This is a genomic window from Gryllotalpicola sp., assembly GCF_027352875.1.
Classification (GTDB): Bacteria; Actinomycetota; Actinomycetes; order Actinomycetales; family Microbacteriaceae; genus Gryllotalpicola.
In genome coordinates, this window is the sequence record NZ_DAIEII010000046.1 from 56881 (window position 1) to 99904 (window position 43024).

The window sequence follows — 43024 nt, forward strand, 5'->3', positions numbered from 1 at the left end:
CGCGGTGCCGCCGGCGCGCGTGGTGCTTGCAGTCGAGGCGAGCGCTGTCGCCGCCCCGACGCTGGGGCGGGTCGGCGTGCCGACTCCACCGTGCGGCAGAAGCAGGAGCGCTGCGATGGCCGCGAAGGCGGCGACCCCCGTTCCGATGAGCAGGATTCGGCCGCGCCCGCGCAGGGCCATGGTCGGTGGCCACTGGGCTCGGCGTTCGGGTCCCTTCCGAGCGCCGGAACGGGCCGCAACGTCGTGGTCGGCGGGTGCGGGCGGAACGCTCACGGGCTCTACCGCCGACGTGGGCATGAAGCCCGCGAGCACCACGCCGTGCGCGCTGCACAGCGCGGCGAAGCGATGCCAGGCGAGCGAGCCCACGTCGAGACGCTCCACGAGCAGCGACGCGCCGGCGGACGTCGACTGCACGTCGTAGACGCGCGGCCGGTCGAGGGCGACGAGGGCGGCATGGAGCCGCGCGATAGTGATGCGATCCGAGGTGATGGTGATGACGCCGGCCATTGTCGCACGGTCGCCGGTGCGGGCCATTCCGCCTGCCTGCCCGTCAGGGAGCTGCGTATCGCGCACCGAACCGGCCCACTGTGGAGGAACTGTGCGCACCAAACCGTACAGTGGACTCGTGGTCAAATACATCGACACGGGACTAAGCGCCAATTCCGTGCCGTATGAGGAGGCCCTCGAACTCCAGCGTGCACTGCACGCCGATGTGGTTCGCGGGGCGGCGCCTGACACTGTCATCCTGCTCGAGCACCCGTCGGTCTACACCGCGGGCAAACGCACCCAGCCCGACGAGCGGCCGACCGACGGCACCCCAGTCATCGACGTCGACCGCGGCGGCAAGATGACCTGGCACGGGCCGGGCCAGCTGGTGGGCTACCCGATCGTGCACCTGCCGCGCCCGTTCGATGTCGTCGCCTTCGTCAGGACGCTGGAAGGCGTGCTCATCGAGGTGCTCGACGACTTCGGCGTCAGCGGGCACCGCGTCGACGGCCGCAGCGGCGTATGGGTGAGCCAGGAAGGCGCGCCCGATGCGAAGATCGCGGCGATCGGGCTGCGCATCGCCGATCGGGTGAGCATGCACGGCTTCGCGCTCAACTGCTCGAACTCGCTCGAGCCGTACGAGAAGATCGTCGCCTGCGGAATCCGCGATGCGGGTGTGACGACGATCAGCCGCGAACTCGGCCGCACCGTCACCCCGACCGAGGTCGTGCCGACGATGCGCTGGCGACTCGGCCAGGCGCTCGGTGCCTACGCGACCGAGACGGTGGCCTCGTGACCGCGGTTCAGCTCGGCGAACGGCGGATGCTGCGCCTCGAGGTGCGCAACGCTGAGACGCCCATCGAGCGCAAGCCCGAGTGGATCAAGACGAGGGCGAAGTTCGGGCCTGCGTTCACCGAGTTGCGCGAACTCGTCACGAGCGAGAGCCTCCACACGGTGTGCCAGGAGGCGGGCTGCCCCAATATCTACGAATGCTGGGAGGACCGCGAGGCGACCTTCCTCATCGGCGGCGACCAGTGCACCAGGCGCTGCGATTTCTGCCAGATCGACACGGGCAAGCCCGCAGCGTACGACACCGACGAGCCCCGCCGCGTGGCGGAATCCGTCGCCCGGATGAACCTGCGCTACGCCACCGTCACCGGCGTCGCACGCGACGATCTGACCGACGAAGGCGCCTGGCTCTACGCCGAGACGATCCGGCAGATCCATGCCGTCGCCCCGGGAACCGGCGTCGAGATCCTCGTCCCGGACTTCTCGGGCAAGCCCGAGCTGCTCGGCGAGGTGTTCGGCGCCGCTCCCGAGGTGTTCGCGCACAACATCGAGACGGTCCCACGGATCTTCAAGAGCATCCGGCCGGGATTCCGCTACGAGCGCTCCCTCGACGTGCTCACCCAGGCCAAAGCTGCAGGCCTCATCACGAAGTCGAACCTCATCCTCGGCATGGGCGAGACCCGGGAGGAGGTCGTCGAGGCGATGCGCGATCTGCTTGCCGCGGGCTGCGACCTGCTCACCATCACCCAGTACCTCCGCCCGAGCGTCCGGCACCACCCCATCGACCGCTGGGTGAAGCCCGAGGAGTTCGTCGAACTGCGTCAGGAGGCCGAGGAGATGGGCTTCAAGGGCGTCATGTCCGGCCCGCTCGTGCGCTCGTCCTACCGGGCCGGCCGGCTCTGGGCGGCCGCGGTCGGCGAGACGGTCAGCCAGTAGGCTGGAGCGCATGGCGCGAACCCCCGAGAAGGAGCCTGGCCGCATCCGGCAGATCTGGGAGACCTTCCAGGTCACCCGCACGTACGACGGATCGCTCGTGTGGCTCATGCTGCTCGTGTTCGTGCTGCCCGTGCTCGCCGGTGCCGCCGCCGCCGTGTTCATCCCGGGCATCGGCCTCCTCGGCGAGATCATCTGGCCCCTGGTCGGCGTCCTCTTCGGTGTTCTGCTCGCCGTCATCGTGCTCGGGCGGCGAGCCGAGAAGAGCGCCTACGATCGCATCGCCGGCCAGCCGGGTGCCGTCGGAGCCGTGCTGCGCTCGGGCCTGCGCGGCGGCTGGCGCGGCAGCGAGATGCCGGTCGCGGTCAACGCCAAGACCCGGGATGCCGTCTATCGCGCGGTCGGCCGTGGCGGCGTGGTGCTCATCGGCGAGGGCCCCGCCTCGCGCACGCAGCGCCTGCTCGACGAGCAGCGCCGCCGCGTGCAGCGCGTCGTGCCCAACGTGAAGGTCACCACCCTCGCCGTCGGCCCCGACACCGACGCGGTGCCGCTCGCGCGCATCCCGCGCACGCTGTCGCGGCTCAAGAACACCCTCACCAAGGCCGAGGTCCTCGCTGTCGACCACCGGCTCGCCTCGCTCAACGAGGGCATCCCGGTACCGAAGGGCATCGATCCGACCCGAGTGCGCGCGCCCCGCAGACCCCAGTAGCGCAACACGCTCTACGAGCGAGCGGCTTTGCCGGTCGCGAACGCAACCACCCGCTCAAGCCAACTGCGGTGCGCCGGGCAGGGACCGGCGCACTAAGACCGGATGAGTACGGTTCCCGCGACCTTGTCGTGGAAACCGCGCTGGTCGCTGTCCCACACCAGGGCAGGCACGACGACGGCAAGGAGGAGGCTCCGGACCACGGGACGCCACCAGCGGGGCGGCGTGCCGGGCAGGGCCGCGACGCGAAGACCCAGGAGCCGGTGGCCGATGCTGCCGCCGATCGTCAGGATTCCGAGGATCTGCAGCACCGTGAACACGACGAGCGGCGCCCACTGGGTGGGGCCGTTCGGGTCGCCCCACGCCGCTCCCCCGAAGACGGCGAGCGTGACGAGATCCGCGATCACGCCGTCGACGAGCAGGGCGAGGATGCGGCGGCCCAAGCGAGCGACCGAACCACGACCCGTCTCGGGCAGGCCCAGACGCTCGCCCGGATAGGTGCTCGGCGGCAGCAGCGGGCGGGGAGAATCCACCCCTCAACCCTAGTCAGCGACTGGGTGCGTAACATCGCCGAAACAATATCGAGACGGCCGGGAAACCGCTCCCCAATAGCGTTTCAGAGGGTCTCGCATCGAGCCCGCCAAACCCCCCTCTTGGAGCTTCCATGTTCAGTGATTCTTCCGAGGTGCTGAAGTTCATCAAGGACAACGACGTCAAGTTCGTCGACATCCGCTTCACGGACCTTCCCGGCGTCCAGCAGCACTTCAACATCCCCGCCTCGACAGTCGACGAGGAGTTCTTCACGGTAGGCCAGCTCTTCGACGGCTCGTCCATCCGCGGGTTCGCGAGCATCCACGAATCCGACATGCAACTCATCCCGGACGTGACGACCGCGTATGTCGACCCGTTCCGCGCCGAGAAGACGCTGATCATCGTCTTCGACATCTTCAACCCGCGCAACGGCGAGATCTACAGCAAGGACCCGCGCCAGGTCGCCAAGAAGGCGGAGAAGTACCTCGCCTCGACCGGCATCGCCGACACCGCGTTCTTCGCCCCCGAGGCCGAGTTCTACATCTTCGACGATGTGCGCTACGAGGTGAAGCAGAACGGCAGCTTCTACTTCGTCGACTCGGAGGAGGGCGCCTGGAACTCCGGCCGCGTGGAGGAGGGCGGCAACCTCGCCAACAAGACCCCGTACAAGGGCGGGTACTTCCCGGTGAGCCCGGTCGACAAGCAGGCCGACCTGCGCGATGACATCTCGCTCAAGCTCATCGACGCGGGCCTCATCCTCGAGCGCGCGCACCACGAGGTGGGCACCGGCGGCCAGGCCGAGATCAACTACCGCTTCGACACGATGGTGCACGCCGCCGACGACGTGCTGAAGTTCAAGTACATCGTGAAGAACACCGCGGAGCTCTGGGGCAAGACGGCGACCTTCATGCCGAAGCCGCTCTTCGGCGACAACGGTTCGGGCATGCACACCCACCAGTCGCTGTGGAGCGCCGGCAAGCCGCTGTTCTACGACGAGGCGGGCTATGGCGGTCTCTCCGACCTCGCACGCTGGTACATCGGCGGCCTCCTCAAGCACGCACCGGCCGTCCTCGGCTTCACGAACCCGACGGTGAACTCGTACCACCGGCTCGTGCCGGGCTTCGAGGCGCCGGTCAACCTGGTGTACTCGGCGGGCAATCGCTCGGCGGCCATCCGCATCCCCATCACGGGCTCGAACCCGAAGGCGAAGCGCCTCGAGTTCCGCGCGCCGGATGCCTCCGGCAACCCGTACCTCGCCTTCGCCGCGCAGCTCATGGCGGGCCTCGACGGCATCCAGAACCGCATCGAGCCCCACGAGCCGGTCGACAAGGACCTCTACGAGCTGCCCCCCGAGGAGGCGAAGCTCATCCCCCAGGTCCCCGGCTCGCTCGGCGAGGTCCTCGACGTGCTCGAGGCCGACCACGACTTCCTCACCAAGGGCGGCGTGTTCACCGAGGAGCTCATCGAGACCTGGATCGACTACAAGCGCGAGAAGGAGATCAAGCCCCTCGCGCAGCGCCCGCACCCGTTCGAGTACGAGCTGTACTACGGCGTGTGATCCCGGATCGCGCAGAGAGGAGCCCCGCTTCGGCGGGGCTCCTCTCTTTTCACGCGGCGGACGTCTCAGCGCGGGGTGCGGGTGTACGTCGCGGTGCTCGGTGCCTCGCCGTAGAAGAGCCGGCTGAACACCGCGCGTGCTCTTCGGGTGGTCGCAAGATAGTCCTCTTCCAGCCGGGATGCGGAGTGGGGCGGGTACTCCATGAGGCGTGCGATGCCTTCGAGCTGGTTCCGGTCTGCCGGCAGCACGTCCGCGGTCCGGTTTGACCACAGCGTCATCGCGGATCGGGCGCGGCTGGCGATGAGCCAGCCCTCCCGCAGCCGCGCGGCGTCGCCGGGAGCGAGGTAGCCGAGGTCGACCTCCGCCTCGAGGGCGTGGAGCGTCGAGGTGGTGCGGAGCACGCGGTGATCGTGCGCCGAGCGGAGCTGCTCGAGCTGGACAAGCCATTCCACGTCGCTGAGCGAGCCGCGGCCGAGCTTGAGGTGGCGCGCCGGGTCGGCGCCCTGCGGCAGGCGCTCGTTCTCGACGCGCGCCTTGATGCGGCGCACCTCGCGGACCTCTGCGTCGCCGAAGCGCGCCGGATACCGCACGGTGTCGGCAAGGACGAAGAAGTCGGCGATGAGCGCCGGATCGCCCGCGACGCCCCGGGCACGCAGCAGTGCCTGCGCTTCCCAGGTGAGCGACCAGCGGGCGTAGTAGGTGGCGTACGACTCGAGCGACCGGGCTACTGGGCCGTTCTTGCCCTCGGGTCTCAGCCCCAGATCGAGGTCGAGCGGAAGCTGGTGGTCGGCGGTGAGGCGCGAGAGCTCGGCGGCGATCTCGAGCGCGCGCGGCAGATCGGCGGCGGCATCCGCGCTGCGGTACACGTACATGACATCGGCATCGGAGCCGAAGCCGAGCTCGCGCCCCCCGAAGCGGCCCATCGCGATCACCGCGAACTCGATCGGCGCCGGGGAGGCCCGCCGGATGGCATCGAGTGTCCCCGCTATGGCGACCTCCGTCACGTCGCTGAGACCGCGCGCGAGCTGGTCGATGGTGAGCAGCCCCAGGATGCCGCCGAAGGCGAGCCGCAGCACCTCGCGCCGCCGCAGGAACCGGATCGCCCCGGCTGCCGAGTCAGCGGTGTCGTGCCGGGCGAGGATCGCGTCGACCTCGTCGCGCAGCGCGGTGATCGGCCGCGGTTGCAGCTCCTCGTCGTCGTCAAGCCAGGCCACCGCCTCGGGGAGGTGGCCGAGCAGCTCGCCGACGAAGCGCGAACCCGAGAGCAGCCGGGTGAGGCGCTGAGCGGCACCCGAGGAGTCCCGCAGCATGCGCAGGAACCAGTGAGTCTCGCCGAGGTCCTCGCTGAGGCGACGGAAGACGAGCAGGCCGTAGTCGGGGTCGGCGCCGTCGGCGAACCACTGCAGGAGCACGGGCAGCAGGGTGCGCCGGATGGCGGCGCTGCGCGAGATGCCGCCGGTGAGGGCGCCGATGTGCGCGAGGGCACCGCGTGGATCGCGGAATCCGATCGCCGCCAGGCGCGCCTCGGCGGCGGCGCTGGACAGGTGGATGTCGTCGTCGGACAGCGAGGCGACGGCCGCGAGAAGCGGACGGTAGAAGAGCCGCTCGTGGAGTCCGCGCACCCGCCGTTTGAGTTCCGTCCACAACTCGACGAGCTCGGCGGCGTTGCCGGCGAGACCCGAAGCCCGGGCGAGCACCCGCTGCGCGGCCTCGTGGCGCGGCATGAGGTGCGTGCGGCGCAGCTGGGCGAGCTGCAGGCGGTGCTCGAGCACGCGGAGGGTGCGGTAGTCCTCGGCGAACTGCACGGCCTCGACGCGGCCGATGTAGCCGGATTCCGCCAGCGCCGCCAGCGCCGCGAGGGTGCCCGCCTGCCGCACCGAGGGGTCGTGGGCGCCGTGGACGAGTTGCAGCAGCTGAACGGTGAACTCGATGTCGCGCAATCCGCCCGGGCCGAGCTTGAGCTGATAGTCGACGTCGGCCGCGGGGATGTTCTCGGTGACGCGCTCGCGCATGCGCTGCACGGACTCGACGAAGCCCTCGCGGGACGAACTCGTCCAGACCATGGGGCCGAGGGCGGCGACGTAGCGCTCCCCCAGCTCGGCGTCGCCCGCGAGCGGCCGCGCTTTGAGCAGCGCCTGGAACTCCCAGGTGCTCGCCCAGCGCTCGTAGTAGGCGATATGCGACTCGAGCGTGCGCACGAGTACGCCGTCTTTGCCCTCGGGCCTCAGGTTGGCGTCGACCTGCCAGAGCACCGGTTCGACCGTAGGGCTGTCGGCGCCGCGCATGGTGAGCTGGGCGAGGCGGATGCCCACGTCGATGGCCCGAGCCGACGTGATGGTCGCGCCCGGAACGGCCTCGGCAACGAAGATCACATCGACGTCGCTGACATAGTTGAGCTCGCGGGCGCCGGCCTTGCCCATGCCGATGACGGCGAGTCGGGTTGCGGCGACATCGGCCGCCCCGAACCGGCTTGCGGCGTCGGCGCGCGCCACGGCGAGGGACGCATCCAGCGCCGCACCCGCGAGGTCGGCGAGGGCCGCGGCGACGCGGCCGACGCCCGCCGTCGCGGACTTCTGGCTGAGATCAAAGTCGACGACCTGCAGGAGGCGCCGCCGATAGCGCGTGCGCAGCGCGACCCAGCCGGGTTCGCCGGCCACACCGGCCACGCCGTCCACCGCGCCCACGGCGTCGAGCAGGTCGGCGCGGTACTCGCCGGCGTCGGGCAACGCGGCCGTCGGCTGGGCGAGGGCGCCGATCTCCTGGGGATGGCGCAGCAGGAACTCGGCGAGACCGCTCGACGCCCCCGCGATGCGGGCGAGCCGCACGGCATCCGATGAGGAGCCGAGAAACGGCCCGAACACCTCCGGCACCCGCCGCAGCAGCGCGAGCAGGCGGGTCAGTGCAGCGTCTGGATCGGCGGTGTGGACGAAGACCTCGAATGCGGCTGCGGGGATGTCGACCCCGACGGCGGCCGAGTACTCGGCGAGGTCGAGTGCAGCCCGATCAAGGTCGGTGAAGCCGGCGCGGGCGAGGTCCGTCAGCGACAGCGTCGTCATGACCGCGCCACCCGGCTACAGCAGGTCCAGGTTCGCCCGCAGCTCGAAGGGGGTGACCTCCTGACGATAGGCGTGCCACTCCTCGCGCTTGTTGCGCAGCACGTGGTTGAACACCTGCTCGCCGAGCGTGGCCGCGACGAGCTCGCTGTCCTCCATGAGCGAGATCGCGTGTTCGAGGGATGCCGGAAGAGCGTGGTAGCCGAGCGCGCGGCGCTCGCCCTCGGAGAGCCCCCAGACGTCCTCGGTGGCCTCGGCGGGGAGCTCGTAGTCCTCCTGAATGCCTTTGAGGCCCGCGGCGAGGAGCAGCGAGTAGGCGAGGTAGGGGTTCGTCGCAGAATCCAGCGCACGGTACTCGATGCGGGCGCTCTGCTCCTTGCCGGGCTTGTAGAGCGGCACGCGAACCAGCGCGGAGCGGTTGTTGTGACCCCAGCTCACGTAGCTCGGCGCCTCGTCGCCCGACCAGAGGCGCTTGTACGAGTTGACGAACTGGTTGGTCACCGCGGTGATCTCGGGGGCGTGGCGCAGCAGACCGGCGATGAACTGGCGGCCGACCTTGGAGAGCTGGTATTCGGCGCCCGCCTCGTAGAACGCGTTCGCGTCGCCTTCGAAGAGCGAGAGGTGGGTGTGGAGGCCGCTGCCGGGGAAGCCGGTGAGCGGCTTCGGCATGAACGTCGCGTAGACGCCCTGCTCGATCGCGACCTCTTTGATGACGGTGCGCGCAGTCTGGATGTTGTCGGCCGTGGTCAGCGCGTCGGCGTAGCGCAGGTCGATCTCGTTCTGGCCCGGGCCGACCTCGTGGTGGCTGAATTCCACCGAGATTCCGACGCTTTCCAGCATGCCGACGGCGCGGCGGCGGAAGTCGTGCGCGGTCCCGCCTGGGACGTTGTCGAAATAGCCAGCGTTGTCGACGGGCTCGGGACCGGCCTCGCCGAACTGGCTGCTCTTGAGCAGGTAGAACTCGACCTCGGGATGCGTGTAGAACGTGAACCCCGCCTCGGCCGCGGAGGCGAGCGAGCGCTTGAGCACATTGCGCGGATCCGCGACGGCGGGCTCGCCGTCGGGGGTCGTGATATCGCAGAACATGCGCGCGGTCGGGTCGATGTCACCACGCCAGGGCAGGATCTGGAACGTCGTCGGGTCGGGGTAGAGCAGCAGGTCCGACTCGAAGGCGCGGGTGAGGCCCTCGATCGCCGAACCGTCGAAGCCGAGGCCCTCGGCGAACGCCCCCTCGACCTCGGCCGGAGAGATCGCCACCGACTTGAGGGTGCCGACCACGTCGGTGAACCACAGGCGGACGAACTTGACTCCGCGCTCCTCAACGGTGCGCAGAACGAAGTCGCGCTGCTTGTCCATCGTCTCCCTTTCGCTTTGACTCAAGCCTATTGGCGTGACGGACTGAGGGGCGACCGATCCCGCGGATGGACCCCGCGCGCCGCCGCGCGGCGACCGGTGCCCGCCAGCTCGCCGTCCGAGCGTCCGAACAGGAGCCGGGCCGCGGCACGCATGCCCAGGGCGGGAAGATAGGCGCGGACGATGGCGACCGCGATCCGCGGCAGCTGCGCCGGATCCTGATAGGCGAGAAGCACCGGCTGGAACGAAGGCCTGAACTTCTCCTTGAAGTGCAGCAACGAAGCGAATCCGTACGCGGGCTCGAGGCGGCGCGCGATGGCGTGCACCGCGGCGTCAAGTCGGTTCGAGGTCGGCGTCGAGCGGGCGAGGGGCGCCACCGAGAGGCTTGCCAGGTCGGCGCCGCTCTCCTGCAGGATCCCCGCAGCGCCGGCAATTGCGAATTCCATGGCACCGCTCGCGGAGCCGCTCCGGCGTCGCATGAGGTCGAGCGTGCGCCCGACGAGCAGGCCGTCGCGATAGACCGGAAGCCAGCTGGTGACGGCATGGACCCGGCGATTCTCATCGACGACGATCGCAAGCTGGACCTCGTGGTCCTGCGCTTCGGCGAGGCCGCCGAGGGTGAAGCCCAACTCGGGGAGCCCTTTCTCCCCCAGCCATTCTTCGGAGATCCCGTGCAATTGCGCCCGCAGTCCCTCCGGAAGCTGACTCCAGCTGCTCCAGACCAGTGTCAGTCCCTCGCGTCTGGCCCGCGACACCGCGTTGCGGATGTCCTTGCGGGCGCCGCCTTCGATCCCCCAGCCGTCGAGGGCGAGGACCGCATCCTCGCCGACGACGAGGTGATGCCAGCCCAGCGAGTTCACGAAGGCGGCGTATTTCGCGTCGATGGCATAGAACGCAGCCGTCCACCCCTGGTCCTCGCAGAACCGGGCGAAGCCGGCCATGGTCTCTTCCGCAGCCTCCGGCGGTCCTACCGGGCCGCCCACCGTGACCGCTACCCCCCTGACGACCCGATACGCGATGCCGCCTCCTTGCGCAGCGAACCAGTAGGAGCTGCCGGCCCAGGTGACCATGTGGGCACGGTTGTCGCCGCCCCGGTGGGCAAGGCCGCGGATTTGCTCGACGTCGATGCGTGTGGTGCTCGGGGCAGCACTGCCCATGCTGATGACGCCACCTGCGACGACGAGAAGCCAGAACACTGCGCCGACGCCGTCGTAGATCATATGGGCGACCGGTGTCAGCGGAAGGAACCCGCCCTTGTCGCCGGCGAGGAAGTTCACCGGGACGAAGCGGGCAGGCAGCGAGGCGAGGAGACGCGACCAGGTGGGGGCCTGGGTGAACGCCGTCGAGCCGAGGGCGTGGCCCGCGATGAGGTAGAACCCGCCGAGCACCAGCGCGGCTCCGCCGACGACGGCACCCGCCCGGCCCAGCGTCCGCACGTCCGGCTTCTGCGGAAAATAGGACGAGAATCCGAGGAAGAGGGCCGCGCTCGCGGCGGGTACCGCCACCGCGGCGACGAGTTCCACGACGACCGGGCCACCCTGGAGGCGTCCGCCCTGAGGCTCTACGTCGCCGGCCAGGGGCAGGATGTCGAAGTAGAAGGCCGCCCACAGAGCCATGAGTCCATTGAGCGCAGCCGCGAACCAGACAGCGAAGCGCTTGCCGCGCAGCATCCCCCACGCGGCGAGGAGCAGTCCGATGAGGGGCAGCGCGGAGACCGCGATCGCACCGACCGATGCGATTCTCAGAACCGAGAGGGAACGCATGCACGCGACGGTGAGCGACTGCACGTCGCAGGTGGCCAGCACATCGCTCACCGTCGGCACGCTCGGGGCGACGAGGAGCAGCGCGATGGGCGCGAGCGGGCCGTGCCGCGTCATCGAGATCACGGCGATGAGCGGTCCCAGTGCGCCGATGGCCGCGATGCAGGCGAGGAGGCGCCGCGTCTCCGCGCGCGTGCTGCGCAACCAGGCGCGACGATGCCTGCGGGAGGCGAAGAGCATGCCGAGGCCTAGGCCGATCGCGGCGGCGAAAGCGCGCGCGAGGTCGTTCGGCGACCCCGAGTAGAGCAGCAGTACGGCCACACCGGCGGCACCCAGAAGGCGGATGCGCCGCCGCCACAGCGGACCCGCCAGCGCGCTCGCTGCGAACACCGCCGCGAAGCTCCCCGGCCCGGCGTTGACGGTGAGGGCGCGCACCGTGATGCCGGCCCAGTCGATGCCGTGGAGTCCGAGGAGCGATTCGACACCATCGGCGGCGAGTACCGCGGCCGTTCCGCCGATGGCGAACACGAGCACGGTGCGCAGCAGGCCCAGCAGCCGCTGCGCCGCGATGAGAAGCGCCGCATCGAGCACCAGTGTGAGCGCGAACTCGATCGACGACGCCCCGGGGAACAGCCCGACGGGGTTGATCGGCGTCCAGCCGCGCTGGACATGAAGCCGCCCGAGACCCGCACCAACTGCGGAGGCGGCGAGCAGATAGGCGACGATCGCCGCCGGAATCCACGGTCGGTGCGCCGCGGCGCGTGTCAACGCCGGACCGCCGGGCCGAAACCGAACCGCGTCAGGACCACGGGAAGCGCATTCGCGAAAGCGAAGCGAACCGTGTTCATATCGTGCCCGCTCGGCGCGACGAAGAGAAGCGTGTTCATTCCTTGACGGGCCGCGGCGCGCTGAAGAATCCCGCCCGCGGTGCCGTAGCGCTGGTCGCCCCGGCCGACCACCCAGATCGCCATGGTGTCTCGATAGCGCCCGTGGCGGTTCATGACGGCGGTAGGCGCTACCGCCGCATAGCGTGCAGCCGATCCCCCGAAGTACTTGGCGATGGTGAGGTGGCCCGCGCTCGGCACGAGCTGGCTGACGATGGCAAGGCCGGCGCCGAACTCGTTGGAGTTGCCCGCGATGAACTGCGAGGTGCAGGTCGCACCCTGCGAGAAGCCCATCACCGCCCAATCACGGCGTTGCGGCAGGACGCGGAGATGGGCGAGGACCCAATTCCGAACGTCGACCGTGATGTACGTCGCGGAGTTTCCCCCGGCCGCAGTGTCGAGGCACATCGGATTGGACCACGGGTTGCCGAGCTGGTCGGGTGCGACGACGATCGGCGCCAGCCCCCGGTGCGTCTTGGCGAACGCGTCGAGCACGGCGTTGAGGTGAGCCACGACGAAGAGCTGATCCGGGCTTCCCGGCTGACCCGACAGCGCAACGATGACCGGCAGGTGCGGCGGATTCCTCGTGAGCGCAGCAGGAGGCAGGTAGACAACCGCGTCGCGTGCCGCGAAATTCGAGACCGTGCCGGGGATCGGCGTGCTGTAGAGCGCGCCCTTGGTCGGCATCCCGGCAGGCGGACGCCAGGTCGCCAACGACGGGACGGTCGACTGCGGGCGCCGTGGCAGCGCAGTAAAGGTGCGGTGGGCGTAGGGGTTGGAGACGACGATCGAGGCGATCGTCGGGTAGTAGCCGAAATCCTCGTTGAAGCCGATCGCTGCCGTGAGCACGACGATAGGGATCATCAGCCCGCCGAGCGCCCGGTGCCATGCGCCGCGCTGCACGATCGCGACGATCGCAAGAGCCATGCCGCCGAACGCGAAGGCCACCCACATGCGCATGATGGGCGTCAACGCGATGCCGAAGTCATCACGGACGTCGCCGAACCACCAGCAGGCGAGATACCCGAGCCCCGCGCCGAATGCGGTCGCTCCGATCGCGATGAGCCGCCAGAGCACAGTCTGGTTGCGCGCCACCAGGAGAAGGATCCCAAGGAGTGTGACCGCATCGAGCGCACCGAGGAAGAGCGAACTGGTCAGGCGCAACTGAAGCACGGCAGCGAGCATTCGGCACGGCACCTCCGAAGCCGCTCTGAAAGAGTAGGCGGGCCCACCTATCCGAATCCGGACAATCTGCTATGCAAAGGACGACAAATCAGTCGTCGGCCTCCTCCTCAGCCCACTTCGCGCTATTGGCACGGAGCACCTCGAGCGCCTTCTCGGCCTCGGCGCGGGTGTCGAAGGGGCCGACGCGGTCCGACGCGGGCGAGACGAAGCCCTGCTCGACCTCGCCGGTGGCGAGGTTGTACCAGTACTTGTGCTCGATGTCGGGGCGGCCGCGGAGGCTCATAGGCTAGATGGTATGCCGAAGGACTCCGAGGGACACCTCGTCCCGGGCCGCATCGGTGCGCGGCGTGCGGTTCCGGGCGGCATCGCCCGACCGGAATACGTCGGCAGGCTCGGCCCGACGCCGCTGCCGGGCGACAGGTACACCGCCGACGAAATCGTTCTCATCCGGGAGTCGGGCAGGATCGCCGCGCAGGCCGTCGCGCTCGTCGGCGAGCACATCGCCCCCGGCGTCACGACGGACCAGCTCGACGCGTTGGCGCACGACTTCCTCGTCGAGTGCGGCGCATACCCGTCGACGCTGGGTTATCGCGGATTCCCCAAGTCGAGCTGCATCTCGCTCAACGAGGTCATCTGCCACGGCATCCCCGATGACACGGTCCTGTCCGAGGGCGACATCGTCAACATCGACATCACGGCCTATCGGAACGGCTACCACGGCGATGTCAACGCGACGTTCGCCGTCGGCACCGTCACCCCGCAGGCTGCGGATCTCATCGCGCGCACCCGCGAGGCGCTGAACCGCGGCATCACGGCGGTCGCGCCCGGTCGCGAGATCAACGTGATCGGGCGTGCCATCGAGGCGTACGCCAGACGGTTCGGTTATGGCGTCGTGCGGGATTTCACCGGGCACGGCGTGGGCCGCGCCTTCCATTCGGGGCTCATCGTGCCCCATTACGACGCCGCGCCCGCCTATGCGACGGTGCTCGAGCCGGGCATGGTCTTCACCATCGAGCCCATGCTCACTCTCGGCGACGCCGACTGGGAGATCTGGGCCGACGGCTGGACGGTGACGACGCGCGACGCGTCGCTGTCCGCGCAGTTCGAGCACACCCTCGTCGTCACCGAAACGGGTGCCGAGATCCTCACCCTTCCCTGACTCGCTCGGCCCAGCCGCTAGATTTGCCGCTATGGCGCAGGGCTCGACGGCGATCGGCATCGACATCGGTGGAACCGGCATCAAGGGCGGGATCGTCGACCTGGAGACCGGCGCACTGCTCAGCGACCGCATCAAGCTGCCGACGCCGCAGGGCGGCAGACCGAACGACATCGCCACGGTCACCACGCAGGTGCTGACTCGGCTCGACGCCGAAGATCCCGACGCACCGATCGGGGTGTGCTTCCCCGCGGTCGTCAAGAACGGAAAGACCATGTCGGCCGCGAACATCTCGCAGGACTGGATCGGCTTCGATGCCGAAGCCTTCTTCGAGAAGGAGCTCGGGCACGGCATCCGCTTCGTCAACGACGCCGACGCGGCCGGCTACGCCGAGGTGAAGTACGGTGCGGCGAAGGGCCGTCAGGGCGTCGTCATCCTCACGACGCTCGGCACGGGGATCGGCACAGCGATCATCGTCGACGGCCTGCTGGTTCCGAACACCGAGCTCGGCCACCTCGAGATCGACGGCTACGACGCCGAATCCCGGGCCGCCTACTCGGCGAAGGAACGCGAGAAGCTCGACTGGAAGCAGTGGGCCAAGCGGCTCAACCGCTACTACGCCGAACTCGACAAGCTCTTCACGCCCGACCTCTACATCGTCGGCGGCGGGGTCAGCAAGAACTTCGCGGACTTCGCCGGATTGCTCACGTCGCCGACCCCGTTCGTGGCCGCGGCCTTCCGCAACAACTCCGGTATCCTCGGCGCCGCCGCTCTCGCGGCTGGCCGTTGACCTGGGTCGTGACGCACGCGCTCACCCGGCCACAGCGAAACGGCGGCAGGTACGCGTTTCGCGAAGCGACCCGCGCCGCAGCAGCGGCGGCGCGGCAAATAGGAACGGGCCGGCCGATACGCCGGGTTCTGTCGTGGACGGCCATCTATCTCGGGGGCGCGTTGCCGCGACCCTCTAGCGGTCTACCCGGGAACGGGACGAGCAGCCCCGTGGTTCCCTGTCTGACCTTGCTCCGGACGAGGTTTGCCTAGCCGGCCGGGTCACCCCGGTCGCTGGTGGGCTCTTACCCCACCGTTTCACCCTTACCGCGCGGTGCTGAGCACTGTGCGGCGGTCTGTTCTCTGTGGCACTGTCTCGCGGGTTGCCCCGGGTGGGTGTTGCCCACCGCCCTGCTCTGCGGAGCCCGGACGTTCCTCGGCAGCTTGCGCTGACGCGGCCGTCTGGCCGACCCGTTCTGTGCCTACAGCCTACGAGTTCTCGCTGCGGATGAGAATGGCGCCGCTCTCGGAGTCGACGATGACGTCGTCTTCGGCAGCCGATCGGACGGCGGCGAGGTCGCCTGGGGCGAGCTGAAGGTTGCTGCCGCGGTTGACCCCGCCGAGCACGGCTGCGGCGCCGACGCCGTAGCGCGAGCGCTGCTTCTCGTAGAGCTCGATCAACTCGTGCGGGATGCCTTCGGCGATGGCGTTCCGTTCGCCCTGCTTGGCGCCGCGATCGGCCTCCAGGGCGGAGAGCTTCGAGTCGCGCTCCGCCATGACGGTGGCGAGCTGACCGCGCACCTGGTCCTGGGTCTCGACGATCTTCGCTGCGTCGGTCTTGGCATCCTCCAGGCGGCCCATGGCCTCGAGTTCCGCGGTCTCGAGGTCGTCGGCGCGCCGGTGAAGGGCGGCGAGCTCGTTCTCGAGCGCGTCGATGTCCTTCGGCGATGAGGACGCCTGAAGCCGTTCCACGTCGCGCTCGCGGCGCTGGGTGACGATCTTGAGGTCGGATTCGAGGCGGGCGATCCCGGCCTCCGCATCCTCGACGCGACCGATGACCTCCGCGTGGTTGTGTCTGAGGAGATCGGCCTGGCCGAGCAATCCCTCGATGGCCTTGAGCTCGGGCAGGGCGGCGATGGCGTGCTCGATGCGCAGCAGCGCGCTGTCGGCATCCTGCAGGCGCAGGAGTTGCTGCTGGTGCTCGGGGCTGGCCTTCATCGGATGCCTCTCACTGGGTGATCGCGAAGTCCCATGGGTCGGTGCGCACGTCGCTCACCGTCACGATGACCGAGGGGAGGCGCTCGCGCAACTGCTGAGCTGCGACGTCGAGCCACAGCCACTCGCTCGCCCAGTGGGAGACGTCGATAAGAGCGGGACCGCGGCCGAGGAGGTGCTGCTCGCGCGCGTCGGACGCGGGGTGATGGCGCAGGTCGGCCGTGATGTAGACGTCGGCGGCGAGCACTTCGGCGGCGTTGAGGAGGGAGTCTCCAGCCCCTCCGCAGAGCGCGACGGTGCGTACGGGCTCGTCGTAGTCGCCGGCGACGCGGATGCCGCCCGCGGTGGCGGGCAGCAGCCCGGCGACGGCCCGCGCGAGGCGGCCGAGCGTCGTCGGCTCGGGAAGCGCACCGACACGGCCGAGGCCGGTTCCGGGGACGGCCGATGCCTGGATGGGCCGCAGTTCCGCGAGCCCGAGCCGTGCGGCGAGCACATCGCTCGTGCCGTCGGCGACGACGTCGGCGTTGGTGTGCGCCGACAGCAGGGCGATGTCCGCCCGAATGAGCTTCGCGACGACGGCACCGCGGTACGCGGTCTCGTCGATTGAGTTCACGGCGCGGAAGAGCAGCGGGTGGTGGGCGATGATGAGGTCGGCGGCGGCCCCGATGGCGTCGTCGACGGACTCGGTCACCACGTCGACGACGAGACGGATCCGCTCGATGGGCTGCGACGGATCGCCCACGACCAGGCCCGGCGCATCCCACGGCTCGGCGCCGGCGCGCGGCCAGAGGTCTTCGGCGACCGCGAGCACGTCGGCGAGGGTGAGGGGCACGGCATGCAGCCTAGCTGCGCTTGCCGAGCCGCTTCTTCTTCGCCTTTCCGCCGCTCTGCCCCTCGGATCCGGCCGCTGCCGAGTCGGCAGTGCCGACGAGGGTCGTGCTGGAGAGCGGCGTGAACTCGCCGTCGAGGCGAACCTCGACATCGTCGACGATCTCGTCCGCGTCGTCCGGCTCCGGCTCGATCTCAGGTAGCAGGTCGGTGGTGCGGATGGCGTCGGTCTCCGCCTCGCCGGCGATGAGCTGGTCGAAGAGGATGGAGACTGGCGACGCCGCGGGCTCGGGCGCGCTGCCGCGCTCAGCGGTCTCGATCTCGGCGGCCGAAGCGGGCGCGGGCTCAGCGCCCGAGCCCTGGGCGCGAGCCGTGGCATCCGGATCGATCCAGTCCGAGAACCTGGGCTCTCGCCGCGCCGCCGAGAGGATGGCCTCGAGCTGCTCGATGGCCTTGAGCGTGTCCGCCATGCCCGAGAGCGTAGCGGCGCCGTATCCTCGCTACCGTGAGCGTCCTGATCGACACACCGTACGAAGACCTGCTCCGCGACGTCCTGGCGACGGGCGCGAAGAAGAGCGATCGCACCGGCACGGGAACTCGCAGCGTCTTCGGCCGTCAGCTGCGCTTCGATCTCGCGCAGGGCTTCCCGCTCGTCACAACGAAGCGCGTCCACTTCAAGTCGCTCGCCTACGAGCTGCTCTGGTTCCTCCGCGGCGAGCGCAATGTCGGCTGGCTGCGCGAGCACGGCGTCACGATCTGGGACGAATGGGCCGATGAGTCCGGCGATCTCGGCCCGGTCTACGGGGTGCAGTGGCGCTCCTGGCCGACGCCGTCGGGCGGGCACATCGACCAGATCGCGAAGGTGATCGAGCAGCTCAACACCAACCCCGACTCGCGGCGCATCATCGTCTCGGCGTGGAACGTCGCCGAGCTCGACGAGATGGCGCTCCTGCCGTGCCACGCCCTGTTTCAGTTCTACGTCGCCGACGGCAGGCTGAGCTGCCAGCTCTATCAGCGCAGCGCCGACCTCTTCCTCGGCGTCCCGTTCAACATCGCGAGCTACGCGCTGCTCACGCATATGGTCGCCCAGCAGACCGGTCTCGAGGTCGGCGAGTTCGTCTGGACCGGCGGCGACTGCCACATCTACGACAACCATGTCGAACAGGTGACGGAACAGCTGACGCGCGAACCCTTCGCCCCCCCGCAGCTCGTCATCAAGCGCACGCCCGACAGCATCTTCGACTACGAATTCGAGGACTTCGAGATCGTCGGCTACCAGCACCACCCGGCCATCACGGCCCCGGTCGCCGTCTGACGGGCGGATCGAGCATGGGTCTCGCGCTCATCTGGGCGCAGTCCGTCACCGGTGTCATCGGCAAGGACGGCGCGATCCCCTGGCACCTGCCGGAGGACATGAGGCGGTTCCGCGAGACGACCGCGGGCGGCGCCGTCATCATGGGTCGCAGGACATGGGAGTCGCTTCCCGAGCGCTTCCGGCCTCTTCCCGGGCGCACGAACATCGTGGTCACGCGTCAGGATGACTACGACGCGCCGGGCGCCGAGGTGGCGGGGTCGCTCGACGCTGCTCTCGCCCTGGTGCCGGACGGGGTGCAGCCCTGGATCATCGGCGGCGGCCAGCTCTATCTCGAGGCCATCGACCGCGCCGACCGCATCGAGCTCACCGAGGTCCTCACCTCCGTCGAGGGCGACACCTTCGCCCCTCTCGTGGCGGACGGATGGCACGCGGTTCCCGAGCCGGAGAACGGCTGGCTCGAGTCATCCACCGGCATCAAGTACCGCTACCTGCATTTCACCCGCTGACGTCCACCTGTCGTCTCACGCATTCTGCGGGCGCCACAGCGCCGGTACCGGATGCGCAACGACAGCGCAATCGCGCAGCAGTGGGCCCTGCCGGGTTCGAACCGACGACATCCACGGTGTAAACGTGGCGCTCTACCAACTGAGCTAAAGGCCCGCGTCAACGCTAGCGGCAGACGGCAGCCGCGCAAGAATGACCGCATGAGCGAGACTCCGGGATTCCGCCCCACCGCGCCGGCGTGGCTGACGGCCGACCTGGTGCTCGGCGCCCTCGTCCACGCCGCCGCGGCCCTCGTCGGCACACTCGCCATCGCGGCCGCCGCGTTCGGGCTCTTCGCGGCCGGCTGGGCGACGAACCCGTTCAGCTCGGTCGTGGCTGTTCCGGCCGCGTCCGCGTTCTATTCCCTCGTCGACCTCGGCCTCGGTGGATCGGTCAGCGCCGTGGCGACCGGCCCGCTCGGCGACTACGACGCCACGCTCCACGTGCCGCTCCTGGCCCTCACCGCGGCCTACCTCGCGGTCGTGATGTGGTGGCCGTCGCGGCGCGGCAGCGGGCTCGTCAGTGCGAGCCACCTCGCCCGCTGGACGGGCGCCGTCATCACTGGCGCGGCCTTCGCACTCGCCGTCACCCTGCTCGGACTCGCGTTCGCGACCCACTTCTCGCTGCCGCTGTTCGGCGGGCTGATCTCGCTCGAGGGCGGCATCACGCCGACCGGCGTGCGGCTGTTCTGCTCTGCCTTCGTGCTCGTGACCCTGGCGGCGGGCACCGCTCGCGAGCTGGCAGTAGCGGGAGGGCTCCGCGTGCTGTGGGTGAGGATCCCGGGCTACCTCAGGGAGCTCGCGACGTGGGGCGCGGCTGCGCTCGCGGTGTTCGGCGCTGCGACCATCACCGGCGGTCTCGTCGAGATCACCCGGATGTTCCACTCGTTCTGGTTCGCGCTGCTCTCACTGCCGACGTGGTTCGGCGAGGGGACGGTGCTCCTCGTCTCGTTCGGGCACCTCGGCGGCGCCCTCGACTACGGTGACATCGCCGGCTTCAACGGCATCCCCGCGTCGTGGGGCTACGCCGTGCTCGTGCCATTGGCCGTGCTCGTCGCGCTCTACAGCGGTCTGCGGATCGGCGCGGGCCGACTCGGCAGCCCACCGAACCTCATCCAGCGCGCCATCCCCGTCGCGATCGTGCTGCTGGCGTGGCTCATCGCGCCGTACCTCATCGTCAACGCGAGCGTCACGGTGAGCGGCTCCGGCGCGAGCTACGGCGAGCACCTCGTCGTCGCGCCGTGGACGTTCGCGACCGTCACCGCATTCGCGATCGGCGTCGACGCCATCGCCACCTGGGTCACGCCGTGGCTGCAGGGCCGAGCCCCGCAGGTCATCGCGTGGGTGCAGCGGCCTCGACTGGGGCGAGCGCGCCGATAGCCGAGCGGTAGGCGTCGAGCGAGCGCGCCTCGCCTGGCGTGGTGATGAAGCTGGCGCGGACGAATCCGTCGACGTCGATGACGAAGGTGGCGCGGTTCGCGAAACCCGTCTCGGAGAGGAAGACGCCGTAGTCCTTGGCGACCGCGCCGTGCGGCCAGAAGTCGGCGAGCAGGTTGAAGTCGTAGCCCTCCTGCTCGGCGAAGTGCCGCAGCGCCCACTTGCTGTCGACGGAGATCGCGAGAAGCTCGACCGCGGCGTCCTGGAAGAGCGCGATGTTGTCGCGCAGCTCGCAGAGCTCGCTGGTGCAGGTGCCGGAGAACGCCAGCGGGAAGAACACCAGCGCCACGGCCTTCCTGCCGCGGTAGGACGAGAGCCGGACGGGCTCGCCGAACTGATTCGGGAGCTCGAAGTCGGGTGCGAGGCTGCCGTTTTCGATCGCCATTGAAGGATTTCCTTTCACGCCGCAGTGAGTCTAGGCGCATCGCGGGACCTGCGCGGCGCGGCGCGCTCGAATGACTAGGCTGACGCCTGGCGCGCGTGTCGCAACCCGACAAAGTTGTGTCGTCAACACTCTCTGACCCACACAAGGAAGAGGCGGATGTGACAGTCAACGACCAGGACCCGTACGGCGCTACGAACGTCGACGCCGATCCTGAGGAGACCGCCGAATGGCGCGAGTCCCTTGATGAGCTTGTCGCGGCGAAGGGTCCCGAGCGCGGCCGCGAGGTCATGGTGAGCCTGCTCGGACGATCGAAGGAGCTCCACCTCGGCGTCCCGTCCGTTCCGACCACCGACTACGTCAACACGATCTCCCGCGCCGACGAACCGGAGTTCCCCGGCGACGAGGAGATCGAGCGCCGCTATCGCCGCTGGATCCGTTGGAACGCGGCCATCCTCGTCCACCGCGCACAGCGCCCCGGCGTCGGCGTCGGCGGCCACATCTCGAGCTACGCTGCCAGCGCCTCGCTGTGGGAGGTCGGCCTCAACCATTTCTTCCGCGGCCAGAACCATCCCGGCGGCGGCGACCAGGTCTTCTTCCAGGGCCACTCCTCGCCCGGTGCGTACGCTCGCGCGTTCCTCGAGGGCCGCCTCTCGGCCGAGGACCTCGACGGTTTCCGCCAGGAGAAATCGCGAGCCCCGCACGGCCTGCCGTCCTACCCGCACCCGCGCATGCTCCGCGACTTCTGGCAGTTCCCGACGGTGTCGATGGGTCTCGGCCCCATCAACGCGATCTACCAGGCCTCCTTCGACAAGTACCTCACCAACCGCGGCATCAAGGACGCCTCCGACCAGCGCATCTGGGCGTTCCTCGGCGACGGCGAGATGGACGAGGTCGAGTCGCGCGGCGCGCTGCAGCTCGCCGCGAATGAGAAGCTCGACAACCTCACGTTCGTGGTCAATTGCAATCTGCAGCGCCTCGACGGGCCGGTGCGCGGCAACGGCAAGATCATCCAGGAGCTCGAGTCGTTCTTCCGCGGCGCGGGGTGGAACGTCATCAAGCTCATCTGGGGCCGCGGCTGGGACGACCTGCTCGAGCGCGACACGAGCGGCGCACTCGTCAAGCTCATGAACGAGACCCCGGACGGCGACTTCCAGACGTTCAAGGCCGAGAACGGCGCCTACGTGCGCGAGAACTTCTTCGGCCGCGATCCGCGCGCTCTGGAGCTCGTCAAGGACTACACCGACGCTCAGGTCTGGGGGCTGCAGCGCGGCGGCCACGACTACCGCAAGATCTACGCGGCTTACCAGGCCGCCGCCGAGCACAAGGGCCAGCCGACCGTCATCCTCGCCCACACCATCAAGGGCTATGGCCTCGGCCCGCACTTCGAGGGCCGCAACGCGACCCACCAGATGAAGAAGCTCACGCTCGACGACCTCAAGCTCTTCCGCGACACGCTGCAGATCCCGCTGACCGACGAGCAGCTCAACGAGGGCGACCACTGGCTGCCGCCCTACTACCACCCGGGCGAGAACGACCCGGCGATCCAGTACCTCCAGGAGCGCCGCCGCGCCCTGGGCGGCTACGTGCCCGAGCGTCGCTCGAAGTACACGCAGATCGCCGTTCCCGAGCCGAAGTACTACGAGATCGCCTCGAAGGGCTCCGGCACCCAGGAAGTCGCCACGACAATGGCGTTCGTCCGCCTGCTCAAGGACCTGCTCCGCGACCCCGGCTGGGGCTCGCGCATCGTGCCGATCATCCCGGACGAGGCGCGCACCTTCGGCATGGACTCCTACTTCCCGAGTCTCAAGATCTACAACCCGGCCGGCCAGCACTACACGGCGGTCGACCGCGAGTTGCTGCTCTCGTACAAGGAGAGCCCGCAAGGCCAGATCATCCACGTCGGCATCAACGAGGCCGGCGCCGCGGCGGCGTTCACTGCGGTCGGCACGTCGTACGCGACGCAGGGCGAACCGCTCATCCCGGTCTACGTCTTCTACTCGATGTTCGGCTTCCAACGCACCGGCGACGCCTTCTGGGCCGCGGGCGACCAGATGGCACGCGGATTCGTCATCGGCGCAACCGCCGGCCGCACGACGCTCACCGGCGAGGGCACCCAGCACATGGACGGCCACTCGCCCATGATCGCCGCGACCAACCCGGCGGTCGTGAGCTACGACCCGGCGTACGGCTACGAGATCGGCCACATCGTCAAAGCAGGCCTCGAGCGCATGTACGGCGGCCAGCACACCGACCCCAATGTCATGTACTACCTCACCGTCTACAACGAGCCGATCGTCCAGCCGGCCGAGCCGGCCGGACTCGACATCGAAGGCCTCCTCAAGGGCATCTACCGGCTCCGCGCGGGCGCCGGAAGCGGCACCACGAGCCAGATCCTCGCCTCCGGCGTCGCTGTGCCGTGGGCGCTCGAGGCGCAGGAGATCCTCGAGAAGGACTGGGGCGTGTCGGCGGATGTCTGGTCGGTGACGTCGTGGAACGAGCTGCGCCGCGACGGCCTCAAGGCCGAGGAGTACAACTTCCTCCACCCCGGCGAGCCCGAACTCGTGCCGTACGTCACCGCCAAGCTCACCGGGGCCGAGGGCCCCGTCGTCGCCGTGACCGACTTCACCCACGCGGTGCCGGACCAGATCCGGCAGTTCGTGCCGAACGACTTCGCAACCCTCGGCGCGGACGACTTCGGCTTCTCGGACACCCGCGCCGCCGCTCGCCGGTTCTTCTATATCGACAGCCACTCCATCGTGGTGCGCACTCTCGAGATGCTCGCCCGCCAGGGCAGGACGGACCGCGCGGCCGTCGCCCAGGCGATCGCGAAGTACGAGCTGTCCAACGTGAACGCGGGCACCTCGGGCAACGCCGGCGGCGACAGCTGATCCGTCTGGTCTGATGGCTCAGTCGAAAGAAGCGACCCTCACCTGGCTGCGGAAGATCTCCGGCGAACTCTCCACCGCGATCCTGAAACGCCTCGAGGAGACGGTGCCCTGGTACGGCGAGATGCCGCCGGGACGCCGCAGCGCGGTCGGGCTCGTCGCCCAGAGCGGTATCTCATCGTTCATCAAGTGGTACGAGGACCCGACCGCGACGCCCTGGGTGGCCTCCGATATCTTCGGCGCCGCCCCGCGCGAGCTGCTGCGCTCCATCAGCCTGCAGCAGACGCTGCAGCTCGTCCGCGTCGTCGTGTCCGTTGTCGAGGAGCGGGTGAAGGGCCGCGACGAGCATCTGCGTGACGCAGTGCTGCGCTATTCACGCGATGTCGCCTTCGCGGCGGCCGACGTCTACGCCCGGGCCGCCGAGGCGCGCGGACTGTGGGATGCCCGCCTCGAGGCGCTCGTCGTCGACTCGATCCTCACCGGTGAGCACGACGACAAGCTGCCGTCGCGCATCGCGGCGCTCGGCTGGCACGGCCATGGTGAGACGGCAGTGCTCGTCGGCTCGACTCCGCGCATGCTCGACGCCGACCACGTGCGGCGCGTGGCGCGGCGCCTCGCCTTCGACGTCCTCGTCGGCGTGCAGGGACATCGCCTCGTCGTCGTCATCGGGCGCGCCGACGCTCCGGCATCCGCCGACGGCAACGACGAGCCGGCCCCGGCCGCGGCCTTCATGGAGCTCGCCGAGCAACTCGACCCGGACTTCGGCCCCGGCCATCTCGTGCTCGGCCATGCGGTCCCGAGCATCGTCGAGGCGGCCACGAGCGCCCACGCGGCGCTGGCGGGCTTCGCGGTGGCGCGCGCCTGGCGCCAGTGCCCTCGCCCGGTGCACGCCGATGACCTGCTGCCCGAGCGGGCGCTCGCGGGCGATGCGCTCGCCCGCGCCGCCCTCGTCGGACGGGTCTTCCAGCCCCTCAAGGCCCACTCCACCGAGCTGCTCGGCACCCTCAGGGCGTACCTCGACAACGGCCGATCGCTCGAGGCGACGGCGCGCGAGCTCTTCGTGCACCCCAACACCGTGCGCTACCGCCTCAAGCGCATCAGCGAGATCATCGGCTGGGACGCCACCGGCCCGCGCGAGGCTCTCATCCTGCAATCCGCCCTCATCATCGGAGCCATCGGCGAACCCGACGGATCGAGCAAGCGTCCGAGACTTCCGCGCTGAGGCCCGCTGCCGCGGCCGCTCGACGCGCGCGATCTCCGAGCCCCCCGCGCAAGAGGAGGCGACCTCACGGCTCTTTCTGCGTCGTCCGATCATCGCGACGGGTCATCGGCGCGCCCCGGGGCGTAGCGTGGCGGAATGGGGGCCGGAACGGAAGAGAGCGGCATGAAACAACGCGCATTGGGAAAGCAGGGGCTGGTGGTCTCCGCACTCGGGCTGGGGACCATGGGGATGACGATGGCCTACGGGCCCGCCGACGAGGCCGAGGGAATCGCCACCATCCGGCGCGCGCATGAGCTCGGGGTGACCTTCTTCGACACGGCCGAACTGTACGGCCAGGGAACGGGAAGCAACGAGAAGCTCGTCGGACGGGCCGTTGCGCCATTCCGCGACGAGGTCGTGCTCGCCACCAAATTCGGGATGGACCTGAGCCGTACGCGACCCAGCGGCTTCGACAGCAGGCCCGAGCACATCCGTGACGTCGCCGACAACAGCCTGCGATACCTGGAGACGGACCACATCGACGTCTTCTACCAGCACCGCGTCGACCCGGACGTGCCCATCGAGGATGTCGCCGGCACCGTCGAGGATCTCATCACAGAGGGAAAGGTGCGCTACTTCGGGCTGAGCGAGGCCGGGCCGGAGACGATCCGCCGTGCCCACGCCGTTCAGCCCGTCTCCGTGCTGCAGACCGAGTATTCGATCTTCGAGCGCGACGTCGAGGCGGTGGTCCTGCCGGCCATCCGCGAGCTGGGCATCGGATTCGTACCGTACTCGCCGCTCGGACGCGGCTTCCTCACCGCCGCAGTCACCGCTCCCGAGCACTATGCCGAGAACGACATGCGACGGATCAGAGACCCGCGCTGGCAGGGCGAGAACTTCGCGAAGAATCGAAACGGCGTCGCGCAGCTGGAGACCCTCGCCGGCGAGAAAGGGATCGCAGTCAGTCAGCTCGCACTCGCCTGGCTCCTCGCCCAGGGCGATGACATCGTGCCGATTCCGGGCACCCGCAACGCGACACGCCTGGAAGAGAATGTCCGCGCCGTGGACGTCGTGCTCACCGCCGACGATCTGCGCCGCGTGCACGCGGCCTTCCCCGAGGGCGCGTACGGCACGCGCTACGTCGAGGCGAACCTGCCGGTCTGGGTATAAACCGGCGGGGCCCACAAAGGTCTCTGTCGATCTTGTGCCGAAACCTCCACAGCCGGGCTACGACCTTCTGGGAGGATGAGCAGGTGATCGTCTTCGCCTGCCCTGGACAGGGCTCCCAGACTCCCGGATTCCTGGAGCCCTGGCTCGCCGACCCCGAGTTGCGTGACCTCGCCGGGTCGTACTCCGCTGCCGCCGGCATAGACATCGTCGAGCATGGCACGGTCTCCGACGCGGACACCATCCGCGACACCGCGGTCGCCCAGCCGCTCATCGTCGCGGCGGGCCTCATCACCGCACACGCGCTGCGCCGGGCAGGGGTCCGGATCACCGCAGTCGCCGGCCACTCCGTCGGCGAGATCACCGCGGCCGCGATCGCGGGCGTCTTCGGCGAGGCGGACGCGCTGCGCTTCGTCAGGCTGCGCGCGCTCGCGATGGCGGAGGCCGCTGCGGCGGTGCCGACAGGTCTGAGCGCGGTGCTCGGCGGCGAGGCATCCGAGGTCATCGCGGCCGCCGAGACGCTGGGCCTGGAGCCGGCCAACTACAACGGCGGCGGCCAGATCGTGGTCGGTGGCGCGCTCGACGTCCTCGCACGGCTCGCGGCCGAGCCGCCGCGCGGCGCGCGCGTCGTCCCCCTGCAGGTCGCCGGCGCCTTTCACACCCGCTACATGGCGGAGGCACGCGAAGCCCTGCACGCCGCAGCCCCGGGCTTCGCGGTCACTGACCCCGCGATCACGCTGTGGACCAACAAGGACGGCTCGACCGTCGCGAGCGGCACCGTCTATCTCGAGTTGCTCGTCGGCCAAGTGGCGAGCCCCGTGCGCTGGGATCTCGACATGGCGGCGTTCGAGGAATCCGGAGTCACCGGCCTCGTCGAGCTCGCCCCGGCCGGCACGCTCACCGGCCTCGCCAAGCGGGGCCTCAAAGGGCTGCCTGCCGTGGCCATCAAGTCGCCCGATGACATCCCGGCCGCCGTCGAGCTCGCCGGCGCCACGCTTCCCTGAATCCGCATACGCCGCTCAGTAGACTGATGCGCGGCCCCCCACCCAGATAGATATGGAGACACCGATGGCAGTTTCGAAAGAAGACGTCCTGGCCGGCCTTGCCGATCTCATCAACGACGAGACGGGCATCGCCACCGATCAGGTCGATCTGGAGAAGTCCTTCACCGACGACCTCGACATCGACTCGATCTCGATGATGACGATCGTGGTCAACGCCGAGGACAAGTTCGACGTGAAGATCCCCGACGAAGAGGTCAAGAACCTCAAGACCGTCGGCGACGCCGTCGACTACATCGTCGCAAACCAGGCGTAGGCAAGCCTCTTTTCGCAGGAAAGGCCCCAGCACCGTCGTGGGTTCTAAGAAGATCGTCATCACCGGCCTCGGCGCGACCAGCCCGATCGGCGGCACGGCCCCCGAGTCGTGGAATGCCCTGCTCGCCGGCGAGTCCGGCACGCATCGGATGCAGCATGAGTGGGTCGAACGCTTCGACCTGCCCGTGAACTTCGCCGCCGAGGCGAAGGTCAGCCCTGACACGCTCCTGGAGCGCGTCGAGGTCAAGCGCCTCGACCCGTCGAGCCAATTCGCCCTCATCGCCGCGCGCGAGGCGCTCGCCGACGCGGGCTCCCCTGAAGTCGTGCCCGAGCGGCTGCTCGTCGACTGGGCGGTCGGCTTCGGAGGCGTCTGGACGCTGCTCGACGCCTACGACACGCTGCGCGAGCGCGGTCCGCGCCGCGTGCTACCGATGACCGTGCCGATGCTGATGCCCAATGGGCCGGCGGCCGCGATCTCGATGCACCTCGGCGCGCGTGCCGGCGCCCGCACGGTCGTCTCGGCATGCGCCTCCTCCACGGAATCCCTCATCAACGCCTACGAGCATCTGCAGGCGGGACTGGCCGACGTCGTCATCGCGGGCGGCTCGGAGGGCGCCATCCACCCCATCACCATCGCCTCGTTCGCCGCGATGCACGCGCTGTCGACCCGGCAGGATTCCCCCGAGACGGCGTCGCGCCCCTATGACCGCGATCGCGACGGCTTCGTCATGGGCGAGGGCGCCGCTGCCCTCATCGTCGAGACCGAGGAGCATGCGAAGGCCCGCGGGGCGCGCATCTACGCCGAACTGCTCGGCGGCGGGGTGACCGCGGACGCCTACCATGTCACCGCGCCGGACCCGGAGGGCTCCGGCGCCGCACGCGCCGCGATCTACGCTCTTGACCAGGCGGGGGTCGCCCGCACCGATGTCGTGCACATCAACGCGCACGCCACCTCGACCGGCGTCGGCGACGTCGCCGAGTACGCGGCGCTGCACCGGGTCTTCGGCGACCACCTCGATGCGATCCCCGTGAGCGCGACGAAGGCCTCGACCGGACACCTGCTCGGCGGTGCCGGGGCGATAGAGGCGGTGTTCACGGTGCTGGCGCTGCACGAGCGCATCGCTCCCCCGACGATCAACCTCGAGAACCAGGATCCGGAGATCCCGCTCGACGTCGTCACCTCGCCCCGCGCACTGCCGACCGGGGACATCGTCGCGATGAGCAACTCGTTCGGCTTCGGCGGGCACAACGCGGTCGCGGCGTTCCGCAGCGTTTAGCCGACGGAGGAGTGGATCCAGACCACCGGGTTCTCGTCCGAGGCGTAGCGGAACGGCTCGAGTTCGTCGTCCCATTCCTGGCCGAGGGCGAGCCTGAGTTCGCGGTGCAGTTCGACGGGATTCATCCCGGCGCCGTCCATCGCGGCGCGCAGCACGTTCTCGCCGACGACCACGTTGCCGGCGGTGTCCGTCTGGGCGTGGAAGACGCCGAGGTCCGGCGTGTGCATCCACCTCGACCCGTCGGTGAACTGGGTCGGGTCTTCGGTGATCTCGTAGCGGACGTCGCCCCAGCCATGGAGAGCGCTCGCCATAGCGCTGCCGGCACCGTAGGAGCCTTGCCAGAAGTATTCGGCGCGCAACGACCCGCGCTGGGCGGGCTGCGACCGCCAGTCGAGGTGGATGCCGCGTCCGAGGGCGCGCCCGACGGCCCACTCGATGTGGGGCGCGAGCGCGCGAGGGCTGGAGTGCACGAAGAGCACTCCGCGTGTTTGGGGTTTCGACGCCATCACTCCTCCGATCTGGTGCGTCTTCCCCTACGACCAGAACCATCGGCGTGCGACTGTCACATGGTGCCACAGCAAACCTGGAAATGCCAGGGGTGTCATTCGTGCCGAATGCCGGCGACACGCCGCGGGCGAATTGCTAGGCATTGCATGTTCGGTATAGACATATCGCGTGTTGAGAGTGCCGACGGCGCGGAGGGGGCTCGCGGTGACGACTGATGCAGAGGCGCGCGTGCTGAACTCCGCAACGCCTGCGATACCGGTCGCAGCTGTAGCCTCCTGGGCGTGGGCGCTCGGCGTGGGCGCCCTCACCGCAGCCGTCTACACGTGGTATTCCGCGTGGCAGTGGACGCACTACGCCGTCAAGTCGTGGGACCTCGGCATCTTCACCGAGCTGTTCCAGCGCTACGCGGCCTGGCAGGCGCCGATCGTCGACATCAAGGGCCCCGGGTTCAACCTGCTCGGCGACCACTTCCATCCCCTCCTCGTGGTCTTCACCCCGGTCTTCGCGCTCTTTCCGCACGCCTTCACGCTGTTGGTCATCCAGAACCTCTGCTTCGGTGCCGCCGCCGCGATTCTCACGCGCACGGCCCGCCGCCTGCTCGGGCCGGTCCTCGGCGTCGCGCTGGGCTGTGCGTTCGGTCTGAGCTGGGGGCTGCAATACGCCGTCGACGCGCAGTTCCACGAGATAGCGCTCGCCGTCCCCCTCCTCACCGCGAGCCTCTGCGCGCTGCTCGAGCGGCGCTGGGCGTGGGCAATCGGCTGCGCCGCGCTCCTCGTCTTCGTCAAGGAGGACCTCGGCTGGACGGTCGCCGTCATCGCAGCGCTCATCGCGATCCGCGCCCGGAACCCCCGGGCGCTCTGGCTCGCGGTGTGGGGCGTGGGATGGTTCGCGATCGCAACCTTCGTGGTGCTTCCCGCGCTCAATCCCGGCCACTCCTACGGGTACAACGATGCCTTCGCCCCGCTGGCGGCACTGAGCAGCACGACCTTCTGGACGCTTGCGCCGCCGGTCTGCGTTCTGCTCATCGCCTGCACCGGCGGCCTGATGCTCCGCTCGCCGATCGCGTTCGCGGTCCTCCCGACGCTCGCCTGGCGCACCACGGTCGACAGCCCGAACTACTGGGGCCTCGAATGGCACTACAACGCGGTGCTCATGCCCGTCGCGTTCGCTGCGCTGATCGACGGCGCCCTGCTGCTGCGGAGATCTCCGCGACGCTGGCTGCACGGCTTCGGACGCTGGGCCCCGTGGGTCGCCTCCGGTCTGGCCGCGGCCTCCCTGGTCGTGAACATCCCGTCCTCGGCATTCACCGGCCATCTGCCGCTGCTGTCCGCTGTCATCCAGAGCGCACCTAATCCTCGGGCCGCCGCCGCGGGCGCCGCTGTGGCGGCGATTCCCGACGGAGCGACGGTCGAGACCGACATCGGGCTCATGAGCTATGTCGTGGACGACCACCTGACGTACTTCATCGAGAACGCCAACCCGGCGCCGGGGTGCATTCTGCTCGACCGCGTCGCCGGCCACGATCCGGTCTCCTGGGCAGGCGTCCTCGACGCCGCGGAGCGACTCCACCCCGGAATCCCTTATGTCATCCGTTACCACGACGCCGGCTACCAGCTGGCCTGCCGCTCCGTCCATTGATCCCGCGCCCCAGGGAGACCCGATGTCCGTCCGCCAGAGCCTGCTCGCCATCCTCGACCAGGGGCCGTGCTACGGCTACCAGCTCCGCGCCGAGTTCGACCGCCGCACCGGCGGCACCTGGCCCATCAACGTCGGCCAGATCTACCAGACCCTCGACCGGCTCGAGCGCGACCAGCTTGTCGCGAAGGGGGCGAGCGGCGACCAGGGCCGCGCCTACTACGAGATCACGCCGGCCGGCAAGGCCGAGGTCGCGGTCTGGCTGTCCTCTCCCGTCGAGCGCACGACAGCCGCCCACGACGAGCTCGCCACCAAGCTCGCCGTCGCGGCGACCCTGCCTGGCGTCGACATCGCCCAGGTCATCCGGGTGCAGCGCGAGTCCACCCTCGGCATGCTGCGCGATCTCACCCGCACCGAGGACGACATCGACGAGCCGAAGACCCCCGAGGGCCTCGCCTGGCTGCTCATCGTCGACTCGCTGATCTTCCAGGCGGATGCCGAGATCCGCTGGCTCGACCGCTCCGAGGCCCGGCTCGCCCGGGCGAAGGCGGCTGGCGTCGCAGTGCCCGTGCCGCTGAGCACAAAGGTGCCGCGGCGCGGCCGCCCGATGAAGACACGCGACGCCGCGGCGCGATGACCGGACCGAAGCGCGGCGCGGCTGTTCACCGGCAGGCTACGCGTGCAGCAGTGCGCCGTCCTTGGCTAGCACCTGCTTCTCGCCGGCCCTTATCGGCACGGCGAAGCGGTTCTGTTTCGGCGGCATCGGGCAGTTGAAGCTGTAACTGAACGCGCACGGCGGCAGCAGCGCGTTGTTGAAGTCGAGGGTGATCGTGCCATCCGGGTTGGGGGCGACGAAGAGGAAGCGCCCGACCGAGTACGTCTCGTCGCCGCTGGTGGCATCCGCGAAGACGAGCTGCAGCGCGCGCCCCGATCTGAACGACACGAGCTCGTAGGCCACGCCGTCCTTCTCGAACTTGATGAGGCCGGGGATCTCCTCCTCGCGCTCGTTGCCCTGATCGCGGGTGTGCTCGAAGCCGACGCTGAGCCCTTCGACGGGTGTGAACGCCGCCTGGATGACCCAGTCGGGGCTGTAGTCGTAGCGGGAGATGGAGCCGAAGCGCTCGCGGTCGTCGGCACCGGAATCCCACACGCGCACCGCGTACTCGGTGCCGTCCTCGTTGCCGATGACCGTGCCGAGCACCCCCGGCGCCAGGACGATCTCCGATGTCTTCGTCACCGTGACGGCACCGTCGACGAGCGCTCCGTCGACGGTGACCCCCTCCTCGGCGGACGCCTCGAGCCGCAGCCCCTCCTCACCGCCGGGCAGCGGGAACCAGGTGCCCGGCGCGTTCCACACCGTCTCTCCGCCAGGCGAGACGACCCACTGCGTGTTCGTCAGCGCCAGGAAACCCTTCGGGGAGAGCACCGATTCCTCACGGCGCCGATGGAAGGCGGCAAGGCGCTCGGCGAGGGCCTGCGGTGCGGCGGCGGTGTCGGTCATGGGCTCCATCTTCGATCAGTCACCACAACCCAACGCCGTGCGACACGTCGGCATTTCCTTGCTCGCTGCCGGCTCAGAGCGGATCGACGTCGACCCGCTCGACGAGCTCGTCGACGATCGCCGTCATGCGGGCGGCATCCGCCCGCAGGCTGTCGTAGGCAGCCTTCGCCGCCTCATCCGGGTTGCCGCGCTGCAGCATCTGCAGCCGCGCATCGAGCACCGCGAGCGGGGTGCGCAGTTCGTGACTCGCGGCGGCGACGAACTCGCGCTGGCGCCGCACCGTCTCGGCGAGCGGCCGCACCGTCCGGCGGGTCGCGAACCAGGCGATCGCGACGGCGACGACGACGGCGATGGCACCGAGAAGGAGCGCCGCCTTGAGCGCATCCTTGCCCTCGACGACGAAGCTCGCACCGTCATCCGCCGGGTGGAACCACAGCAGCGCGAAGACCACCGACGCCGCAATGACGACGAGCACGAGGGCCGCAGCCGCGAGCCCGAGCCACAGCCCGACGCGGAGCGCCGCGCGGCGCACGACCGCATCGCCGGAGCGCCAGCTCACAACTGCCCCAGCCGATATCCCAGCCCGCGCACGGTCGTCACGACTGCAGGGTCGATCTTGCGGCGCACGTAGTGCACGTAGGTATCGACGGTTCCGAGGTCGTCGGTGCGCCCGAACACCTCGCGGAGGATCTGCTTGCGCGAGAAGGTGCGTTGCGGATTGCGCGCGAAGAGGCTGAGCAGCGCCGCCTCGCGCTCGGTGAGGATGGTGCGGCCGTCGTACGGCGAGTAGACGGCGCGCGACTCGGGGTAGAACTCCCATGCGCCGAGGCGCAGCAGCGGGCCCTCCCCGGCGGCGGAGCGGCGGATGGCCCGCAGCCGCGCGAAGAGCTCCTCGAAGTCGAACGGCTTGATGAGGTAGTCGTTCGCGCCCGAGTCGAGGCCGGTGACGCGATCACGGACCGTTCCGAGCGCGGTGAGCATGAGCACCGGCGTCTGATCGCCGTTCTCGCGCAGCGCGGCTAAAATCTCGAGCCCGTCGCCGCCCGGAAGCATCCGATCGAGGACGAGGACGTCGAAGGACTCGTCCGTGGCGCGCGCGAGCGCGGGCTCGACGTCGGTCTCGAGCGTGACCGCGTACACCTCGGCGAGCACATCGCGGAGGAGCGGCCCGAGCTGGGCATCGTCCTCCACGAGCAGCAGGCGGGGACGGAAGTCCATCAGACCGCTCCCCCGTCCTCGGGGATGGGTCCAGCCGCTCTGACGGTGCCGCGAGCCGACATCATCGCGACGAGCCCGGCGATGACGACGATCCCGATGGCACTGACGAGCAGGGTGCCGACGCCGAGGCCGCCGCGGGCGTGATCGACCCCTAACCAGTCCGCGAGGGACGCGCCGAGCGGGCGGGTGACGACGTACGAGGCCCAGAAGGCTGCCGTCGCGGGCAGCCGGAACCAGCGGAATCCGACGCCCGGCAGTGCGAACAGGACGGCGAACAGGATCGCGCTGCCCCAGTAACCGAGGCCGAAGGTGACCGCGGTGAGGTCGCCGAACGCCGTGCCGAGGGCGAAGGTCGCGAGCACTGCCGACCAGTAGAAGAGCTCGCGCCGGTTCGTCGTGATGGTGTGGACGGACAGCGTGCGCTCGGTGCGGCCCCAGACGGTGAAGACCGCCGCGAGGATGACGGCGAACCCGATCGTGCTCACGAGGTACGGCACCCCGAGGACGATGTGGATGGCGTCGGCGACCATGGTGCCGAAAACGGCGACGAGAGTCACGAAGAGCCAGTAGCGCCACGGCACGTAGCGCCGGGCGGTGAACTGGATGGCGAATGCCGCGGCGAAGAGCACGGCCGTCGCCGCGACGACGGGAACCGGGTCGAGCGTCTTGACGAGGAAGTCGGACAGCGCCTCGCCGACGGCGGTGGTGAGCAGTTTCACGACCCAGAACTGTGCGGTCGCATCGGGGACCCGGACGAGAGCCTGGCGAGAGGAAACCACGGCACCAGCCTCGCCCGTTTCCGCTAAGAATGGGCCAAGGACTCGCTGTCGCGGCGACGCGAACTGCGGCGGGCGATGATCAAGACCGGGATCAGGAGCAGGGCGAGAACGCCGCCACCCAGAGAGAGGGTGCTGTAGTCGGTCGCGGCCATCACCATTCCGGAAGCGGCGCCGCCACCAGCGCCGGCCAGGGCTATGAGCACATCGATCGTGCCCTGGGTCCTGGCCCGATTAGCCGGGGTGGTCGAATCGACTATGAGGGCGGTGCCGGCGATGAATCCGAAGTTCCACCCCAGGCCCAGCAGCGCCAGAGCGAGGATGAGCACACCGAGCGAGTCGGCGGGGGCGAGTGCAGCGACGATTCCCGCGAGCAGCAGCGTGGCACCGGAAGCGATCGCCATCGGGGCGCGTCCGAACTTGTCGACCACGATGCCCGTGATCAGCGATGGCAGGTACATCGCACCGATGTGGATGCCGATCACCAGGCCGACCGCGGCTATTCCGAAATGCTCAGCACGCATGTGCACCGGAGTCATGGTCATGATCGCCACCATCGCGATCTGCGTCAGAACCATCACCGTCGCGCCGACGTAGACGGGCGCCCCGGCCGGAGTCGCCGTTTTCGGCGCCTCCGGCTGGTCGTAAACGGCCCGCGATTCGATCTGTCGGGCGACGATCAGAGGGTCGGGTCGAAGCAGCAGCAGGAGCACGATTCCGGCAGCGAGATAAGCAGCACCGGCGAGCAGGAACGGACCGGCAAGAGCGGGGAGCCCGAAGGACTGCGCGAGCCCGCCGAGCGGATCGACCAGGTTCGGGCCGGCGACCGCACCGAGCGTGGTCGAAACCATCGCGACGCTGATCGCGGTGCCGCGCTGGGCGGGCAGCGCCAAGTCCGTGCCGGCGTAGCGCGCCTGCAGATTTGTGGCTGTCCCAGCCCCGTAGATGAACAGGGCGCCGAACAGCAGGACCACGTTTCCGGCGGCCGCAGCGACAACGACGCCGATCGCGCCCAGACCGCCGGCCGCAAAGCCGAGACCGAGACCGACCCGGCGGCCCCACCGTTGGCTGAATCGCCCCACGAGGAATGCCGCCAGTGCCGAACCGAGCGTGAATAGAGCTGTCGGCATGCCGGCGAGACTGTCTGAGCCGAGCATCTGCTTGGCCAGCAAGGCACCGACGGTCACGCCCGCAGCCAAGCCGGCACCGCCAAGCACCTGACTGATCACGACGATCGCCAACGTGCGACGTTGAACCCGCCGCCGGAGATCTTCGTCCGCCGCGATGGCCCGGGCGAGAGCGTCGGCGTCAGGCGATGTCATCAAGGTCATACTCTCCTGCTGCTCGCCACTCGACTATGCCCTCGGCCATTGCAGCGGCGTCCACGCCGCACTCGCGGAGGAAGGCTGCCGCCGCCCGTGCCATCCGGCAGAACTCGGCTCCACGATAAACCGCCGCACCAGACGCCGGGGTCCCGGCGCGCTGTTCCCGCAGTTCGTCCAACGGCATCGACACCGCGCCAACGAAGTGGCCGGCGTCGAACTCGATCCGCGGTCGCACGTCGATCACCGCCATCCCCGACATCCGGCGAGCACCTCTACCGAGTGCTCGTCCTGCGCCGGCAACTCGATCAGTTCACGCCGTCTCGCGTCCCCCAACGCCCTCACAGGAGGGACGCGAGCAGTGAGATGGCCGCCAGTCCCATGACGGCGAAAGCCGCCCAGAGACCCAGCTTCGACCAGAAGCGACTGCGATAGCTCCCCATGACGTCACGCCGCGATGACAGGCGCACGATGATGAAGATAAGAGGAACGGCGACGATTCCATTGAACACCGCAGTGAGAACGAGCGCCTTGACGGGATCGAGGCCGACGAAGTTGAGCGCCAGTCCGACCAGGGTGCCCACCACGATCACCAGGTAGAACGTCGGCGCCTTCCGGAATCGGACCGACAACCCTTCACGGGCCTTGAAGGTCTCGCTGATGGCATATGCCGAGGACCCGGCCAGAACCGGGATGCTCATCAGACCGATTCCGATCACGCCGGTGGCGAAGATCACCTGCGCAAGGTATCCGGAGTTCGGGAAGCTGTGCACGAGAGGCCGAAGGGCCTTTGCCGCGTCTGCCGCGCTGACGATGTTCGTGACGCCTGCGCTGTTAAGCACCACCGCGCCGACGAGGATGATGAACCAGGCCACCAGATTCGAGAAGAACATCCCCAGCACGGTATCGACGCGGAGCCGGAAGAGGTAGCCCTTGCTGATCTTCGGGGCTACACCTTCGGAACCCTGACGTTTTTCGGCGATCTCATCCTCGACCGTGTTGCTCGTCTGCCAGAAGAACAGGTAGGGCGAGATCGTCGTGCCGAAGATGGCCACCACTATGTACAGGAAGCTCGAGTTGACCTGGATATCGGGAAGGACCGTCGACCTCAGAGCCGTACCCCAGGGGACGGTGACGAGAAACGCAGTGACGAGGTAGGCGAAGAGAGTGACCGCCAACCACTTCAGAATCCGGATATAGACCCGGTAGGCCACGAAGACTTCCAGGACGACGATGACGACGGAGAATCCCACCGCGAACAGCGGCAACGGGAGAGACGGGGCCAGGAGCTGGGTGCTCGCCGCCATCGCGCCGATGTCTGAGCCGATGTTGAAGGTGTTCGCGGCAACCACCAGGAACACGACCGGATAGAGCACCCATCTCGGGTAGCGCTGACGCACAATGGCCGCCAGCCCCTGCCCCGTGACCGCGCCCATCCGCATGCACGCCTCCTGGACCGCGACCATCAGCGGGAACGTGAGGGGCATCGTCCACAAAGTGGCGAAGCCGAATTGCGCACCGGCCTGCGAATACGTCGCAATCCCAGACGGATCGTCATCCGCAGCGCCCGTGACCAGACCAGGTCCCAGCACTCTCAACGCTCGACTGAAGCGCCTAGCACCGTTGACGCGGCGGAGTCGAGGGCGAGGCGAACCTGTCTCGCCCGTGTCGCTCGCTCCCGCCGGCTTCATCCTGATCGTCAGTTCCTCGTCGTAGCGCGGGAAGCGCGGTTGCGTCCGCGCGAGCACCCTACCGCGTCGCTCGGGTCGTCTCCCCACTTTTCTGGTCGTCTCGGCGGACACCGATTCCGGAACGCTCCTCGCCGAGACCGGCCAGGCCGCACCTTCGGTCATCCTGCTCAGGATCGACAGCCGGCGCGCCGCGGAGCAGATCGCGGCACCCTGCTGAGCAACCTCGGCCAGCTCGAAGCCGACCTCGCCGCAGGCTCGATCGCGGTCATCACCGACCGAGACATCCGAGTGCGAGTACTCCCGATCCGTTGACCGACTGAATCGCGCTTTGTCTCATCCGGCATGAATAAGACCGACTTGGTAGGGCGGGTGGGACTTGAACCCACGACCCAAGGGCCTGATTTTGACCTTCGGGTATGCCTCGGATTGGCTCGGCTTGCCTAGGAGTTCCTAGTCGTAGCGCGGGAAACGCGGTTGCGCCCGCGATGCGACTGTACCCCGTTCGATACCGTCATCTCCCCATCTCTTTGATCGTTTCGGATGGCAAAAAGATGGGACGGTTGATCGATGGTCCAGGGCGGCTGAAGTCAATAGGGTTTCGTCACCCATAAGCGTTGCGGCGATGGGTGCATACCAACCATTGCTCGCCCTCAAGATTCACGACACAGAAACCGGTTGTTTTTCGATAGATACCGGTCGATAATCATTAGATGGTTTCATCAACACGCCCGTCGGGCGTCATCACTTGGCTCACCTGGACCGCGCTCGGCGTGCTCGCAGTCTTGGTTGCGGTCGGCGAGATCGGCGCTGCCCAGAGCGCCGAAGCGCTGGCGGAGTTCCTTCCTGTTCTGGCGCCTACGCAAGGCCCACTCGTCTTGGTCGCTATGGGCTTCGGGGGTTGCATCGAGGTCCTGCTCGTCGTCACGGGCGTGCTCGTCGGCTACATCCGCGCCGACCGGATTTTCCACCCGTCTGCCTTGCGACTGGTCGACGTGATCGTTGGTGCCGTGGTCGTCGCGACGCTGCTTGTAGTGATGGCGCTTTTCTTCATCCCCGGGCCGCCACAGCTGTTCCTGCTCGTCGAGGCCGGCGTGCTGGTGGGCGCGACCATCGTGCTCGTGCTCCTAGTGATGCGGTCGCTCCTGCGTCGTGCGGTCGCTATGCACGTTGAGCTCGACGAGGTGGTTTGAGTGGCCATTCGCATCCACATTGATCGCCTCCTCGTTGAGCGCAGCATGTCGGTGGGGGATTTCGCAAGTGCGATCGGGATCACTCCCACTAACGTCGCTGTACTCAAGAACGGACGTGCGCGCGCGTTGCGTTTCACCACGCTCGACGCGATCTGCCGGGTGCTCGAATGTCAACCGGGCGACATTCTGAGTTGGGCCGATGACCAGACACTGACAGACGACGGATCCTGAGTGAGCAACAAGATTGCGGGTATTCGTTTGCGACACTAGGACGGCTCCTAGAAATCTGAGTCCGTGCTCACGGGGCCACTCATCCAACCAGGTACCTCGCTTGCCGCAGCGCACCTGGAAGGTCTCCACGAGGCTGTGGCCCCCGAAATCTCGGAGGCCACAGCGCTATTCGCATCCGCTTAGGTGGAACAACATCCCTACTCTCCGAGGATTGCCTTGGCTTGAGCGTCTTGCTGCCCAACATTCGCCGTCATCGCTGCGAACTGCGCCGCGTGAGCTTTGATGTATTGGCTTTGCCAGGCAGCTGCGACCGCCACTCGCAACCCGGTGAGGTTGGTCGTCGTCTTGCACTCGACGTCTGCGATCGCGACCTCCATTTCGACCGCGGACGGAGTCGTCGTTGACCATTCGGGGTCATTGATGGCATCCACCGGGGTGGCATAGGAGAAGCCTGCATCCGTCATGCACTTGCTCCACTTGCCGAACGCGGCAATCACGCGGCTATCTGCGTCGGATTGTGCAAGGCCGTAGTTCACGGCGTCCTCGTAGAGCGTCTCTGCAGACAAGTCATCATTGAGCTTGGACCTCGCCTCGCCGATGCATCCACCGCTGGGTACCGCTAAGCCATTCACCTCGGGAACCGAAGGGTCCCCCATCGCCACTGCTAAGTAGTTGGGTGCGGATTCGGCGGGATCGGCCATGCCTGTCGACGACTGCTTGGACTCGCCATCGGGGAGCAACTCTTCGCCAGTGTGATAGCCGTACTTGCGCGCATCCGTGATGTCGATCAGGCCGAACAACCGGTCGTAGTCGTGATTTATCGCGGGGACCGTCCACGCCGCGGCCGGGGCATCGAAGGCGAGTCCGTAACGAGCCACGCACGACTTCATCTCCTGGTATTCGGCGCGAAGCACGAGGTTCTGATCCGAGGGGCTCGCCTTGTAGGCGTCGACCGGCAGCGAGATGTCCTTCCCGTTGGTAACCGTCGTGACCGGACCAATGGGCAGTTCAGGGACGGCCTTTGGAGATGCCGATGAGGGGGCTGCGGTCACCGTATTTGCAGGGACTACAGGATTGGCAGCTTGGGCGGATGCGGCAGTGATGACCGCTGCCGTGATACCGAAACCTGCGGCTCCCGCAGCTATGACGGCGCCTAGCGTCTTGACGCGAGTACTTAGAAGGAACATGCGCTTACTCCCGCCGTGCCGTCGTTCCAGCAGAAGGAACTGATCTGGTCGTTGTGGGCCACGATCGAAACCCAGATCAGACTGTTCAGCGTCTGGAACCCACCCGAGTAATTCGCGTCATTGAAGAGGCGAAGCCTCCGCGTGGACGATGTGTTCTTCACCGAACTGATCGTGCCGTTCTCATTGCACAGGAAATAGAACGCGTAGACGTTGTTGCATACATCTGGGTTGTTGTAGGTGTGCGGGCTGACCCTGCTGTCATTAAGGTTCGGGTAATTACCAGCCACCGCAGACCACGGGTTCACGACACCGGTACCATCAGGCGGATCGGCAAGCCAGTCCGAGTTGTTGTAGAAGCAGATGTTGTTCGAACTGCAGGTATGTCCGGCTGCGTTAGCCGCCATAGGAGTCGCGACTGCCAACGCAAGTCCGGCTCCGAGTGCTGCCGCAGCAACAAGGCGGCGGGCCGGCGAACGGCGCGCCTTTGATCCCATGGCGGCGCCTGCTCTGCGCCGCGCCTTTGGTCGACTCATCGAATTCCCAACCCTTAAACGCGCGAGATCCGGTTAGCAGGCTCGGCCGCCCACTGGCTCTTCACCTCACTAGGCGGCACATCATACTGACGTGCTGTCACTTTGTAATGTCCGGATAAGCGAGATTGGTTCCGTTTTGCAGATCACGCCAACACGTTTCACACCTCTGGAGCGAACGGACGTCTTCCACGAGCTGTGGGCGACCTTTGCTTCTCATCGTCGAGTGAAGGGCGACGGAGGTGCACACGTCTGGCACTAGGGCCGGCGAGGGTCTTTTTTTCTGGCTCGTTTCGAACCAGAGTGCCAGAAGTGTGGAGGGGAAATGGGGTGGGCCTGATCGGGGGCGCGGAGGGCTTCGCGGGAACGTGGAATTCGGTGCTGTATCGGCAGGTCAGGCGGTACTGTCGTGGGGCCTGATGAGCTGAGCGCGGAGCGTCGGGCTATGGCTTAGCCAGGCCGGGTTTTGGGGTCAGGCGAGTCGGTCGGCGAAAGGCCGGTGGTCCTGGGCGTCGGCGACGACGGCGATGACCCGCACGGTCGTCGTGTCGGGGTTCACCCGGTACCAGAGCTGATGCGGGAAGATCCCCAAGTGCCAGCGCCGCACGTCGCCGCCGACGATGCGACCGATACCTGGATGCTTCTCAAGCAGCCGGGCGGTGCGGTAGAAGTCGTCGAGGAAGCGGTCGCCCTGCAGCCGCTCGGGGTCGTCGTAGTAGGCGACGATGCGATCCCGGTCGCGCCGTGCGTTCGGGCTGAGGCGAACTAAGAAGTTCACGCAGTACGGCGGGCGGCGCGGACCTCGCGCTCGTCGTCGTCGAGCGAGACGTAGCCGTCGTGATCGGCGGCCTCGTCCTCGGCCACCCGCTCAGCCAGCAGAGCCGTCAGCTCCGGGGTGAGGTGGTCGCTAGCCACGGACGCCTCGATGGCATCACGTAGCTCGAGCCGCGTGTCCGCGTCGAGCTTCATCACCTGCGCGAGAAGCACGTTGTCGACCATGTCCCAATGGTAGCGGCGGCAACCCAAACCCGGCTTAGGGTTCGGTACGCGACTTCGCCGCAGGGCGCGGCATCTGCCGCGAAACATCCCATCCGATTCCCTGGTGCCAGAGCGTAGCCCTCAGCGCGTGCTCGCCGAGCCGGGATCGGATCGCATCGGCTCTACCTCTCCTGGGCGGTTCGCGGTTCGCTGTCGCCACCAGTGCCGAAGGCGTCGTCGAGTGCCTTGGCGGTGACGGCGTTGACGCGCTCGTCGCGTCGGATGTAGTGCTGCACGGTGATGCGCTCGTCGGTGTGCCCGAGCAGCTCTGCGGCCAGCTGGGTGCCGACCCTCTCGTGGACTGCGGTCGCAGCAGTTCGGCGGAACGCGTGCGGGGTGACGCCCTCGATTCCGGCGAGCTGCATGACGTGGCGGAGCTGCCGGCGCACGTTGTGCGTCGTGAGCGGCGTGCCGTTCCGAGAGGCGAACAGCAGAGCCTCCGGGTCGCGTGCGGTCATGACCGTAAGGCGCTGCCGTACCGCCTCCGCGGTGAACGAGGGCAGGGCGACGGTACGGCGCGAGCGCGCGGTCTTGGGGTGGTCCTGCCGCACGGTGCCCTCTCCCCTGCGGTAGACGACGGTGCCGGCGATGCGGAGGGTCGGCGGGTCGCTCGTGACATCTACGTCGCAGCGGCGCAGCGCCAGGGCCTCGCCGATGCGGGCGGAGGTGCCGAGCATGACCTCGATGAGCTGGCCGAGCTGCCTGTCGGGCTGCCGCCCGGCCTCGATCAGTCCTGTCTCCCACTGCCGCACCGCCGCACGGATCGCGTCCACGGAGGCGGGCGTGAGCGCGTCTGGGGTCGATGCAGGGCGGTGCAGGCGCGCGACGTGATCGACGGGGTTGCGCGGCAGCACCTCGTGGCGGACGGCGAGGGCGAAGGCGAGCCGCAGCACGACGCGCGCCTGCTTGACGCGGCTGTAGGAGCGCTGGGCGAGCTGCTTGAGGAGAAGTCGCAGCGCGCCACCCCGATCTCGCGCAGCGTCAGCTTCCCGAAGGCCGGGAGCACCAGGACGCGCATGTTGCGCTCGTAGAGCTGCCTCGTGCCCGTCGAGAGTCGTCCTTCCAGGTCAAGGTCGTCCAGCCAGTAGTCCGCGAGCTCGGCGAAGGTGCTGTCGGGCGTGAGCGCCGTGAACGTGGGCTGGAACAGGGCGCGCTGCGCGAGCTTCGATTTCAGCGCCTTTTCCGCCCGCGCCTCAGTCGAGGCGGTGGCTTGCAGCAGCCGGAGAGCGCCGTCCCAATCGCGGTAGCGGGTGCGCGCCTCCACGCGGCCTGCGCCGAGATCGTGGAATCCGATACTGCCGAAGGTGCCGATGCTGATGCGGGGCTTAGCCTGAATCCACCGATGGACGTTGAGTTGAGGGCGGCGCGTTAAGCGGAGAATGCCTTTCTCATCAGGGAAAATAGGGTTTGTTGATGAACCTATTGACCCGAGAAGGAAGGCATCTCGCAGGTGCAAGTTTCTCACGCC

The 43024-nt window shown here is 68.4% G+C and carries 43 protein-coding genes, 1 tRNA gene, 1 other RNA gene and 1 pseudogene (1 of these 46 cut by a window edge); 19 read left to right on the top strand and 27 right to left on the bottom strand.

Annotated features, from left to right (window positions below; all coding sequences use genetic code 11):
- Positions 1-534, bottom strand: the 5' portion of a protein-coding gene (locus M7D61_RS05440; RefSeq protein ID WP_298228355.1) for a hypothetical protein. The gene continues 390 nt to the left of window position 1, outside the view; only the first 534 of its 924 coding nucleotides appear in the window; it begins with the start codon at positions 532-534; its stop codon lies off the left edge, out of view.
- A gap of 91 nt (positions 535-625) precedes the next feature.
- Between M7D61_RS05440 and lipB the strand changes: the two genes are divergently transcribed.
- Genes lipB through M7D61_RS05455 form a run of 3 tightly spaced genes read left to right on the top strand, consistent with a single transcriptional unit; the run spans position 626 to position 2917 of the window.
- Positions 626-1282, top strand: a complete 657-nt coding sequence (gene lipB, locus M7D61_RS05445; RefSeq protein ID WP_298228357.1) for a lipoyl(octanoyl) transferase LipB — start codon at positions 626-628, stop codon at positions 1280-1282.
- The gene (lipA, locus tag M7D61_RS05450; RefSeq protein ID WP_366083782.1) at positions 1279-2211 is read left to right on the top strand and encodes a lipoyl synthase; all 933 of its coding nucleotides are present in this window, start codon (positions 1279-1281) and stop codon (positions 2209-2211) included. Before lipB ends, lipA begins: the two co-directional genes overlap by 4 nt.
- Positions 2212-2221: 10 nt before the next feature.
- Entirely contained in the window at positions 2222-2917 is a 696-nt protein-coding gene (locus M7D61_RS05455; RefSeq protein ID WP_298228359.1) for a DUF4191 domain-containing protein, read from the top strand.
- A 92-nt stretch (positions 2918-3009) separates the two neighbouring features.
- Here the strand turns inward: M7D61_RS05455 and M7D61_RS05460 are convergent, their stop codons facing one another.
- Positions 3010-3447 carry an RDD family protein gene (locus tag M7D61_RS05460; protein WP_298228361.1) on the bottom strand — a complete coding sequence of 146 codons (438 nt, stop codon included), beginning with the start codon at positions 3445-3447 and terminating at the stop codon, positions 3010-3012.
- 131 nt (positions 3448-3578) lie between these two features.
- Between M7D61_RS05460 and glnA the strand changes: the two genes are divergently transcribed.
- The gene (glnA, locus tag M7D61_RS05465) at positions 3579-5003 is read left to right on the top strand and encodes a type I glutamate--ammonia ligase (protein ID WP_298228363.1); all 1425 of its coding nucleotides are present in this window, start codon (positions 3579-3581) and stop codon (positions 5001-5003) included.
- Positions 5004-5068: 65 nt separating this feature from the next.
- On the opposite strand, the gene M7D61_RS05470 is transcribed toward glnA, so the two are convergent.
- From M7D61_RS05470 to M7D61_RS05490, 5 genes are all read right to left on the bottom strand, one after another.
- On the bottom strand, positions 5069-8059 hold the full coding sequence (locus M7D61_RS05470; RefSeq protein ID WP_298228365.1) for a bifunctional [glutamine synthetase] adenylyltransferase/[glutamine synthetase]-adenylyl-L-tyrosine phosphorylase: 2991 nt from the start codon (positions 8057-8059) through the stop codon (positions 5069-5071).
- A gap of 15 nt (positions 8060-8074) precedes the next feature.
- Complete coding sequence (locus tag M7D61_RS05475) at positions 8075-9412, bottom strand: glutamine synthetase family protein (RefSeq protein ID WP_298228367.1); 1338 nt, start codon at positions 9410-9412, stop codon at positions 8075-8077.
- Between the two features lie 26 nt (positions 9413-9438).
- Positions 9439-11937 carry a DUF2156 domain-containing protein gene (locus M7D61_RS05480; protein ID WP_298228369.1) on the bottom strand — a complete coding sequence of 833 codons (2499 nt, stop codon included), beginning with the start codon at positions 11935-11937 and terminating at the stop codon, positions 9439-9441.
- Positions 11934-13226, bottom strand: a complete 1293-nt coding sequence (locus M7D61_RS05485; RefSeq protein ID WP_298228371.1) for a hypothetical protein — start codon at positions 13224-13226, stop codon at positions 11934-11936. The genes M7D61_RS05480 and M7D61_RS05485 overlap by 4 nt, the downstream gene beginning before the upstream one ends.
- Before the next feature lie 100 nt (positions 13227-13326).
- Entirely contained in the window at positions 13327-13521 is a 195-nt protein-coding gene (locus tag M7D61_RS05490) for an SPOR domain-containing protein (protein ID WP_298228373.1), read from the bottom strand.
- A 12-nt stretch (positions 13522-13533) separates the two neighbouring features.
- Between M7D61_RS05490 and map the strand changes: the two genes are divergently transcribed.
- Positions 13534-14397: a type I methionyl aminopeptidase gene (gene map / locus M7D61_RS05495; RefSeq protein ID WP_298228374.1), complete on the top strand. Its 864-nt coding sequence runs from the start codon at positions 13534-13536 to the stop codon at positions 14395-14397.
- A gap of 31 nt (positions 14398-14428) precedes the next feature.
- Positions 14429-15184: a polyphosphate--glucose phosphotransferase gene (ppgK, locus tag M7D61_RS05500; protein ID WP_298228376.1), complete on the top strand. Its 756-nt coding sequence runs from the start codon at positions 14429-14431 to the stop codon at positions 15182-15184.
- Between the two features lie 101 nt (positions 15185-15285).
- Here the strand turns inward: ppgK and rnpB are convergent.
- From rnpB to M7D61_RS05520, 4 genes are all read right to left on the bottom strand, one after another.
- An RNA gene (rnpB, locus tag M7D61_RS05505) (RNase P RNA component class A) lies at positions 15286-15636 on the bottom strand.
- Positions 15637-15651: 15 nt separating this feature from the next.
- Positions 15652-16380, bottom strand: a complete 729-nt coding sequence (locus M7D61_RS05510) for a hypothetical protein (RefSeq protein ID WP_298228378.1) — start codon at positions 16378-16380, stop codon at positions 15652-15654.
- Positions 16381-16390: 10 nt separating this feature from the next.
- Positions 16391-17209: a Nif3-like dinuclear metal center hexameric protein gene (locus tag M7D61_RS05515; protein ID WP_298228380.1), complete on the bottom strand. Its 819-nt coding sequence runs from the start codon at positions 17207-17209 to the stop codon at positions 16391-16393.
- Between the two features lie 10 nt (positions 17210-17219).
- The gene (locus M7D61_RS05520) at positions 17220-17675 is read right to left on the bottom strand and encodes a hypothetical protein (protein WP_298228383.1); all 456 of its coding nucleotides are present in this window, start codon (positions 17673-17675) and stop codon (positions 17220-17222) included.
- A 35-nt stretch (positions 17676-17710) separates the two neighbouring features.
- On the opposite strand from M7D61_RS05520, the gene M7D61_RS05525 reads away from it, so the two are divergent.
- A complete protein-coding gene (locus M7D61_RS05525) occupies positions 17711-18520 on the top strand; it encodes a thymidylate synthase (RefSeq protein ID WP_298228384.1) in 810 nt (269 codons plus the stop codon).
- Between the two features lie 14 nt (positions 18521-18534).
- Positions 18535-19026, top strand: coding sequence for a dihydrofolate reductase (locus tag M7D61_RS05530; protein ID WP_298228386.1), 492 nt, complete (start codon positions 18535-18537; stop codon positions 19024-19026).
- 81 nt (positions 19027-19107) lie between these two features.
- On the opposite strand, the gene M7D61_RS05535 is transcribed toward M7D61_RS05530, so the two are convergent.
- Positions 19108-19180, bottom strand: a tRNA-Val gene (locus tag M7D61_RS05535).
- Between the two features lie 44 nt (positions 19181-19224).
- Here M7D61_RS05535 and M7D61_RS05540 point away from each other — a divergent pair.
- Positions 19225-20442: a hypothetical protein gene (locus tag M7D61_RS05540; protein ID WP_298228387.1), complete on the top strand. Its 1218-nt coding sequence runs from the start codon at positions 19225-19227 to the stop codon at positions 20440-20442.
- On the opposite strand, the gene M7D61_RS05545 is transcribed toward M7D61_RS05540, so the two are convergent.
- Positions 20396-20884 carry a peroxiredoxin gene (locus tag M7D61_RS05545; RefSeq protein WP_298228389.1) on the bottom strand — a complete coding sequence of 163 codons (489 nt, stop codon included), beginning with the start codon at positions 20882-20884 and terminating at the stop codon, positions 20396-20398. The two genes, M7D61_RS05540 and M7D61_RS05545, sit on opposite strands and share 47 nt — an antisense overlap.
- Before the next feature lie 158 nt (positions 20885-21042).
- Between M7D61_RS05545 and aceE the strand changes: the two genes are divergently transcribed.
- The 6 genes from aceE (at position 21043) to M7D61_RS05575 (ending at position 28730) form a co-directional block, all read left to right on the top strand.
- The gene (gene aceE / locus M7D61_RS05550) at positions 21043-23772 is read left to right on the top strand and encodes a pyruvate dehydrogenase (acetyl-transferring), homodimeric type (RefSeq protein WP_298228391.1); all 2730 of its coding nucleotides are present in this window, start codon (positions 21043-21045) and stop codon (positions 23770-23772) included.
- 13 nt (positions 23773-23785) lie between these two features.
- Complete coding sequence (locus M7D61_RS05555; RefSeq protein WP_298228393.1) at positions 23786-24991, top strand: helix-turn-helix domain-containing protein; 1206 nt, start codon at positions 23786-23788, stop codon at positions 24989-24991.
- 162 nt (positions 24992-25153) lie between these two features.
- Positions 25154-26140: an aldo/keto reductase gene (locus M7D61_RS05560; RefSeq protein WP_298228395.1), complete on the top strand. Its 987-nt coding sequence runs from the start codon at positions 25154-25156 to the stop codon at positions 26138-26140.
- Positions 26141-26223: 83 nt separating this feature from the next.
- Entirely contained in the window at positions 26224-27141 is a 918-nt protein-coding gene (locus M7D61_RS05565; protein ID WP_298228397.1) for an ACP S-malonyltransferase, read from the top strand.
- A 64-nt stretch (positions 27142-27205) separates the two neighbouring features.
- Complete coding sequence (locus M7D61_RS05570) at positions 27206-27454, top strand: acyl carrier protein (protein ID WP_298228399.1); 249 nt, start codon at positions 27206-27208, stop codon at positions 27452-27454.
- Between the two features lie 37 nt (positions 27455-27491).
- Positions 27492-28730 (top strand): beta-ketoacyl-[acyl-carrier-protein] synthase II, encoded by a 1239-nt coding sequence (locus tag M7D61_RS05575; protein WP_298228401.1) that lies wholly within the window; start codon positions 27492-27494, stop codon positions 28728-28730.
- Here M7D61_RS05575 and M7D61_RS05580 read toward each other — a convergent pair.
- Entirely contained in the window at positions 28727-29236 is a 510-nt protein-coding gene (locus M7D61_RS05580; RefSeq protein ID WP_298228403.1) for a DUF3145 domain-containing protein, read from the bottom strand. The genes M7D61_RS05575 and M7D61_RS05580 overlap by 4 nt on opposite strands.
- Before the next feature lie 205 nt (positions 29237-29441).
- Here M7D61_RS05580 and M7D61_RS05585 point away from each other — a divergent pair, with 205 nt between their 5' ends.
- Entirely contained in the window at positions 29442-30875 is a 1434-nt protein-coding gene (locus tag M7D61_RS05585) for a DUF2079 domain-containing protein (RefSeq protein WP_298228405.1), read from the top strand.
- Positions 30876-30897: 22 nt separating this feature from the next.
- Positions 30898-31509, top strand: a complete 612-nt coding sequence (locus tag M7D61_RS05590) for a PadR family transcriptional regulator (protein ID WP_298228407.1) — start codon at positions 30898-30900, stop codon at positions 31507-31509.
- A gap of 36 nt (positions 31510-31545) precedes the next feature.
- Here M7D61_RS05590 and M7D61_RS05595 read toward each other — a convergent pair whose 3' ends face one another.
- The 7 genes from M7D61_RS05595 to M7D61_RS05625 form a co-directional block, all read right to left on the bottom strand.
- Entirely contained in the window at positions 31546-32373 is an 828-nt protein-coding gene (locus M7D61_RS05595) for a DUF1684 domain-containing protein (protein WP_298228409.1), read from the bottom strand.
- 73 nt (positions 32374-32446) lie between these two features.
- Entirely contained in the window at positions 32447-32932 is a 486-nt protein-coding gene (locus M7D61_RS05600) for a histidine kinase dimerization/phospho-acceptor domain-containing protein (protein WP_298228411.1), read from the bottom strand.
- On the bottom strand, positions 32929-33591 hold the full coding sequence (locus tag M7D61_RS05605; protein ID WP_298228413.1) for a response regulator transcription factor: 663 nt from the start codon (positions 33589-33591) through the stop codon (positions 32929-32931). The genes M7D61_RS05600 and M7D61_RS05605 overlap by 4 nt, the downstream gene beginning before the upstream one ends.
- Positions 33591-34370 (bottom strand): hypothetical protein, encoded by a 780-nt coding sequence (locus tag M7D61_RS05610; RefSeq protein ID WP_298228415.1) that lies wholly within the window; start codon positions 34368-34370, stop codon positions 33591-33593. The genes M7D61_RS05605 and M7D61_RS05610 overlap by 1 nt, the downstream gene beginning before the upstream one ends.
- A gap of 23 nt (positions 34371-34393) precedes the next feature.
- Positions 34394-35698, bottom strand: a complete 1305-nt coding sequence (locus M7D61_RS05615) for an MFS transporter (protein ID WP_298228417.1) — start codon at positions 35696-35698, stop codon at positions 34394-34396.
- Complete coding sequence (locus tag M7D61_RS05620; protein ID WP_298228419.1) at positions 35676-35942, bottom strand: rhodanese-like domain-containing protein; 267 nt, start codon at positions 35940-35942, stop codon at positions 35676-35678. The genes M7D61_RS05615 and M7D61_RS05620 overlap by 23 nt, the downstream gene beginning before the upstream one ends.
- An 88-nt stretch (positions 35943-36030) precedes the next feature.
- Complete coding sequence (locus M7D61_RS05625; protein ID WP_298228421.1) at positions 36031-37542, bottom strand: divalent metal cation transporter; 1512 nt, start codon at positions 37540-37542, stop codon at positions 36031-36033.
- A 548-nt stretch (positions 37543-38090) separates the two neighbouring features.
- Here M7D61_RS05625 and M7D61_RS05630 point away from each other — a divergent pair.
- Positions 38091-38570 carry a DUF2975 domain-containing protein gene (locus tag M7D61_RS05630; protein ID WP_298228423.1) on the top strand — a complete coding sequence of 160 codons (480 nt, stop codon included), beginning with the start codon at positions 38091-38093 and terminating at the stop codon, positions 38568-38570.
- Positions 38571-38801, top strand: coding sequence for a helix-turn-helix transcriptional regulator (locus M7D61_RS05635; protein WP_298228425.1), 231 nt, complete (start codon positions 38571-38573; stop codon positions 38799-38801).
- 197 nt (positions 38802-38998) lie between these two features.
- Here the strand turns inward: M7D61_RS05635 and M7D61_RS05640 are convergent, their stop codons facing one another.
- The 6 genes and pseudogenes from M7D61_RS05640 to M7D61_RS05665 form a co-directional block, all read right to left on the bottom strand.
- The gene (locus M7D61_RS05640; RefSeq protein WP_298228427.1) at positions 38999-39988 is read right to left on the bottom strand and encodes a hypothetical protein; all 990 of its coding nucleotides are present in this window, start codon (positions 39986-39988) and stop codon (positions 38999-39001) included.
- Entirely contained in the window at positions 39976-40521 is a 546-nt protein-coding gene (locus tag M7D61_RS05645) for a hypothetical protein (RefSeq protein ID WP_298228428.1), read from the bottom strand. The genes M7D61_RS05640 and M7D61_RS05645 overlap by 13 nt, the downstream gene beginning before the upstream one ends.
- Positions 40522-40990: 469 nt before the next feature.
- Complete coding sequence (locus M7D61_RS05650; RefSeq protein ID WP_298228430.1) at positions 40991-41296, bottom strand: type II toxin-antitoxin system RelE/ParE family toxin; 306 nt, start codon at positions 41294-41296, stop codon at positions 40991-40993.
- Positions 41293-41517 (bottom strand): hypothetical protein, encoded by a 225-nt coding sequence (locus M7D61_RS05655; RefSeq protein WP_298228432.1) that lies wholly within the window; start codon positions 41515-41517, stop codon positions 41293-41295. The genes M7D61_RS05650 and M7D61_RS05655 overlap by 4 nt, the downstream gene beginning before the upstream one ends.
- 161 nt (positions 41518-41678) lie before the next feature.
- The gene (locus M7D61_RS05660; protein WP_298228440.1) at positions 41679-42233 is read right to left on the bottom strand and encodes a site-specific integrase; all 555 of its coding nucleotides are present in this window, start codon (positions 42231-42233) and stop codon (positions 41679-41681) included.
- Positions 42234-42283: 50 nt separating this feature from the next.
- Positions 42284-43024 (bottom strand): annotated as a pseudogene (locus M7D61_RS05665) (hypothetical protein); the annotation flags it as partial.

Excerpts from the sequence above, each read along its gene's own strand:
- M7D61_RS05625 (WP_298228421.1), bottom strand. The coding sequence starts at position 37,542 with ATGACCGAAGGTGCGGCCTGGCCGGTCTCGGCGAGGAGCGTTCCGGAA.
- M7D61_RS05655 (WP_298228432.1), bottom strand. The coding sequence starts at position 41,517 with ATGGTCGACAACGTGCTTCTCGCGCAGGTGATGAAGCTCGACGCGGAC.
- M7D61_RS05545 (WP_298228389.1), bottom strand. The coding sequence starts at position 20,884 with ATGGCGATCGAAAACGGCAGCCTCGCACCCGACTTCGAGCTCCCGAAT.
- M7D61_RS05640 (WP_298228427.1), bottom strand. The coding sequence starts at position 39,988 with ATGTTCCTTCTAAGTACTCGCGTCAAGACGCTAGGCGCCGTCATAGCT.
- M7D61_RS05455 (WP_298228359.1), top strand. The coding sequence starts at position 2,222 with ATGGCGCGAACCCCCGAGAAGGAGCCTGGCCGCATCCGGCAGATCTGG.
- M7D61_RS05560 (WP_298228395.1), top strand. The coding sequence starts at position 25,154 with ATGAAACAACGCGCATTGGGAAAGCAGGGGCTGGTGGTCTCCGCACTC.
- M7D61_RS05520 (WP_298228383.1), bottom strand. The coding sequence starts at position 17,675 with ATGGCGGACACGCTCAAGGCCATCGAGCAGCTCGAGGCCATCCTCTCG.
- M7D61_RS05605 (WP_298228413.1), bottom strand. The coding sequence starts at position 33,591 with ATGGACTTCCGTCCCCGCCTGCTGCTCGTGGAGGACGATGCCCAGCTC.
- ppgK (WP_298228376.1), top strand. The coding sequence starts at position 14,429 with ATGGCGCAGGGCTCGACGGCGATCGGCATCGACATCGGTGGAACCGGC.
- glnA (WP_298228363.1), top strand. The coding sequence starts at position 3,579 with ATGTTCAGTGATTCTTCCGAGGTGCTGAAGTTCATCAAGGACAACGAC.
- M7D61_RS05490 (WP_298228373.1), bottom strand. The coding sequence starts at position 13,521 with ATGAGCCTCCGCGGCCGCCCCGACATCGAGCACAAGTACTGGTACAAC.
- M7D61_RS05475 (WP_298228367.1), bottom strand. The coding sequence starts at position 9,412 with ATGGACAAGCAGCGCGACTTCGTTCTGCGCACCGTTGAGGAGCGCGGA.
- M7D61_RS05620 (WP_298228419.1), bottom strand. The coding sequence starts at position 35,942 with ATGGCGGTGATCGACGTGCGACCGCGGATCGAGTTCGACGCCGGCCAC.
- M7D61_RS05530 (WP_298228386.1), top strand. The coding sequence starts at position 18,535 with ATGGGTCTCGCGCTCATCTGGGCGCAGTCCGTCACCGGTGTCATCGGC.
- map (WP_298228374.1), top strand. The coding sequence starts at position 13,534 with ATGCCGAAGGACTCCGAGGGACACCTCGTCCCGGGCCGCATCGGTGCG.
- M7D61_RS05470 (WP_298228365.1), bottom strand. The coding sequence starts at position 8,059 with ATGACGACGCTGTCGCTGACGGACCTCGCCCGCGCCGGCTTCACCGAC.
- M7D61_RS05580 (WP_298228403.1), bottom strand. The coding sequence starts at position 29,236 with ATGGCGTCGAAACCCCAAACACGCGGAGTGCTCTTCGTGCACTCCAGC.
- M7D61_RS05590 (WP_298228407.1), top strand. The coding sequence starts at position 30,898 with ATGTCCGTCCGCCAGAGCCTGCTCGCCATCCTCGACCAGGGGCCGTGC.
- M7D61_RS05540 (WP_298228387.1), top strand. The coding sequence starts at position 19,225 with ATGAGCGAGACTCCGGGATTCCGCCCCACCGCGCCGGCGTGGCTGACG.
- M7D61_RS05615 (WP_298228417.1), bottom strand. The coding sequence starts at position 35,698 with ATGACCTTGATGACATCGCCTGACGCCGACGCTCTCGCCCGGGCCATC.
- M7D61_RS05570 (WP_298228399.1), top strand. The coding sequence starts at position 27,206 with ATGGCAGTTTCGAAAGAAGACGTCCTGGCCGGCCTTGCCGATCTCATC.
- M7D61_RS05595 (WP_298228409.1), bottom strand. The coding sequence starts at position 32,373 with ATGACCGACACCGCCGCCGCACCGCAGGCCCTCGCCGAGCGCCTTGCC.
- M7D61_RS05660 (WP_298228440.1), bottom strand. The coding sequence starts at position 42,233 with ATGCTCGGCACCTCCGCCCGCATCGGCGAGGCCCTGGCGCTGCGCCGC.
- M7D61_RS05510 (WP_298228378.1), bottom strand. The coding sequence starts at position 16,380 with ATGAAGGCCAGCCCCGAGCACCAGCAGCAACTCCTGCGCCTGCAGGAT.
- M7D61_RS05645 (WP_298228428.1), bottom strand. The coding sequence starts at position 40,521 with ATGAGTCGACCAAAGGCGCGGCGCAGAGCAGGCGCCGCCATGGGATCA.
- M7D61_RS05555 (WP_298228393.1), top strand. The coding sequence starts at position 23,786 with ATGGCTCAGTCGAAAGAAGCGACCCTCACCTGGCTGCGGAAGATCTCC.
- M7D61_RS05630 (WP_298228423.1), top strand. The coding sequence starts at position 38,091 with ATGGTTTCATCAACACGCCCGTCGGGCGTCATCACTTGGCTCACCTGG.